This window comes from Runella aurantiaca (genome assembly GCF_003339505.1).
Classification (GTDB): domain Bacteria; phylum Bacteroidota; class Bacteroidia; order Cytophagales; family Spirosomataceae; genus Runella; species Runella aurantiaca.
Map to the genome: position 1 here is coordinate 115,344 of NZ_QPIW01000002.1, position 57,671 is coordinate 173,014.

A 57,671-nucleotide genomic window follows, 5' to 3' on the forward strand; every position below is an offset into this window, starting at 1 on the left:
TAAGGGGCAAATCTTTGGTCTGAATCAATCACATGCCGGGCAAAAAGACCTTTATACTCACCTTGAAATGTATAATCGTTTTCCACAATAATCCATTCCGAAATATAGTCCCCGCCCAGAATTAATTTTATCAACAATACTTCCTTTTCATGGGGTTCGCTGAAGAGAAATGTATCAATTATCTGCATATTATAAATTTAACACCGATAGGATTGTGTGGTTATAAGTTGCCAGAAACAACTGGCCTCTGTGGTATTATTAAGATTTATGCTCCTCTATTTTTCTGAAAATAACAACGCTAGTGCAGTATCACTTTACAATTATTATGAATCTATGACCTGGGTGATATATAACGATATAGCTCATGACTTAGTACAGCATATAGTTCTTCCCAATGCGACGAGGGAATGAAAGTTGTGTGATCAACCCGATGATGTATGGTGTTCGTATTAATAGGGAGCGAGTAGGGGATAGATTTTTATAATGGTATAGGTTTCGAGAGTTAGAGGTACGTAAGTTTTATGATTAAAAAGATGGTCGTTGTTCCAGAATAATTTCCACGAATTCGCGCACGGCTCCGTCGCCGCCACGGGTTTGGAGCAACAAAATGTTGGGAATTTTTTTGACGGCTGCCCTTGCATTGGCGGGGCAGGCTGGCAAACCTACGGCTTGCAATAATTCCAGACAATTAATATCGTCGCCAATGTAGGCAACTTGGGTCAGTGTAATGCCCATTTCGGCGCAAATTTCCTCGGCTGCGGCTAGTTTTCCGCCGTCGCGCTTGCCTTGATACAGATAATCGGCCTTTATCTTGGCCGCCCGACGCGCCACGATTTGGGTATTTTCGGAAGTGATAATACCCGTTTTTATGCCCGCTTTCCGAAGCAATTCAAACGCCATTCCATCATAAGTATGGAAACGTTTAAATTCATCACCGCTTTCGGTGTAGTACATACTTCCGTCTGTCAATACACCATCTACGTCGGTCAAAAATAATTTAATGTTATTCATTTTATAATGTTGATTACCAGGCGGTCCATCCTCCATCTACCATTAAAACTGAGCCCGTCATGTACGTAGATTCGTCTGATGCCAGCAGCGTAAAAGGCCCGCGCAATTCTTCACGATTTGCCATGCGTTGCAGCGGCGATAGTTTGGCGAAATTGGTTAAGAAAGCTTCGTCGTGGTTATTGAAAATCCCGTGAGGGACCACGGCATTGCACCGAATGTTGTTTTTTGCGTAAAAAGTGGCAATGTAACGCGTAAAATTAGGAATAAACGATTTGGAAGCGATGTAATCAATGGGTTTGTAGTTTTGTGTACCCTGCCCAAAATCGTATAAATCCTGATTGGGAGCCACCACTGAGTAAGTGGAAGCCACGTTGATGATGTTGCCATAGCCTTGGGTCAACATCTGGCGGCAGGCCGCTTGGGTCACGATGATAGTGCCCGTTAAGTTTACTTCTACCGACCGCCGCAATAGGTCAAGCGGATAATTTTCAAATCGACTTTGATTGACTTGTGACATACCCGTTTTGTCAAACTTGGCGTCAATCGCGGCGTTGTTGACCAAGACGTCAATGGTTCCGAAATGGGCCACGATTTTGGCGATTCCGTCGGCTACTTGTTGCTCGTTGGTAATGTCCATTTCGACCACGATAAAATCAGCCTCGTCAAAATGAGTATGCAGCCACGCCACGGTGTCGTAGTCAATCCGAACGTCGGTCCATGCTACCCGCGCCCCTTCGTTCATGTAGTGTGTGCAGATTTCTTTACCAATCAGCCCGAAAGCACCCGTGAATAAAATGGTTTTCCCCTTTAACTTTTGCATCGTTTAATTACACATATTTAGAATTGCGTCTGACTCCCGCAGGTACTGTTCGGTGAGCGAGGTGGTAGAAGACAGGGTTGTATTCTTTAAAAAATCAATTGTTTGTTGTCGAAACATTTCATTGCGCTCAAAATCAGGCTCTTCAATAGTTTCGATACCGTAGGGTGTTTGAATGATAATTTTATTCTGGAAATAATCGAACGTCACAAAGGCATCATCAAATACCAGTTCATAGGTTCTTTTGGGCACTTTTTGGTAATAATTCAGTTGCACAGCGCCTGTGATTCCGCTGGGGTATTCCAGCAAAAATGATGCCCCAGATTCTACGTTTACTTCTAAGTTGGAGCGATAATTATAGGACCGCTGCCAACGAAGCGGTAACTCACCCACCAACCAACTGACAATGTCGAGGTCATGGCTGAGCGTGAGGGCTACGCCGCCGCCCAATTCGCGTTTGGCCGCGTATGAACCGCGATAGTCTTCCCACGGGTGCCAATTAGGCAAATATTCGCCCCAGTATGTGCTGAATGACAATAGATTACCAAAACGTTTGTCGTCAATAATGGATTTCAGTTGCCGCATTAAAGGATGATAACGCAGCATGTACGCCACTTGAACCAAGCTGTTGGTTTGGGCCGCCTCTTTCTTCAATTCTTGGATTCCTTCGGGATGGTTTGCCAGCGGTTTTTCGACCAACACATGAATCCTGCGTTTTACACATTCAAGGGCTTGCGCAAGATGTTGCGCTGTGGGCGTACAAATGATGGCTGCGTAAGGTTTAATGACCTCAATCTCATTGAACTCGGTGAAGCAATAAACGCTGTCGGTTGGTATGTTTCGTAACGGCAACATCCGTTGTCGGTATACATTAATGTTTTGATAACCAAGTGATTGCAAGATTTCAATGTGCCGCTCGCCGATGGAGCCAGCACCAATGACCAAGAGAGGAAGTTGGGTAGAAAGGCTCAATCGTTTATTAAACTAGGTTGAAATTTAATACAATCCAATCGCTGCATTACTTCCTCTGCTTTGAGGAAACTGTTCATGTCATCAATGTCGATGGCGTAGTCAAAAGGCAAAACGTATGGTAAAATTGGGTAGCCCGACATGGATTTTTTCTCTAAAATAACGGACGGACGAATCACATCCAGCGTACCGATTTGCCAATGCACGGGTGGTAATTTTTGCCGTGGTTCGTTGTAAGGTTCCGGCAACGTCGGATGTTGCAGTAGCGGACGCATGGAAGCCGTATCTTCGTCATACAGCCACATTTTATAAGGGGTAATGGGCGCACTCGTAATCATGCGCAGGCTGTCGGCTTTGGGCGTATCAAGGAGGCGCTGAATGGCCTCCTCCATGTGCTGTACCGTACGAATAGGCGACGTGGGACGCAACTGAACCACCAAATCGGGGGTGTAGTTTTCGTTATCCAACAACCATTGTAGGGCGTGGGTAAAGACGTCGATATCGGTACTTAAATCTTGGGCAAATTCAACTGGCCGCAGAAACGGGACTTCGGCCCCGTAACGGGCGGCTACGGCGGCGATTTCTTTCGAATCCGTAGAAATGATGGTTCTGGTAATGGAGGGCGTATCGAGCGCTGCCTTCACACTGTACGCCACGAGCGGATGCCCCGCCAGCGGAAGCAGGTTTTTGTGGGGAAGTCCTTTACTACCTCCCCGCGCCTGAATAATGGCCAGTACGTTGGGTCGTGACAAAATATAAAAAGTTGAGTGATTAAACGGTTGGCGTTTTCCGGTATTTAAGTTTGTTGCGCTGCTCGGCCTCAATATCCAGAATTTCGGTGCTTTTATACGTAAGCGCCTGCTGAATGTGGTGCAAATCACGGACTAATTTTTGTAAGCCGGGCACTTCCAGTGAGGCTGCGTGGTCGGTGCCTTTCCATGTACGATCTTTGGTAAAATGGCGCTCAATCCAACGAGCTCCCAACGTATAAGCGGCAATATCAGCCGCAATGCCGAGGTGGTGTCCTGAGAAGCCTATTTCCTTTACGCGATTGCCGTAAACATCGTACAGACGATTGATTTCCAGTAAACAAATGTCTTTGAAAGGGACGGGGTAGCCAGAGGTGCAGTTGTAGAGCACAAGCCGGGTTTGGGCCTGATTGGTTTCTTCAAAGAAAGCAACGATTTCTTCAATTTCAAGAAGAGTGGTCATCCCAGATGAAATGTGAATGTCGCCCGCGTAGCCGTCACGCAGCAATGTCAACATTTCATAATTGTTGTTACAAGCCGACGGAACCTTGATAAAATCGGGTTTGAGGCCAATGATTTCGTGGGCCGAAGTCATATCCCAGACCGAGGTAGCGTAGCCGATACCAATCGACTCGGCGTAGGTTTTGAGGTCGGCGTGTTGTTCCCAAGTCAGTTCCAAAAATTCGCGGTGGGCACCGTAGGTGTTTCCGTAAGAGTTGTAAGGAATAGGGTGCGGCGAATTGTATTGCTCTTCCGTTAAAAGTTCGCGAGCGTTGCGTTTCTGAAATTTAGCATAATCGGCCCCGCACTCTTTCGATAATTTGATTAACTCCTTCGCAATCCCAAAGTCGCCCATGTGGTTACAACCGATTTCGGAAATAACGAGCGGTTTACGATAGTCAAAACTGAATCCCATGGATTATGTCGTTACTTGTTAAGTTCTTCTGTTGGACTTAAATTCTTTACAAAGGTAATGGTTGGTTTGTAGTTTTGGTCTTTTGCTGTTTTTCTATGTCATTAATTCCGCGCTCACGCTTACCTTTGCAACAAAAAATCAGGATAACCAGAGAAGGGTGTCGCTTTGTATAGAAGAAAGCGAAGGAGAGGAGAAACTTTTTATCCTGATTTGAGTTTTAAAATTGTGTATTAGAAAGTATTGTAAAACTAATGGCTTCGCCGTTGCGTAAGTAGAATAAATTGAGTTCTTATTCTCAAAACGGCAAATTTAATCAGCTTATTTCTTTTGTATCTATCAAAAAAATGACCTCATCTGTTTCTGAATCGATTCCGACTACGCAAAAAAAGCTCGGAAAAACGGGCGTATTGATTGTTAATTTAGGAACTCCCGACAGCCCTTCCACCCCGGATGTACGTAAGTACCTTCGTGAGTTTTTGATGGATGGTCGGGTGATTGATATTCCTTATCTTCAGCGTTTTATGCTGGTCAATTTGATTATTGCCCCTTTTAGAGCCCCCAAATCGGCGAAGGTTTATAAAGAACTATGGTTGCCCGAAGGCTCTCCTTTGAAAATCTACGGAGAACGGGTAGAAAAATTGTTGCAGGACGAGCTGGGCGATGCCTACGTGGTAAAGTTGGCGATGCGCTATCAGAATCCTGCCATTGAAGTTGGCTTGTTGGAATTTCAGAAAATGGGCTTGACCGATATTATTGTCATTCCATTCTTCCCCCAATATGCTTCGGCTTCCACTGGCTCTGTATATGAAGAAGTGATGCGCGTATTGGCAAAATGGCAAGTGATGCCAGAGCTTCGCTTTGTCAATCAATTCGTTAATCATCCCAAATTTATTCAGGGATTTGTGCAGAATGCCCAAAAATACATGGCCGAGCATGAATTTGATTATTTCCTGTTTAGCTACCACGGCTTGCCCGAACGTCAGATTACCAAAGGAGATGTGACTGGCAGTGTGTGCCGATTTGGAGAATGCTGCGGCTCACTTACAGCCATGAATCAGCATTGTTACCGAGCGCAATGCTTTGAAACAACGCGTTTATTGGTCAAAGCACTCAACATTCCCGAAGGAAAATACATGACCAGTTTTCAGTCGCGTTTGGGCAAAACGCCTTGGGTACAGCCCTATACGGATGATGTAATCAAAGAATTGCCCGGTAAAGGAATCAAAAGCGTGTTGGCATTTTCGCCGGCATTTGTGGCCGATTGCCTCGAAACTACCATTGAAGTAGGCGAAGAATACAAAGAGTTGTTTGAAGAATCGGGTGGAAAACATTGGCAACTCGTCGAAAGCCTCAACGACAGCCCGATTTGGATAGAAACGCTGGTGGATTTGGTAAAAAACGCCTGAGGAATTATTCTTTTATAAATTTGCCAGTAACTATTTTGTCGGCCATCGTTCTGATAAGATAAGTTCCTTGTGGCAGATTCCTTACATTAAAATCGTGGATGTGTGTCAGAGACTGTTCGGGTTCCTGATATTCGTCCACGATTTTTCCTTTTACATCAATAAGTTGAAATAAGACTTTAACCGGCTTAGTTGCGGAATAAGAAACTTTTACTCTGTTTTGTGCCGGAGAAGGAAAAATTTCCAAAAAATCTTTAGGCTCAGGTTCTGTACTTGTAATTACTCCATTACCTGGATATTCAAAAGGCGGAATGATAACTGGGTCACCTCCTTGGTCTATTACCTGTAATGTCACTTCTCGTTGGGTTTCACTGATTCGTACGCCATCACGCCATTCTTCCACAATAACGGCATACGCGTAGCTGCCTACTTGGACTGGTGAATTCCATGTAAGCTCACCCGTTTGTGAATTGATTTGAAAGACACCTTCGCGGGTTACTTCATTTGGATACCGATAATCAGCAATATCTTTAACAGTACAAGTGCCTGGCTGGCTTTGTTTGCTAACTTCTAAACGATAAACTAAGCTATCTCCCTCTGCATCAATGGCATTTACATTGTCTCTAAAGACTTGTTTTGAATAAGCCGCTTGGGTTCCCACTACGGAATTCAGCACTGGAGTGGTATTTATAATATTAGTTGCAAACGTAGTTTGGATATAAAAAGGGGTATTAACGGAACTGAAATTGGTGAGGCCACCATTCCGATTTTCGATGGCTACCGAAACCGTGTAAGTGTTGGGAGTGGCGTAGGTAAATTCTGTTTGATAAACGTTAAATGATACGTCAGCAGACACGCTAATTCTGGAGGTTCCGGTTGCTGCGATGGTTTGATTTTCCTCTCCTACACAAATCGTTATTTGATTTCGCGCATCAGCAGAGAGACGACCTCCGCGTTCATCCATGTACAAATTTACCGTTATTCGATACTTGAGTCCTTGATTTTGGAGGCGTTTAATCGCAATTTCCCCCCCCAAGTAGGTGCGAAGCATACGCTGAGTGAAGCAGGCTGAATATACAAGCGAAAGTAAAGAGTTTTTTCATGGTGCAGTCGAGTAGTATTATTGCGTAAACGACTGACCATCAAAAGTTATTATACGATATTGTACGGCTTTATCCCAGTTTTTTGGGGCGACCCAGACGTGTCTTATCTTGAAGGCAGCCCAATTGCTTTTCTTTATAACGCTCAATAAGTGCCTTCAAAGTTGGAATGAATTACAGAGCGGAATGTAGAACCTGAATCCAATAATAACAGCGATTCTACTCGATTGTGAATCTTAACTGTCAATGAACGTTTTGTATGGTGTACACTATACAAAAAGAACATTATAGCTATCAACAAAATTTAGAGATGAAATTATTGAAAATTTGTTGATAAGAAAACCATTTGAATTACCTACCTCCGTCCCGAAACCGTAGGGGCTTGGGCCAGTTCAATGCGTCGATTTCGGTAGCTTTGGGTGGCTACGTCGCGCAAAACGTTGAGGGAATCGGCGGTGTTGTAGGAGGCCAGACCACCGTAAATAACGCCGTCGATAGATTTGAGGGCATCGGCCAACTGCGCATTGGAAAGGTTATCGGTAATTTCCTTGGTGGTGTAGGTAGCGTAGGGTTTACGTTCGAGGCGTTGGAGGTACATTTTCCAGAGAATTACGGCTTTTTCGGCGTTGTCGATGCCTTTTTTGCCGGTTACATCGCGCGTGAGTCGCGAGAAGTTTCGTTGAAATTCCTGATTACGGCGAAACATCAAAAACAGCTCCCACTGCCGTGTGAGGGTTTCTCCAAAGAGTAAATAAACGCCTGTTCCAATCAATAAAACCAGTAGAGAAGCGAGCAGAATAAAAGGGAAGTTGGTCTGGTTTTGGAGCGGGATAATCTGCGTATCGGCTTTCAAATCAAGCGTATCCAAAGCGCCTTCTTTGATGAGTTCCTTTAAATAGATCGAGTCTTTGGCGGAATAAACGGCGGTGCAATCGCGGCCCGTCAAAATCCAGACGGGCACTTCCAGCGTTTGGATTTTGTCCAGTTCAAACGAAAGTAAGGTATAGACGGCGCTGTCCAAACTGCCTGCTTCGTTGGTCTTGGTAGGGAAATAATCAGACTTTGTAATTTGATAAGGACGAAAATCGGCGCTGGTATCGGGGAAAAAAACTTCGATTTTGGGAGAATGCCGAAAACTCAGGGCGTATTGAAAAGGCTTACCGATTTCAATGCTGTCGGTCAGAAAACGTCCCTGCGGTCGTTGCGCCTTTAGTGAGTTGACAACAAAGCAGAAAGTGCAAAGCAGAAATACGCGAAGGACTTTTCCCATCATTGACTCCATAAAAGCGAACCTGTTCTTTAAAAAAAGGAAAGGTAAGACGTTTGTCTCACCCTTCCTTTTTTACTTTGTACGTATGATTACTTCGCCAATTTTGCTTTCAAATTAGCATCGATGGCATCCAAAAACTCTTCGGTATAGAGGTAGTGCTCACCGTGGTTTACTTTGTTTCCGTGGATACAAACAGCCAAATCTTTGGTCATTTTACCGCTTTCTACGGTTTCAACGCATACTTGCTCCAAGGCTTCGCTGAAGTCGATAAGAGGTTGGTTACCATCGAGTTTGCCACGGAAAGCCAAGCCACGAGTCCAAGCAAAGATAGAAGCGATGGGGTTGGTAGACGTTGGACGTCCTTTTTGGTGTTCGCGGTAGTGGCGCGTCACGGTGCCGTGAGCCGCTTCAGCTTCCATGGTTTTTCCATCGGGCGTCAACAATACGGAAGTCATCAGGCCCAATGAACCAAATCCTTGCGCTACGGTATCCGACTGTACGTCGCCGTCGTAGTTTTTACACGCCCATACAAAGTTTCCGTTCCATTTCAGGGCAGAAGCCACCATATCGTCGATGAGACGGTGCTCATAGTGCACGCCCAAGGCTTTGAATTCGGCTTCGTAAATTTCTTGGAATATATCTTTGAAACGACCGTCGTATTTTTTGAGGATGGTGTTTTTGGTAGAAAGGTACAAAGGCCAGCCTTTCTGCATTGCTACCTGAAAACATGAACGGGCAAAACCGCGAATAGATTCGTCGGTGTTGTACATCGCCATGGCTACGCCGTCGCTTTTGTAGTCGTACACTACGTGCTCAATCACGTTTCCGTCTTCGCCTTCAAATTTGATGGTTAGTTTTCCCTTACCCTTGGTCACGAAATCGGTAGCGCGGTATTGGTCCCCAAATGCGTGACGACCTACGATGATGGGAGAGTCCCAGTTGGTTACCAAACGCGGAACATTTTGACAAACGATAGGCTCACGAAAAACCGTACCGTCCAAGATGTTACGGATGGTACCGTTGGGTGATTTCCACATTTGTTTCAAATTGAACTCTTTTACGCGGTCTTCGTCGGGCGTAATGGTGGCGCATTTGATACCTACACCGTACTGTCTGATGGCGTTGGCGGCATCGATGGTTACCTGATCGTTGGTTTCATCGCGGTATTCAACACCAAGGTCGTAATATTTGATATCAACGTCTAAGTAAGGAAGGATAAGTTTATCTTTAATAAAACGCCAGATAATTCGGGTCATTTCATCGCCGTCCAGTTCAACGACGGGGTTTGCGACTTTGATTTTTTCCATGTGAGCGACTAAAATTGGGATAGTGATGACTAAATTAAGGATGCAAATATAACCAACTATGTTTAGGAAGCCTTACGTATTCGTGACCAATTTGCGGCAATAATCAATAACGCAGGGGCGGCATTGTAGACCAAAAACTGCATTAAAACCGACAAACTGAGTAACAATGTGGCATTGAACAGCATTGTCAAATAAAAAAAAGCTGCCGCCAGAGGTGGATTTATCAGCACATTGTGCTTAAAAGTATAGTCTAACCACCGATATACTACTCCAATCGCGGTATATCCTAACGCCACTAAAAAATAGCCGCCGTTGTAGTACAATTCGCCCGCTACTGGAATGACTTTATCCTGCGAGACCAGCGATTGATGGTACGCTAGGTTATAAATATAGGGGCCGCTTTGTTCCCGTACGGCCTTCCCAATCACAGGGATTGGGTCCAAAATGGAAGCTAAAAGCGTAGAAGAGGGGTTTTCAATTGAAAGTAAGGGCGTAATCTGATAAGGACTGCCAAAATAAAGTTGGTGCGCGTAGGTGATGTATTCGTCATGTTCCAAATAATTATGGAAGAGCAGTGTTATGCCTTCTGTATCTAAGGAAGACTGTACGCGTACATATCCAAAGAAAAGAGAAAGAGCAATCAGTATCAATAACAGCAAAACCAACCAAAATGGATGACGTGTTTTCCAACCTCCGTACATAACGCTCATCAACGTCAGTAGTGGATAGACCATGTTGGAACGATTGCTACTTAGTATACCTGCTAGACAAAGAATGAGCCATAGAATATGCCGCAGACCATGAAGCTTCCCCTTCTTTCTTCGCCATTTATACCACGCAAGTAGCACGCCAAACGCCCAGAAACGTTGCCCTATGTTTGCCAATAAACCCAACAAGGTTGCATTTTGCTCAACGATTTCTCGGGTTACGTACGTAAAAATTGCACCTGATATATAATTTTCGAACGAACCATAAAGTAAAGAGAGTGAAATAAGCGCCACCAGAAAATAAACGCTGGCCCATGTGTTCAGAAATGGTAAGGGAATCATCAATCGGTGAATCTTTTTTTTTGAAAAGCAAGTCCAGCCCACCACAAAAGTCCCGAATGAAACCAGCGTTATACAGATTTCGGTAGAAATATCCTGATTAAGATGATGTTCTACGGGAATCCTGTTGCCTATCCAAATAATTTCTAAAGGAATGATGACAAGCTTGTTAAACCACACAAACAACATGAGGTTTTTGGGGGTAATGACGGTTAAATCGGGGCGTAAGCTTTTAATAGTGCCCGAAACACTTCCCCAAACCAGTGGCAATAACAATAGTAACAGGTCGTTTTGGGGCCTAAAAATGGGGTCAAAGCGTAGGAGAATTCCGACACCGGTCAACAAAAAACAAAGCAATGAGAATGGCCCCCACCACGTTTTACTGAATACCGATGTCAAGTTGAAAACTATTTTTGGTAAACCTTTCGCCCCGTTTTTTGACCAAAAAAAATCTAAAAGTCACCGTTTAGTCAGATAGGGTTGCGAATGGTGCAGCAGGTACTTATTTTCGTAAAAAAATCGACGGATATGACGAAGAAAAAAACAACCCCTCCCGAAAGCGCCGAAAAGCCGCGAGTACACAAAGATTTGGATGGCTTTGACATTCGAATCAATTCATTCGGCGAAATCACATCCACGATTGATATTGATAAAATCAATCAGTTTTTGAATAAACACGTGGACGATAAAAAACTCCGTTCGCGCGATGACTTAAATGAAAATACCGAAGAATAACTAACTGAGAAAATGAATTCACACGAAATTGATTACAAGATTATTGGCGAGGACATTCAAATCGTCGAAATCGAATTAGACCCCAACGAAACGGTCATCGCCGAAGCGGGCTCTATGTTGTTTATGGAAGATGGTATCCAGTTTGAAACCAAAATGGGCGACGGGTCAAACGCTACCCAGAGCCTGATGGGCAAAATCTTTCAGGCGGGTTCGCGCCTACTCACGGGAGAGTCTTTGTTTATGACGCATTTTACCAACCGTGGTTATGGCAAACGTAAGGTAGCTTTTGCCGCGCCGTACCCTGGCACGGTGATGCCTATTGATTTGTCGAAGATTTACGGCAACTCATTGATTGTCCAAAAAGATGGATTCCTTTGCGCTGCCATGGGAACAAAATTGAATATTCACTTCAACCAGCGTCTCGGTAGCGGCTTATTTGGTGGGGAAGGATTTATTTTGCAAAAAGTACAGGGCGATGGCTTGGCGTTTGTTCACGCTGGCGGAGTAGTGATTGAGCGTCAGCTCAACAACGAAACCTTGCGCGTAGACACTGGATGCGTGGTTGCTTACGAGCCATCGGTCAATTTCAGTGTGCAGCGTTCGGGAAGTCTTAAATCTATGGTTTTTGGGGGTGAAGGTATCTTCTTAGCCACGCTTCAGGGAACAGGGCGTTGTTGGATTCAGTCTATGCCAATCTCTAAATTAGTGGATAGACTATCATCGCACGGACCACAATCTCGCAAAGAAAGCGGCTCGGTATTGGGCGGCTTAGGTAATTTGTTTGAAGATTAGAAGTAAATGTGGGGTTCGGTTCTGATGTGCCGTCTGGTTCTCAAACCAGACGTTCAGGGTTTCTCAAAACCCTGAAATGTGTAGAAAGATATAATTACCAACAAGGGCGGCTTTAACGTGCCGCCCTTGTTGCCGTTTAAGCAATTACTTCCTTTATTACCTTTCCACTTACATCGGTGAGGCGAAAATTACGACCTTGAAATTCATACGTAAGTTGTTCATGGTCAAAGCCTAATTGGTGCATGATGGTCGCCTGTAAATCGTGAATATGTGTGCGGCCGCTGATGCCGTGGTAGCCAAATTCGTCGCTTTCGCCGTGTGAATACCCCTGACGAATACCGCCGCCTGCCATCCAGCACGTAAACGCGTCGGTGTGGTGGTCGCGGCCTTTGAAAGGCATTACTTTGCCGTTGCGGTTCTCGCGCATGGGTGTGCGGCCAAACTCCGTTCCCCATACCACCAAGGTTTCATCCAGCAAACCCCGTTGTTTTAAATCCATTAATAGGGCCGTCATGGAACGGTCGATGGTTTCGGTTTTTCGGCGAAGTCCTACTTCCAACGATGTGCCTTCTCCGTCGCCGTGGGTATCCCAACCCCAATCGTACAATTGCACAAAGCGTACGCCTTTTTCGACCAATTTACGGGCCAACAAACAATTATTGGCGAAACTTGCTTCCCCGGGCTTGGTGCCGTAAAGCTCGTGAATGTAGGCGGGCTCTTTGCTGATGTCCATCACTTCGGGTACAGATATCTGCATGTTGAAGGCCATCTCGTACTGCGCAATACGAGCGAGGGTTTCGGGGTCTTTAAATTCGTCGTATTGTTGGCGATTGACCTCCGTCAGCGCATCAATTGCTTTACGCCTAAGGTCGCGGTCGAGGCCGTTGGGGGCGCTTAAAAACAGCACTGGGTCGCCTTCAGAACGACATTGAACGCCCTGATAAACAGAGGGAAGAAAGCCGCTCCCCCAGATACTTTTGCCAGCATCGGGAGTTTTTCCACCTGAAGTCAGTACCACAAAACCGGGTAAATTTGAATTTTCTGAACCTAGTCCGTACGTACTCCAAGCGCCCATGCTCGGGCGCCCTAGTCGGGCGCTGCCAGTGTGCATCAACAGTTGGGCGGGTGCGTGGTTGAACTGGTCGGTGTACATGGCTTTCAAAAACGAAACTTCATCCACGACCGACGGGAAATAATTGAAATAATCAGAAACCCACGCACCAGATTGGCCATGTTGTTTAAAATTCCCCACCGAGCCGAGCATGTCGGGTACGCCACGAATGAACGCAAAACGTTTTCCTTCCAAAAACGACGGCGGACAGGGTTTCCCGTCCAATTTTGCCAATTCGGGTTTATAATCCCACAATTCCAATTGCGAAGGCGAGCCACAAAAGTGCATGAAAATCACCGATTTAGCCTTGGGAGCAAAATGTGGATTCTTGACCGCCAGTGGATTTAAGTCAAGCGGTGCAGAAGTTATTTTTTTAGAATCGGTCGTACAATTTCCCAGAATACTGCCCAGCGCCATCATGCCAATGCCCGAAGTGCATTGCTTCAAAAAATGGCGGCGGGTTTCAAACTGCGCCTGTGCCAATCGAAGTTCGTCGTTTAGCTTCATATTATTGCTTTGAAATAAACTCGTCCATGTTCAACATTGTATTGGCCACAAAAGCCAGGGCTGCGTCGTTGGGGGTAGCCGTTTCTCGGCCAATCCAACGTACCGCTTTCCCTCTTTCTTTTTCAAATCGACGCAGAGCCTCGGCGTAGAGGTTGACCAATACTTTCTGTTTTGCGGGAGGCAGGGCGCGTCCCGTCATGAGCCAATAGCCGCGTTGGAGTTTGGAAGGCACACTTTTGCCGCCTTCTTTTTCCATACGCTCCGCAAATTTGATGGACATTTCCACAAAAGCCGAATCATTGAGCGTGACCAATGCCTGTAAAGGCGTATTGGTCCGGATGCGCCGAGCCAAACACACGTCGCGATTAGAGCCGTCGAAAGTGAGCATACTTGGGTACGGGCTTGACCGCCTGATAAAGGTATAAATGGCGCGTCGGTAGGCGTCTTCTCCTTCGCTTCGTTTCCAACTAATGCCACTGTACACCACTTGCCAAACGCCCTGCGGTTGATACGGCATGACGGGTTTCCCGTACATTTTATTGCTTAATAACCCACTGACAATGAGTGCTTGGTCGCGGATTTGCTCGCCCGTGAGGCGTACTCTCGGTCCACGCGCTAACCAACGATTGGTGGGGTCTTGGGCAATCTGCGCATCTGTCGCGCGGGAATCTTGTCGATACGTAGCCGAAAGCACGATTTCTTTCAGCAACGGTTTCATTTGCCAATGATAGTCGTGCATGAATTTATACGACAAATAATCTAATAGTTTAGCGTGAGTGGGCGTAAAGCCTTGTGAGCCAAAGTCTTCAAGGGTTTCGACGAGTCCCGTTCCGAACAGTTGTTCCCAAAAACGATTCACGGCGACGCGGGCGGTCAGCGGGTTTTGTTTGGACGTGAGCCATTGGGACAAGCCCAGACGATTGCGGGGGGCATTTTTGGGAAATGCGTGCAATGATTTGGGAACATCGGGTGCAACGGTGGCGGCGGGGCTTAAAAAACTGCCGCGCTCAAAGACACGCGTTGTGCGGGCGTATTCGGGAGGGTTTTCTTGCATAATTGGCATCGCTTCGGCCGATGTCACCAGTAGTTTTTGGAAGTTGGCATACTGCTCTTCGTAGCCAGTTGTTCCTTTTCCGGGAAAATCTTCGGCCCAAAATGCGACCCACATAAGCGCCACTATATCGTCTTTTTGATCTTTAACTTTGGCATTGGTAAACGAGAAATGTAAATCCTTGCGGGTTGAAAACGGCGGTAAGTCAATGTAGGCAATTTGGAAACTACGGGACGTATCGAGTTTTGTCGTGGCTACAAGCGGCCCGTTGAGGCTGTCGGTACTGATTCGGACTACGGTTGCGGGTTGTCTTGAACGGTAATAAAGTAACATTTTTTGTTTGCCTCTGACGGGGGCTTGCTTCAAACGAAGTGAGCCGTTGTTTTGCAGCATAGCAGCGGCGGTGGGTTCTAGCGTGCCATTTTTATATTGGTCAAACAGGTGAAAGTAAATCCTCGGCTCCAGCGTACGAACATAATGCGTGTGCTGCTCGGCTTTTTGTGGGGTGGTATTTTTCTTTAGCCATTCGGTTAGCTCATCCAGTTTCTTTTGGTCTTTTTCTTCGAAAAAACGCAAGAAAGAAGCTTCGTCGCTGACGTCTTGGTCGCTGGTATTGTTGAGGAAAGCCATGAATTTATAGTACTCCTCGTGCCGAAAGGGATCGTAAGGGTGGCTGTGGCATTGCACGCACGAAAACGTGGTTCCCTGTAATGCTTCCCAGGTAGTACTGACGCGGTCGAGCACTTCGGAGGTGCGAAACTCTTCGTTGTCGGTGCCTCCTTCGTCGTTGTTCATGGTATTGCGGTGAAATCCCGTAGCAATGAGGTCGTTCTCGGTACGGTTGGGGAGTAAATCGCCCGCGAGCTGTTCGGTGATAAATTTATCGTAAGGTTTGTTTTCGTTAAATGCTTTAATGACCCAATCGCGGTAACGCCAAATATTTCGGGCATCGTCTTTTTCATAACCCCTTGAATCCGCATAACGGGCCAAATCAAGCCACATTCCCGCCCAACGTTCGCCAAACGCGGGAGATGCCAGCAATGAATCTACCACGGTTTCGTAGGCTTTGGGGCTCTTATCATTTAAGAATTTGTCGTATTGCGCGGCGGTTGGGGCCAAGCCTGTAAGGTCAAGCGTAACCCTGCGCAGGAGCGTAGCGCGGTCGGCTTCGGGCGAAGGACGCAGGGCATCGCTGTTTTGTTCCTGTTGTTTTTCAAACACAAAACGGTCAATGTCGGAATTGCCCCACGGTGTTTTTTGAAAAAGTTTATCCCACCAGCTTGGCTGCGGAACACTTTGTTTTTGTACGGGACTGTATGCCCAGTGCGTGCCCCATTCGGCTCCTTCGTCTACCCAGTCCCGCAAAATGTCGACTTCCTCATCCGTAAGTGGGTCACCCTTTTTGGGCATCCGTTTTTCGGGGTCGGAATGCGTCAGCACTTGAATGAAAGCAGAACCGTCGGCGTCGCCGGGAATGATGGCAGGCTTGCCCGATTTCGTTTTGGCGAGGGCTTCTTCCCGAAACAACAGGCTAAAACCGCCTGCTTTTTTCACGCCTCCGTGGCAAGCCATGCACTTTTTATTGAGAATCGGTTTTACCTCCGTGTTGAAATCAACGTGATTGTCGGGGCCAATGCCTAGCCACGCCCCGACAAAAACCAGCGCTGATACACTCAGTAAGACCTTATTATTGGGCCATTTCATACGTTACCTAAGATTATGAATTACTCTACTCAATAAGGCAGAAATGAGCCTAAGATACTCAAAGTCTTAGGTTTGTCTATCTTAATTTTTAGCCCCACCCAACGAGGAAGCACTGCCTCCCAATTGTTGGTTCATTGTTACAATTTTCGTATTCAGTGTTTCAATGGCTTTGGCGTGTCGCGCTTCAATATCGGGCAGATTGGCTGTTGATTTGAGCGATGCTTCATACTGAAATGCGGGCAACATCCACGACGCGTAGCCGCTGTACGGGTCAGAAGAAGCGTACAACGAGCGGTACCACGAGCCGTAAGCCATGCCTTTGGGGTCAAGGAATGCCTTTTCCAAATTTCGCAATTCTTTGTTAATGGCCGCCACTTTAACTTTGTCGAGTTGCTCAGAAGCCAATAGGGTTTTGATGCGGCTTTCAAACTGCTCGGCGTTTTGTTTCAGGGTTTCTACTTGCGCCAATAATTTATCAATCGAATAAGCTGGTTGGTAGGCTTTGATGGCCTTCTCGGCTGTTTTGAGGTGCGTTGTTAAGTCCGTCGCGTAGCGAGAAACATCATACGGCAAAATATCGGCATTGGCCAACCGCAGTGACATGGTGCCTACGACTTGCTCTACCATCGGGCCCATTGTGTAGGTAGAGTCCACAAATTTGTTGTAGAAAAACAGGTCATCATATTGTGAGTGATATAGCGTAGGTCCGCCTACGCCAGCGCTCAATGAAGGAATTCCCGCGTGCATGTAGAACGCAATGTGGTCAGAGCCGCCGCCCAAATTGCCAATTGTTGGCTCATCGGCTACGGCTACGGGAGCGGCGCTGTTGATGCCAACGGTGCTACCTCTTTTTCCTCCTTTTTGGGCCATCCAGTGTTCGTAAACGGTTTTGTTGGAATCGGGATATTGAACGGATTGTGTAGCTTCGATGAGCAATTTTTTCAAAGAAGGTGAAGAACTGCCGCCGAATATTTTCCCCGAAACCGCCGCGTCGTAGTTCATGTAGGCTACGGCTTTGGCGCTTAGCTCATCGCGCATTTGCTCCACCCATTCGGCTGAGCCGATTACGCCGTGTTCTTCGGCATCCCAGTGGCAGATTTTGACCGTACGTTTAGGCTTTTGAGGTAATTTTCCCAAAGATTCAGCCAATGTTAGGAGCATAGCGGTGCCGCTGTTGGGGTCGGTAGAGCCGAATGACCACGCATCATAATGGCAGCCCGCAATAATCCACTCATCGGGAAATTCGCTCCCCGTTAGCGTGCCCACTACCTGATAAATACGTACAAACTCTTTGTCTTGTTTTACTTTCAAATGCACTTTCAACTCCGAGCCTCCTTCTAAACGATAAGCCAATGGCAATCCGCCTTGCCAGCCGGCTGGAACGGCTTTACCCGTCATGCGTTTGAGGATTTCAACGGCCGAGCCCCACGGCAGAGGAGTAACAGGGATTTTGTGGAATGCCGCATCTTTGGGGTCGAGGCGTTTGATTTTTTTAGGGCCATCCAAAGGCAAAGCTGGTTCAAAAGGAGTTAATGGGTCGCCAGTATAATCGACGGTCAATAATGAGCCGCGCTGAATTGTATTGTCGTTGGGTTGTGAGCCTTCTGGGAAGGTCACGCCTTTCATGTAGCCATTGTCGGCGGGGTCGGTGTAGATAATGACGCCCGCCGCTCCAGCGGCTTCGGAGTGTTTGGCTTTGTATCCACGGAAATTGCCTCCATAACGTGCCAGTACGATTTTCCCTTTGACCGAAATACCCATCGCTTTCAATTTCTCAAAATCTTCGATACGGCCATAGTTGGCATACACCACTTCTGAGGTAACATCGCCCGAGCCCGAATAAGAATTCCAACCAGGAGTAAGGCGCGCGTCGGCTGAATATTTGTCTTCTTTGATGATAAACTCACGGTTGTTGAGCGGCATCCGAATGGGTTCCACGACTTCAACCAAGCTTTCGCCGGGTGTTTTGGAAAGATAAATATCGTGCGGAAAAATCTCGACCTGTAATCCTGCCTTGCGCATCACGTCGGCGATGTAATCACGCACTTTCTCATTTTCGGGCGTGCCCGCCAAGTGTGGTACACTGGTGAGTTTTTGAAGGTGGTTTTTAAAACGCTCGGCAGATTGTTTGGTACGGTATTCTTGTTCGACCTTTTCTTGTTTTGATTGATTGGCAACCGAAAAACCACTGATGGATTTTTGGGCGTGGGCATACATGCCGAGGAATAGCAAACTGCCCATAATAAAGGTGTGTTTCATAAAGAGGAAGTTGATGAGAGTTAGTTAGGTTTAAAAAGAAATTCAGCGCTCGCTGTATTGACCCAAAAAACATAAAAATGCCCTATTCGGGTATTTTAAGGGCGTTTTTAGGAGTAGTTCAGGTTGGTGTAGCAAGTTACTAAAATCTTTTAAAAACGTGTTAACAATCATTAACCAAGCCTTTATAAACCTTTACGATTTTCAGCGTTCTAAGAGTAAAATAAGCAAAATCATTGTACCATTAAACCAAATAAATGCCATGAAAAAGTTAGTGTTTGCCGCCGCCATGATCTTAGTAGCTTTCGGAAGTGCCAATGCCCAATGGGGTAATAATGACCGCGACCGCCGGTATGATGACCGATACGATAACCGCCGTGACGACCGAGGATACGGTAATCGTGATGACAATCGTGGCTATGACTCCCGTAGCGGAAGGGGCGGAAATATGGGCGACCGCATTGATGATTTTCAGCGCGAAGCCCGCCGCCGTATAGCCGACGGAATTGCGCAAGGGTCTATATCGTCACGGGAGGCAAAAAATTTGATGCGTGATGTGGAGCGTATTGAGCGCAAAGAGCAAATCTTCTGGCGCGACCGGGTGCTCAACCCCCGCGAACGTCGTGAATTAACCGCAGATTTGGCAGCGCTTAACCGTGAAATAACCCATGAGAAACGAGATAATGAGCGTTCGACCTACGACGACTACGGTCGCAATGGTCAACGTAGAGGATGGTGAGTAGCGACAAAGGGCCGAAAATTTCGGCCCTTTGTTTTTTATGATAATTCCAATTTTAAATATTTTCCCGTAAAACTCTCCTTTACCTTCGCTACTTTTTCGGGGGTACCTTCGGCAACGATGCGTCCGCCGGCATTGCCGCCTTCAGGGCCAAGGTCGATGACGTAATCCGATACTTTAATCACGTCCATGTTGTGCTCAATGATCAAAACGGTGTTGCCTTTATCGACGAGTTTGTTCAGCACATCCAGTAAATGACGAATGTCCTGAAAATGTAATCCAGTGGTCGGTTCGTCCAGAATGTATAGGGTCTGTCCCGTATCTTTTTTCGAAAGCTCTTCGGCCAGCTTTACCCGTTGCGCTTCACCCCCTGAAAGGGTAGTGGCGTGTTGGCCGAGGGTGATGTAGCCGAGTCCTACGTCGTTGAGCGTCGATACTTTACGCAAAATTTTAGGAATACTTTCAAAAAATTCCAACGCCTGTTCCACGGTCATGTCGAGCACGTCAGCAATGGATTTTCCCTTGAAACGTACTTCCAAGGTCTCACGATTGAAGCGCTTTCCTTTGCAGGTGTCGCAATCTACGTATACATCGGGCAGGAATTCCATTTCGATTTTTTTCATGCCTGCGCCTTCACAATCTTCGCAACGGCCACCTTTGACGTTAAACGAAAAACGCCCCGGCTTGTAGCCCCGGATTTTTGCTTCGGGCAGTTCGGCGTACAGCGACCGAATCTCTGAAAAAAGATTGGTGTAAGTGGCTGGATTAGAGCGCGGTGTACGGCCAATAGGCGACTGGTCTACTTCAATCACTTTGTCAATGTGCTCCAGACCTTCCACGCTTTTGTAAGGTAGCGGTTCGCGTTTGGAGTTGTAAAAATGGCGGTTCAGAATCGGAAACAGCGTTTCGTGAATCAACGACGACTTGCCGCTTCCGCTCACACCCGTTACGCAGAGCATTTTACCCAAGGGCAGATTAAGCGTGACGTTTTTAAGGTTATTGCCCGTTGTCCCTTTTAAAATAATGGTCTTTCCGTTGCCTTCGCGGCGTTTTTTAGGAACATCAATGGCGATTCGGCCGCTCAAATAATCAGCGGTCAATGAGCCGTTTTTTAAAAACACCTCGGGGGTACCGTATCCTACTACCTGCCCGCCGTGGCGGCCCGCACCGGGGCCGATGTCGAGGATGTAATCGGATTCGAGCATCATGTCTTTGTCGTGTTCAACGACGAGTACTGTGTTACCCAAATCACGTAGTTTTTTCAAAGAATCAATGAGTCGCACGTTGTCGCGCTGGTGCAGTCCGATGCTGGGCTCGTCCATGATGTACAACACGCCTGTAAGCTGCGTACCGATTTGGGTAGCCAAACGAATACGCTGTGCTTCCCCGCCCGAAAGCGTTTTCAGCGGACGGTTCAATGTCAGGTAATCCAAGCCAACATCCAACAAAAATCCGACGCGTTTGCGAATCTCTTTCAACACTTCGCGACCAATCAACTGCTGACGTTCGGTGATACGGTCTTCCAGACCATTGAGCCAATTGGCCAATTCCCGAATGTCTATATTGGCTAAATCAGCAATGTTTTTATCGTCAATATTGAACCACAACGCTTCTTTTTTCAAACGCGCGCCCTGACAATCGGGGCAAGTGTTGATGGTCATAAAATCTTTGAGCCAATCCTGAATCTTCTCCGAGCCATTTTCCTGTTGGCGGCGCAAAAACGTAATAATGCCCTCGTATTTGGTGTTCCATTCGGTGCCTTCGTATTTTTTGGAAGGCACTGGCACTGGTTCGTCAGTTCCGTTGAGCATAAGGTCGATGGCTTCGGGCGGAAACTTGTCAATCGGAGTCGCTAGGGTTACTTTAAAGGGTTTTAGCAGGATTTCCAATTGTTTGAAAATCCACAAATCGCGGTATTCGCCAATGGGCGCAATGGCTCCACGGCTCAGACTGAGGCTTTTGTCGGGAATAACGCTTTCGGGCGTAATTTCTTCTACCACGCCCAAGCCTTGACAGGTCGGACACCAACCATAAGGAGAATTGAACGAAAAACTATTGGGCGCAGGGTCGTCGTAGCTGATACCCGCGACGGGGTCCATGAGGTTTTGGGAAAAATAATGAACTTCATTTTTTTTATCCAACAACATCATCACGCCCTTGCCCTGCTTCAGGGTCGTTCCGACCGATTGACTCAAGCGGAAACGTGACTGCGAGTCCCCAGCATCAGCTTTGGGAATGAGCCTATCCACCACAATTTCAATGTCGTGAATTTTGTAACGGTCGAGCTGCATTTTGGGCGTAATGTCCAGCACCTCGTTGTCTACGCGGACTTTTGTGTAGCCGAGTTTAGCAATTTGAACAAACAACTCGCGGTAATGCCCTTTTCGCCCTTTCACGACGGGGGCCAGTAGAGTTACCTTTTGATTCTCAAATTGATTCAGAATCTGGTCAATGATTTGGTCTTGCGACTGCTTTACCATGGGCCGTCCCGTCACGTAACTGAAGGCATCGCCCGAGCGAGCGTAAAGGAGGCGTAAAAAATCGTATATCTCAGTCACGGTGCCGACCGTAGAGCGCGGATTGCGTGACGTGGTTTTTTGTTCAATGCTAATCACGGGGCTGAGACCGTCGATTTTGTCCACGTCGGGGCGCTCCATATTGCCCAGAAAACCACGGGCGTAAGCCGAAAAGCTTTCCATGTAGCGACGCTGTCCTTCGGCATAAATGGTGTCAAATGCTAAGGAAGACTTACCGCTGCCGCTGATGCCCGTCACCACGACGAGTTTGTTGCGCGGAATGGTGACGTCAATATTTTTAAGGTTGTGCTCGCGGGCACCCATGACCTCAATGAGGTCGTGGCCAGTGAGTTCAATGTCTGTAAGGGTAGGTTTGTGATTGTCCATGAATTGGTAACGCAAAACGAAGGCGCAAAGTTACCAACTATTCGGGGTTAATAGGAGCTTTATAAAAGTTTTGATGAATAGAGAATAGGTCAATTTTTTCGGTAATTATCTAACAAACAATAGAATCATACAACCAGCGTCTTTTGGGTAAAAAGCAGGTATATTTTATGAAAAAGAAAAGTTATACCCAAAGACCGATACTTATGCACAAGTTATCCACAATTAAGGCCGTAATCCACACTGTTTTAGGTGTAATGATGTCGTTAAATGCTTTTGCCCAAAAGATTCCCGTCAATTATGACGAATCAAAAATGCCCTCTTTTACGTTGCCCGACCCATTGGTGCTCCCCAACGGCAAGCCCATCAAATCAAAAGACGTGTGGGAGAAAGCGGGCCGACCAGCGGTGTTGAAATTATTCGCAGAAAACGTGTACGGAGTCAACCCATTTTCGGGGGCGGTTAAAATTGTTTCTGAGGTGAAAACCGTCAACGAAAATGCGTTGAATGGCAAAGCCATTTCTAAGCAAATTACTCTTCGGTTTCCCGAAATTTCTCCCACGCTGACGCTCGACATTTTGCTGTATTTACCCAAAAATGTAAAGCAAGCCCCCGTTTTTGTCAGCCTCAATTTTACGGGAAATCACACCGCCACGCACGAAAAAGACGTATTTGTAACCGAAAAATGGGTAAACTCTGGTTTTGATAAAACCTTTGTAAACAATCGAGCAACGGATGCCTCTCGCGGAATTGCCGAACGGAGATGGCCAATGGAAGCCATCATAGCACGCGGCTACGCGGTTGCCACTGCCTACTACGGTGACCTCGAAGCCGACCACAACGAAGGTTGGAAAACGGGCCTTCGCTCCGTATTGACGCCCGAGCAGCGCGAAAAATGGAGTGCCATTGGGGTTTGGGCGTGGAGCATGAGCCGCATGGTGGATTATTTAATCAAAAATGAATCCTTGATTGACGGTCAAAAAGTGATTGCTTTGGGCCACTCGCGCATCGGAAAAGCTACGCTGTGGGCAGCCGCAGAAGACCCGCGTTTTGCGATGGTTATCTCCAACGATTCTGGTGAAGGCGGAGCGGCCTTGTCGCGGCGGTGGATTGGCGAAACGGTAGAGCACCTCAACACGCAATTTCCGCATTGGTTTTGTGCCAACTACAAAAAATACAATAAAGCAGTGGCGGAATTACCTGTTGATTCACACGCATTATTGGGCTTGATGGCCCCGCGTCCGCTGTACGTAGCCAGTGCCACTGAAGATATTTGGGCCGACCCCAAAGGTGAGTTTTTGGGAGCAGTAGAAGCGGAAAAGGTCTATCAATTGTACAAAAAAACGGGTTTGGGAACCAATACAATGCCCATGCCAAACAGTCCAGTTGGAAAAACCATCGGGTATCACATTCGCGAGGGGAAACATGATATTCTGCTGTATGATTGGCAACAATACATGAACTTTGCCGATAAGCACTTTGAAATCAAATAAACCCACTATTTTTGCAGCGGCAAAATGTCATGTACCGCTGGTGTTGACGATTTTGCCGTGGGTCTTAACGCTAATCATTTCAAAAGTGAACGATTCTTCTAAAAGTCCCCTTCAGGCGTGGATACTGTTGGTATTAGTAGCCCTTACTTGGGGAACATCGTTCTTTTTAATCAAAAAAAGCCTGATTACATTTAGCGTGACGGAAGTAGCAGCGGGGCGATTGTTTTTGGCTTCGCTGTTTTTTATTCCTATCATGGTTGCCTCCCGCCGTCAAATTCCCGTTGACCGTTATCCTTATTTATTAATATCTTCTTTGACGGGGTTTGTCATTCCGGCGTTTTTGTTTGCCTTAGCGGGCACCAAACTAAACAGCTCTTTGTCGGGAATGCTCAATTCTCTGAGTCCATTGTTTACGCTGGTGATTGGCGTGCTATTTTTTGCACAACCGCGTCGTCCTGTGCAGATTATAGGAATTTTGCTGGGGTTGTTGGGCTCTTCTTTTTTGATTTTTTCCAAAGGGGCGGGGGCTTTAAATATCGCTAATCCCTACGCGTTTTTGATTTTGCTTGCCACGGTGTTGTATGGCATTAATATCAATACCATTTCACGTCATTTGAGTCATTTGCCGTCGTTGGCCATGACCTCTTGGACGTTTGCTTTTACGGGTCCTATTTCATTTGTTATCTTGTTTTTTACAGATTTCTTTCCCAAAATCACCCTCGCTGAAAACTTCCAACCGAGCCTTATTTTATTGGCGTTGGGGCTGGTAGGCTCGGGCTTGGCGTCTGTGTTGTTTAACCGGATAGTGCAATTGGCTTCTGGCCTGTTTGCGGCATCGGTTACGTATTTAATTCCGATTGTGGCCATCAGCTGGGGGATTTTTGACGGTGAGCGGATTAGTTTTCAGCAATATCTCGGAATGGGCATTATCCTGACGGGCATTTATCTAGTCAATCGTCGAGAGCGGCTTAGTATTGCCAAAAGTTGAACCGAAATACCTTTCTCCTTAACCAATAATTCTATGTTAAAAGTAACCATCAACGAACAACAAACCTTTGACATTGATTCTAATAAAGGGCAAACAACCCTAAACGGTCAGCCTTTTCAGTGGGATTTGGTGGCGTTGGACAACGGGCGTTTTCATATTTTGCAAAACGGTCGTTCGTACAATGCCGAAGTTATTGAAGCTGATTATGCCGAAAAAAGTTTTAAGGTCAAAATCAACCAAAGCACTTACACCGTAGCCGCCAAAGACCGATTTGATTTATTGTTGGAGCAAATGGGTATGACTGGCGCCGCCAAAAATAAAGTCAATAACCTCAAAGCACCCATGCCGGGGTTGATTTGGGACATCAAAGTGCAGGTCGGCGATGTGGTCAAAGCGGGCGATGTGGTCCTTGTATTGGTGGCCATGAAAATGGAAAATGCCCTTAAATCACCAGGAGAGGGAGTCGTAAAAAGTATTAAAATAAACAAAGGAGATACGGTGGATAAAAACCAAATCTTGATTGAATTTGAATAAATAATGAGGTCATTGACCAACGTTATGAACTTAAGTTGTACAATACAAACTAACTAATATATCAACCATGTCTCAACCTAAATATAAACGTATTCTTCTCAAACTCAGCGGTGAAGCACTCAGCGGTGCTGACAAAAAGCAGGTGATTGATTTTGACATTCTCCAGCAGTTTGCCAAAGAAGTAAAAACAATCGTTGACGCTGGCGTACAAGTGGCAGTGGTCATTGGAGGAGGTAATATATTTCGTGGAGCCTCGGTTGAAAAATCAGGCATTGACCGGGTACAGGGCGACCACATGGGAATGCTCGCTACGGTTATCAATAGCATGGCGATTCAGAGTTCACTGGAAAAATTTGGCATGGTAACTCGCTTGCTATCAGCCATTAAAATGGAGCAGGTAGCCGAGCCGATGATTCGCCGCCGGGCGGTACGCCACTTAGAAAAAGGCCGTATCGTGATTTTTGGCGCGGGCACGGGTAATCCCTATTTTACCACCGACTCAGCGGGTGCGCTGCGGGCCATTGAAATCAACGCAGATGCCGTTTTGAAAGGAACGCGCGTGGACGGAATCTACACTGCCGACCCCGAAAAAGACCCCAACGCAACGCGTTATGAGAAAATTTCGTACGATGAAGCATTGAGCAAAAACCTTAAAATCATGGATTTGACGGCCTTTGCGTTGTGCAAAGAAAACAATTTGCCAATCATCGTTTTTGATATGAACAAACCAGGCAACCTACTGCGCCTCATCAATGGCGAATCGGTGGGAACATTGGTAACGAACGAATAAGAAGCTTTAATTTTACCAAACTAATCAGGGATAGCCCCTATATCTCACAGTTAACGAATAAAAATTAAAACAGTAGCAATGGAAGAAGTCGAATTTTATCTCGAAGACGCCAAAGATACGATGGACCGGGCAATCAAGCACTTGACCATCGAGTTAGCAAAAATCCGCGCGGGAAAAGCCTCGCCGTCGATGTTGGACGGAATTCAGGTGGAATATTACGGAGTAATGTCGCCGCTCAACAACGTGGCTTCCATCACAACCCCTGATGCGCGCACGATTACCATCAAGCCGTTTGAGAAAAAACTGATTGGGGAGGTGGAAAAAGCCATCCGTAACAGCAACATTGGACTAGCTCCCAACAACGACGGTGAAAACATTCGCCTCAGTATTCCGATGCTGACCGAAGAGCGTCGCCGCGATTTGGTAAAACGCGTAAAACAAGAAATCGAAACCGCAAAGGTCAACATTCGGAACATCCGTCAAAGCACCAACGGCGATATTCGTAAACTGACCAAAGAAGGCGTTTCGGAAGATGAAGTGAAAATCGGAGAAGAGCGTGTTCAGAAATTAACCGACGGTTTTATTTCAAAAGTAGATCAAATCTTTGCCGCAAAAGAGCAGGATATTATGTCGGTATAAGCCTTGAATTTGAGTATTAAGTAATTGGTATTGAGTATTAAGTGAATGCCTAGGCCTCAATATCAATTACTTGATACGCTATACTTAGATTCCCAAACTAGTCCAATTCGCGGTAGGCCAACATGCCGCCAATGACGTTGCGAACGTTGGTGAAACCTTGGCTTTGCATAAACCGTTGGGCGGTTTCGCTGCGTTTGCCTGAGCGGCAGTGTACCAAGATTTCTTCGTCTTTGAGGTCTTCAATTTCGTGGATGCGGTGAGGGAGCTCGCCCAGCGGAATAAGTTGCCCTCCGATGTTGTCATCTTCGTATTCGTAATCTTCACGTACGTCGATGAGGTTGATTTTCTCGCCGCTTTCAATGCGTTTTTTTAATTCTTCTACGGTAATATCCATTGTGGTAGCTTGATTTTAAGTAAAATAGATAAAGAGGAACGAAATTGAGAGGCCAAATATGGCAAAAATGTTACTCAATACGTACGCTGTGTTAGCGTTGTAACAAAATTTTCTTCACAACGGTTTTCTCGTCGTTGGATAATCTCACCAAATAAAGTCCATTGGGCAGTTCCGATAAATCCATGGTTTTGTTGGTCGTTTGTACGATTTGCTGCTTAACCAAAGCACCCGTAAGATGATAGATTTCAATGCGCTGAATTTCATCAGATTTCCATTGAATCAGTCCGTTGGAGGGATTGGGGTACACCTCCCATTCGGTTGCTTTATCGGGCTCTATGGAGGTGATTGGAGGTAGGGCCTTCCCGCCCATGACGGGCCGAACCTGTAAACTGCCTTGAAAATATGCCAAATTTGGGTCATTTTTGAACGAAGGATAAGGTGCCCATTCCTGCCCTAAATTGACAAAAACTTGGTCTTCATGTTGCGTATTTCGGTCCAGACCTACGGCGATGCCGTCTGTACCGATTTGAAGCCAGCCCACATAAAACGTGTCGCGGACCGCCACACCATAATCAAACGGAAACTCAATGAAGCCGTTGCGCGCCTTGGCGTACTCTACCCGAAAGGCTTTTTGCTGAAGCACTGTTCCGGGGCGTCCGTCTTTGTTGCTCCATACCTGAACGGTAATGGTTTGCCCCGTCAAATCCTTCAAGATTGGGACGATGTTCATTCTTACGGCCGATACCACATCGGGTTTGTTTAGAAAATATCGAACGGCTGTTCGGCCCAGCGTTCGATTCATGTACACGGCAAATTCGGCGGTGCCATCGTCGTAGGCGTAATAATCATCGAGGACGGTTTTGCCCGAAATACTGTCATTACGACGCAAATCAATGCCCGGAATGGAAGGATTTCGGTCGTCGGTGGTTAGAATTTGGAAGCGATTGACGAGTGAAAGGCGTTGGGTAATGTTGGTATCAACGCTGATAGCTTGAGGCTTAACACTTTTATTTTGGGCACTGAACTGGTCAATAAATACAGAATTGTCTCGGAGAATTGTTTGAAACGCTCGCCCACTCAGTTCGTCTTTTAAGGTGTACGAAAAGGCTGTCGAGTTAAAGATATTGTGAAGATTGTTGATGCGGGTAAACACCGAATCGGCAGTTTCGGCCCCCGCATTAGCCAAATACTGCTTGAGCGGCATGGCCGAATATCGTTTCAGAAAAGAACTGACGGGCAGGCTGACGGACACATCCTGAATGTATCTGTTTAAGCGCCGGCCTTTGTCGAGGTATACATAATCAACGTGCCACGAATCAAACGGTCCCGATTGACGCGCAAATGCCTGAAAGCGGAATTGAAAATTTGCGTGAAAATAAGCGTTGTTTCGAATAGCAAGCTGCACGTAGTTAAAGTTAGGATTGGGTACTCCGCCAGCTTGTTTCCAGATGGTTTGCCAAACGCCCTTATCGTTTAAAAGCTGAACCCTTAAAGAATCATCGGCATCGGGAAATTCGCCCAAACCGCGTAACTCCCAATAGAAACTGAGATAAATAGAATCAGCAGCGGTAAGGCCCGCCAGATTGATGGGTTGTGAAGTGAGGGTGTCGCTGTTGCCCTGCGCGTTTTGGTTGGCCAAATTATACGGCTGCCCAGCGGTGTTCGCCCCGTCAAACGTGACTACGTTGACCGTGGGGTGGTTGAGTGTATTGGTGTTATTGACATAGGTTCCGCCGCCCGCAACCCATAAGGCAGGGGAGGGAGCGCTACCGTTGGTCAATGAAAAATCATCAAAAAAAGGCAATGAAACCGCCTGAGTACGGGCGTTTTTGGCAGTGGAAGTAGCCTGTGTTGGAGCAATCGGAAACCCAATGAGTTGGGCATGAGCGGTACAGCTCAAAAGCGTAAGGAGCAAAATACAACGCAGCCTTTTTGCACAAAAGGCTGCGTTAGGCGTATTCGTTAAGAAATATCCGATAACGGAAGTCCTGTTTTTAATAAGGGTTAATTTTTTATTTCTTGCTCCGCTAAAATTATTCATTCTGTTGTTCAGGTTGCGTATCAGGCTGTCCGCCAACTACCCATAAGTCAATCACCTCGCCTACGTGGATTTTATTTCCTGCCCCTGCTTCTGGATTTTGTCGAATGACCGTTCCTGGTGCTTTAGTAGGGTCTTCTACGGGCATGACAAGTCCACGTTTGAGGCTGGAGGCTTTCAGGACAAAGTCAGCTTCTTCGAGTGTTTTACCTACAACGTCTGGAACATCAAATTCAGTATTTCCGATGCCATCTCCAACTTCCAAAACAATGATAGAACCCTGCGGAATGAGCGTGCCCGGTGTGATGGGTTTTCCATTGAACAATTGGGCCATCACCGAGTTTTGGGCAGGGTCAGGAACATATTTTATTTCGCCTAGGCGCAATCCCAATCGTCCTAATTCTGCTTTGGCGCTGTTTAAGGTACGGTCTTCCAATTGAGGCATTTTTACGTTTGGTGCGTTTAAGGCCGTGATATAGACGTATATTTTTCGGTCTTCCTTGACGCGTAAACCCGACTTGGGATTTTGGCGAATCACCGTCAAAGGTTTTTGACCCACAACAAACGTACAATCTACCACTTCGTAGCGGAGATTACGCTCATCTAGGTAATCTTCCAATTGCTGCGTACTCATGCCCGTTAGGTCTGGTACCGTAATACTTTGTCCGTGATTGGTTGTAAAAGGTAAATACAAAAAGAAGAACCCCAAAAATAGTGCCACAACAAGCGCTACGACAAGACTGATATGAACAAAAAGATCGGTACGCGAATTTGTGCTGATTTTCATACAAAAATTATGGATTGAATGGGCCGAATGAACGGCAAATTTTTGAAGGAACTCATCCTTCCAATCACCTCTTGATAGTCATGCTATGAGTTTACTGCAAAGAAAATCTAAATTTCTGAATTGGCGGTAAAATACGTCCGAATTTGTATGGGCATAGCCTTCTGCTATCTTTTGAACAACAGAATGTTAGTTAAGTAAAGCCTCAGACTCGCCGCCAATCAAACCGGCTGATTGCCATTCATGTAAAATGTTGGTTAAATATGAATTGGATGTAGAATTTTTGTTGTCAATCCCCTCAAACCTGATTAAAATAAACCGTCAACGGCCATGAAATTTTTCCGTCAAACGTTTGAAAGTCTGCGTTTTGCTTGGCAAGCACTGCGCTCCAACCTTTTGCGTACCACCTTATCGTTGCTGGGGGTAACGGTCGGAATTTTTGCCATCATCGGCGTTTTTACCATCGTTGATTCACTGGAGCGGAGTATTCGCCAAAGCTTGGCAACCATCGGTACCGACGTAGTGTATGTGCAGAAATGGCCGTGGAATTTTGGGGGGGAATTTCAGTGGTGGAAATATTTTCAGTGGCCAGAAACTTCTTACAGTGATTACAAATTTTTGGCCGAACGAATGGAAGGAGCCGAGGCAGTAGTAGCGATGGGGTTTAAGGGCGGATTGACGGCCAAAAACGGCAATAACAGCATGGATGCGTTGATTCAGGGGATGACGTATGACTTCAATAAAGTCTCTGACGTAGAAATTGAAAAGGGGCGGTATTTTACACCGCAAGAAATAGACGCTGGACGGAGTGTTGCCATTATAGGGGCCGAAATTGCCGAAACACTATTCCCCAATGACCCCGAACCCATCGGCAAAAGCTTTAAAATCAAAGGGTTGAACTATTCCGTTATCGGTGTTCAAAAGAAAAAAGGAAAGGGGCTGTTTGATATTGCGGGAAATCCAGATACCAAAGTTTTGTTGCCGTTTTTAACGTTTGCAAAATCATTCCAAAACCGCATCAATAGCTCTGTATCCATTGTGGTTAAAGGAAAACCCGAAGATGATGGATTGGTAGAACTTGAGGCCGAAATTGTAGGATTGCTACGTACCAAGCGCGGCTTGAAACCTTCCCAGACCACAAACTTCTCCATCAATCGCCCAGAGGCCGCCACAAAGGCAGTTTCAAGTTTGTTTGGGGTCATTACGCTGGTAGGCTGGGTAATTGGCAGCTTTTCTATTTTAGTGGGAGGGTTCGGGATTGCCAACATTATGTTTGTGTCAGTCAAAGAGCGCACCAACCTCATCGGAATTCAGAAATCGTTAGGCGCCAAAAATTACTTCATTTTATTTCAATTTCTGTTTGAAGCCATTTTCCTGAGCCTCATCGGCGGAATGGTCGGCATTGGATTGGTTTACTTAATGTCTTTTATTCAATTGGGCACGTTGGAGATTGTTCTTTCGCCCAAAAACATCATTCTTGGACTGAGCGTGTCGAGCATCATTGGTGTTTTGGCGGGCATCGTGCCTGCCTTCGGAGCCGCCCGTATGGACCCCGTGGAGGCGATTCGGGCTAAGTAAAGGGTTTTTTATTCCGCTGTTTTTTTGGGAAGTTTGCAGAACTCATCTGGCTTTAACTTCCCATGAATTACTTTTTTCTATTGTTGGCTTTTTTGATTGGCGTAACCAATACGTTTCAATCTGGGGTTAATTCACAACTGCGTCTTGCTACCCAAAACCCTATTTTATCTTCTATTCTTTCGTTTGTCACGGGTTTATGTGTCTTGCTGGTGTGCTACTTGCTTTTCAACAAAGATGCTATCCCGAGCTTTGAAACCTTCAGAAGTATCAGCTGGTGGAAATGGCTTGGAGGGGTGTTTGGGGCTTTCTACGTTCTGACCGTTATTCTGATTGTGAAAGAAATCGGACCCGCCAACCTGCTGTGTCTTATCATCGCTGGACAGCTAGTGGCTGGAGTGTTGATTGACCATTTTGGATGGGTGGGTTTTGCCGTTCATCCCATGAATATTTGGCGAATATTTGGCATTGGGCTGATTATCGTGGGGGGCGTTTTGGTACTTAAAAACTAACGACCAACCGTACAGTGCAGAAGAATTATTAGGAGTGACCCTGAAGATGTTTACGAAATAAATTGATATTAAAACCTCTATCCAAATGAAAATCAGGTCTTTGGTCTTTTTAATGCTTTTTCCTTTTTTAGCTATTGCTCAAAAAGAGGCTTATCTGTTTTCGTATTTTGTTAAAAATGGAGAAGATGGACTTCACTTTGCTTACAGTACCGATGGCCTCACATGGCAGGCCTTAAAAGGGGGGACGTCTTTTTTGCAGCCCGTAATCGGGAAAGATAAACTCATGCGCGACCCGTGTATTTATCAAGACAAAAGCGGCACTTTTCACATGGTTTGGACGAGCGGCTGGTGGGACAAAATCGTGGGTTATGCGTCGTCTAAAGACTTGGTGAACTGGTCAGAACAGAAGGCCATTTCGGTTATGGAACACGAATCCACCGCCAAAAATAGTTGGGCTCCCGAGATTGCGTATGATAAAAAAACGAAGTTATTTCTGATTTTTTGGGCCACTACTATTCCAGGACGGCATACCGACGTGGCAGATTCTGAGAAAGAAAAAGGATTAAACCACCGAATGTATTACGTCACCACGCCCGACTTCAAGACTTTCAGCGAAACAAAAATGTATTTTAACCCTGAGTTTAGTGTGATTGATGCCACGATTTTTGAAAAAGGGAAGGAGTACTACATGTTTTTGAAAAACGAAAACCCGAAGCCTGCCGAGAAAAATATTCGTATCACAAAGGCCAACAGTGCGCTAGGGCCTTTTCCTACGCAGGTTTCGGCGCCCATTACGGGAGATTACTGGGCCGAAGGCCCAACGGCCATCGAAGTGGGAGAATATGTATACGTGTATTTCGACAAATACACCCAGCACAAATACGGGGCGGTGCGCTCAAAAGACATGAAAACGTGGGAAGATGTATCTGACCAAGTGAAATTCCCCGAAGGAATACGCCACGGAACGGCATTTAAGGTCTCGCCTTCTTTATTGGAATCGTTGAAAAAACTGTAAAAAAGTGTCGGTTGTGAGCAACCGACACCACGAAGCAGTGAGGTCGGTTGCTCACAACCGACCGCATCCCCAATTTATTGAATTACTTCAAAACCACAGTACGGAACCAATGCCTTCGGAATGCGAATGCCTTCGGGCGTTTGGTTGTTTTCGAGCAGAGCCGCCAAAATACGGGGCAATGCCAACGCCGAGCCGTTGAGGGTATGAAGCAATTGTGTTTTGCCTTCGGTCTTATAACGAAGTTTCAGGCGATTGGCCTGATAGGTTTCAAAATTAGAAACTGAGCTACATTCCAGCCAGCGCGCCTGCGCCGCAGACCAAACTTCAAAGTCAAACGTAAGCGCCGACGTAAAGCCCATATCGCCGCCGCAGAGACGGATGATGCGGAAGGGTAATTCCAGTTTTTGGAGCAAACCTTTTACGTGTTCGGCCATTTCGTCGAGCGCCTGATACGATTCTTCGGCTTTGCGAACCTGCACAATTTCCACTTTGTCAAACTGGTGCAAACGGTTCAGACCGCGCACGTGCGCGCCCCAGCTACCTGCTTCACGACGAAAACAAGGTGTGTAGCCTACGTTTTTGATTGGCAGGTCATTTTCTGCCACGATGACGTCGCGGTACAGGTTGGTTATCGGCACTTCGGCGGTCGGAATCAAGTACAAATCGTCGACGGTAGCGTGGTACATTTGGCCTTCTTTATCGGGCAATTGACCCGTACCAAAGCCTGATTCAGCGTTGATAAGAATCGGCGGTTGAATTTCCAAATATCCTGCTTCTACCGCTTGGTCTAGAAAAAACTGAATCATGGCGCGCTGCAACCGAGCGCCTTTGCCTTTATAGACGGGAAAACCTGCGCCCGTGATTTTGGTGCCGAGTTTGAAATCAATGATGTCGTATTGCTCAATCAAATCCCAGTGTGGCTTAGCGCCTTCTGTTAGGCTTGGTTTTTCGCCCCAGGTGTACACTTCTACGTTTTCTTCGGGGGTGCGGCCCGGCGGCACGCTTTCGTGGGGAAGGTTGGGCAACAGAACCAACGTAGCCTGCAACTGCTCCTCTACTTCTCTAAGGCTCTCTTCTAGGGCTTTGGCGCGTATTTTTAGCGTGGCGGTTTGGGCCTTGGCAGCTTCGGCAGTCTCCTTTTTCCCTTCCTTCATCAACTGCCCGATTTGCTTGGCTAGCGTGTTGGATTGTGATAAAGTGGCATCTAGTTCGCTTTGTGTATCGCGGCGCTGTTTGTCCAATCCCAAAAGCTTATCAACGGCTTGAGCGGCTCCTTTAAAATATTTGCGTTCTAAACCAGCGATTGTGAGTTCGCGGTTTTCGCGGATAAAATTCAGTTGTAGCATTGTAAATCATTAATTTGTAAGAGCTAAATCGAAATGTCGAAGCAGCTATTGTTGTTTATTTCTCTTTTTTCTATTTTAACGGGGCAGTCAGCATTCATACAACTAACAGTGGCTATCGTCAGGGCTAAAGCCCTTGCTTGGTACGTTTGTTCTTTTTGCCTTTGCCTGAAGGCGCGGGGTTAAGGGAGTCGTGCAAACTCTTCCTCGCTTACTCCTCTAATTCCAGCCTTTAGGCTGGGGGAGTTGGCATTCATGCGACTAATAGTGGCTATCGTCAGGGCTAAAGCCCTTGTGTTATTTCTTGCCTCCGCTTTCCCCGGCCTAAAGGCACGGGGTTAAGGGATTTGGACAATCTCTTCCTTTCTCCTCTAAATCTGGCCTTTAGGCGCGGTGTTAAGGGGTTTTGGTAATCTCTTCCTTGCTCCTCTAACTCCGGCCTTTAGGCCGGGGAAAGCGGCATTCGTATGACTAGCAAGGGCTTTAGCCCTGACTTACATAGAATCCATATTTGCTTATAAACTCCTGACACTCTTCCGCAAAAGTTTTCTTTCGATGATGTTCCTCTTGGTTGCGAATATACGTCCTCACTTTTTCGATTTGTGATTCGCTCACCGATACCGCATAGTATTCATCGGCCCAATAAAGTTTTTCCCGAAACAATTGCTCCTGATTAGCCCAGTGTGCGGCTTCTCCTTTGATGAGCTGCATGGTCTTTGCCATTGTTGCATCGGCATTGAGCGTCAACAAACAGTGAATATGGTCTTCTACGCCATTGATAAAATCTATGTAGATGTCTTTGGCGCGGGCATTTTCTCTAATGTGGGCAAATAGTTTTTCACGTTTGCCTTTTTCAAGAATGCCGTTACGATTTTTGGTACTCCAAACGGCATGAATCCATATTTTAACGAAAGCCATAGTGCGTTGTTTTGTCAGGGCTAAAGCCCTTGTATTATTTCTTGCCTCCACCAACTCCCGCCTTTAGGTCGGAGCAGTTGGCATTCATACAACTGTTAAGGCTTTAGCCCTGACACATTCGCGGCTATCGTCAGGGCTAAAGCCCTTGCCTGACTCTATTGCTTCTTTCTGCCCCGGCCTGAAGGCGCGGGGTTAGGGAAGGTCAGTGGTTTACACTTGCGTGCCAAAGTTAGAAGTTGTCTTTCTCCTCTAACTCCAGTCTTTAGACCGGGGATAGCGCTTATCATATAGGGATTTAGCCCTGATGTAGTTGCTGCCAGTCTCTACTGCGCCGTGAAGATATTCTTCATGGCATCTTCGTAGTAGAACAGGCGCTCGTTGAGCACGTTCAGCGCTTCGGCTTTGTCTTTAGACCATACCAAAATCGACAGATTATGCTCTGATGCTCCGTATGAAATCATCCGAATTGGAATGTGTTTCATGGCCTCAAATACTTTCAGAGCGATTCCTTCTTTGTCGGCTTTGAAATCCCCTACGATGCAGATGATGGACAAATCGCGATCGTGCTCTTCCAAATCGGCGATTTCGCTCAACTCTGCCGTGATTTCGGCTAAATTCGTGTCATTGTCGATGGTGACCGAAACCGATACTTCGGAGGTCGTAATCATATCGACGGGGGTTTTGTATTTTTCAAAAATCTCAAATACCCGACGCAGAAACCCGTAGGCATTCAGCATACGTGTCGAGTGAATATAAATGGCCGTGAGGCCGTCTTTGGCGGCAATGGCTTTGATTTCGCGGTCGGTAGTGGTCGTTGCAATCAACGTGCCGAAGGCTTGCGGCTCCATCGTGTTTTTCAAACGTACGGGTACACCACGCATTTTGGCAGGCGTGATGGTACTTGGGTGGAGGATTTTGGCTCCGAAATATGCCAGTTCAGCGGCTTCTTCAAACGTTAACTCACGGATGGGGAACGTACGTTTTACGATGCGTGGATCGTTGTTGTGCATTCCGTCGATGTCGGTCCAGATTTGAATTTCTTCGGCCCGAATCGCCCCGCCAATCAACGACGCGGTATAGTCAGAACCGCCGCGTTTGAGATTATCCACTTCGCCACGAGGATTACGGCAAATGAATCCCTGCGTGATAATGAGTTGTTTGTCGGTCTGGTGGTCGAGCATGTCGCCCAAAAGTGCCTCAATGGTTTCCAGTTCAGGCTCGCCGTCGGTGTCGATGCGCATGAAATCAAGCGCTGGCAGCAGTACAGAGCTTTCGCTCTGCTCTTCCAGATAGCCCTGAAACAGTTGCGTGCTCATGATTTCGCCCTGCGCCACCAATTCTTTGTCTTGTTTGAGGGTAAAAGGACGGCTTTTCAACACCGAACGAATAAAATTGAATTCATTGTCGACGATGGTCTGTCCTTTTTTCAGACTTTCTTCGGTGCTGTATAATTCTTTGATAAACGCATCGTAGTGCGCCTTCAAGGCATCTATTTTTTCCTGTACTTCGGCGTCATTGTTCGCTTTTGCCGATTCTCCCATCGAAATCAACGCATTGGTCGTACCAGATAGGGCCGACAATACCACAATTTTGCGACCGCTGTCGGCCGTAATAAGTGTTCTGATTGAGTGCATCCGTTCGGGTTTTCCTACCGACGTTCCGCCAAATTTCCAAACTTGCATTGTTGTATATTAAATTAATGTACTGGTGAATTTTTGTTTTGAGTCAGGAATCTCATCAATTACTTAATAATCCCTTTTTCTTTGAGATGCTTTTCAAATTTGATGTCATCGAAAACTTCATCGTAACGACTGTTTACTTTTTTGATTTTTTTGTCATCAATAATATTTTGTAAAAATTCCGCAAAGTCTCGGTTTTCGCTGGCCAATCTATCCATAGAATCTATATCTAATTCCTTTTTGATAGCGGCAGGCACTATAATTTGGCTACTTTCAATGTTTTCACCGTCGAGCTTTATAAGACCTATCCCAAACGAATTAGCAAGTCTTCTACTTTCTTCAATTACCTCCTCATCTAACTTTAATGTTACTAAGTAACCTTCATTGGCCCAGCTTGAATTAGAAACTGCCTGAAAATAAGCTTCTCTGAGGTTTCCAATATCTAAACGAATTTTCATTTCAAACGAAAACAGTTTGGTAGAAGTAATTGCAAAATCATTTTGAAAGTCGATAACTACTCTTTCGTACTGCCTGATTTTGTCATTGAAAGAGAAATAAGCTCCTACTAAATCTGGATGAATCCATTTGTTGTATCCTTTTTTACTCCTAAGTGAATTCTCATGAAAGATTGTTTTCAGTTTTGCACCCCTAAAGTGATGAAAAGTGTCAGCAAATTTTACGAGTAAAGGATGCAAATCACGCTCATGAAATTTCTCAGCTTTTACAATTGTTTGTTCTACTATAACCTGTTCCGAGTGATTTTTTTGATTTTCGGCAGATGGTTTAGGAATGGGGATACCTTTTATCCAAAACTTTGTTGGCCTTTTACCAATAGCTTCAAAAATGCTCTTTTGATTATCACGTATATCAACATACAAGCGTGCTCCCAGCGTTGCCCAAGGTGTTTTTCCTTTTGTATTTAAACTTTTATCGAAACCGAATTCAACGGCTTTTTCCCAAACTTCATTGGTAGTTAAAGCTTGATTTGCTTTGATAATTGTCTGTTCGGCTAATTCCAGAAAATTCACTTGTGTTGATTTAAATCGTTTATTTTAAAATCGAATTTTCTTTCCCTCTTCTCACCATGCCCCAAATCGCAATTCCGACCCATACTATATTGACTACGGCAGAAGGAATGGCATCGTGAAATAGGGTATTGACAATCAGACAAATACTGCCAGCTAAATTGGCCCATAAATAAAAATGGGAGTTGGGATGCAAACGGCCGCTGATGTTGAGCGCGTACGCGGCTACGACCAATACTGAACCAATCCAGCCAAGAACGTCTATGATAATGCGTTGGGACATCTTTTGAAATTTTTCGCAAAATTACGGGATAAATCGGTAGAAACCTGTGGGTTTTACCAATACTTGAAAATTGTGGTAATAATCTTGTAACCAGCCAGAATAACGCCTTTCAGGGTGCCCGAAATCTTCGAAAAACCAATACGCTTTCGGTACTTTACGGGTACTTCGGTGGTTTTCATGCCGTGCTTGGCGGCTTTGAGTTGCATCTCGACGGTCCAGCCGTAGGTGGTATCTTGCATATCCAACGCCAAAAGTTTATCCCATTTGATGGCTCTAAACGGCCCCAAATCCGTATAGCTGACGCCATAAAGCAGGCGCATCAAAAACGTAGCGAGCCAATTGCCAAATACCTGCTGGGGCGTCATGGAGCCGCTCTCGCGCTTTCCCAAGGCCCGTGAGCCAATCACCATGTCGTAGTTTTCTTCGAGAATGGGTTTCACCAAATCGGGGAGTTGTTCGGGATAATCAGAGTGGTCGCCATCTACAAAAACAATGATGTCGGGTGGTAGTTTGAGCGACTGCACGTACGCCATGCCGCGCAAACACGCTCTGCCATAGGCGGGCAAAGGTTCAGGCACTACGGTAGCGCCCGCTTCGGCCGCGCGGGCCGCCGTTTGGTCGGTGGAGCGATTGTCGACCACGACGATTTCCCGCACCCATTCTTTCGGAATTTCGGCAATGACTTTTCCAATGGCTTCCTGTTCGTTGTAGGCAGGAATGATGACGATAATGTTCAAAAGAATTAGGGTTTAGCATTTAAGAGCAGTAGTTGCAAAGATAGGGAAACTTTACGGAGAGGTGTTTCGTTTAAGTGTTTAGACTTGGAAGCGGAATGTTGATTCTCAATGTCTAACCGTTTTGGCGAACTGATCCGGTGTCTGTCTAATGTCAAATTTTCCCTCAAACATGCATTGTCAACCCTTACCACTTGAAACTACGGGCGCGTTCCCACCGCTTTTCTTAGACTACATTTCCCAAAAAGCTCATTTACAGCCTTTTTACGGACATTTTCCGACATTAAGCAATTTTGAAAAACAGATAAAAGACAAAAGTCAATTTCCGCCTGAACACCGGGCTGTGCTTGTAAAAGCGCTTGAACGGCAGTATAAAAATATATCGGTCAAACCAGATTTAGCCATTCTGAATGAGCCAAATACATTTGTGGTTACCACTGGTCACCAGCTAAATATATTTACGGGGCCATTGTACGTCATTTATAAAATTGTCACGGCCGTCACTTTGGCGCGAAAATTACAGGCTGCTTATCCCGACTCGAAGTTCGTGCCTGTCTACTGGATGGCTACGGAAGACCATGATTTTGAGGAAATCAGTTACTTTAATCTTTTTGGCAAAAAATATACCTGGCAAACCCAACAGCGCGGTGCGGTAGGGCGTATGACGCCCCGCGAATTGGGCGAAGCGCTCAAAATCCTGCCTGAGCGGGTTCCTGTGTTTGAAAAAGCTTATTTGCAATGCGATACCCTGGCCGATGCCGTGCGGTGCTATATGAATGAGCTTTTTGGGGCCGAGGGTTTGGTATGCATTGATGGCGACGATGCCGAACTAAAACGTTTGTTTTTACCCGTCGTTGAATCGGAAATTCTGCAACAGGAAGCGCACAAAATCAGCAATGCCACCACGCAAAAACTCGAAGCAGAAGGCTATCACACGCAGATTACGCCCCGCGAAATCAACTTTTTTTATTTGATAGATGGCCTGCGCGAGCGCATCGTCAAAGAGGGAGATATTTATCGGGTACTCAACAGTGATTTGACTTTTTCGCAGGAAGAAATTATCGCCATTGCGCATCAACATCCCGAGCGTTTTAGCCCAAATGTAGTCTTGCGACCTTTGTATCAGGAGATTATCTTGCCCAACCTTGCTTACATCGGCGGGCCTTCTGAAGTGCCGTATTGGTTGCAGTTGAAGGGAATTTTTGATTATTTCCAAGTGCCTTTCCCGATGTTATTGCCGCGAAATTTTGCATTATACATCAATTCTGCCAGTCAAAAACGGGCCGAGAAACTGGGCGTAACCGTTGAAGAATTGTTCTGGGATGATGTAAAACTACGTAAGACGTTTGTTGAAAAAACATCTTCGTTGTCGTTGGAACTCGACGAGGAGAAACGTGCTATTGAGGAGGTTTTTGTGGCTATTTTGCGTAAAGCTATTTCCATTGATAAGACCTTGGAAGGCGCGGTAAATGCCGAAAAAACCAAGGTGCTTAATACCTTGGAAAACGTAGAAAAACGCCTAAAAAAAGCAGAAGAGCGCAATTATGAAACGGAAGTCAATCAGTTGTTGGGCCTAAAATCAAAACTTTTTCCGAACGGAAGTTTGCAGGAACGGAGCGATAATTTTCTGAATTTTTACTTGAACGATAATACATTTTTGGAGAAACTACTGGGAACATTCGACCCGCTGGATTTTAGCTTTAATATTTTGACCGACGAAGAAGGGGAAGAAGAAGTGTTTTCTTCCGACAATGCTACGGGGCGAAACAACCCAGCATAAAAGCGTTTTTCTCGTTGCTATAAAAACGACAAAGCCGTCTCTCTTGGGACGGCTTTGTCGTGAAAAAGAGTTTCGTATAGTCTATGCGTAGATAGCTTCTTTTCCAAATTTTTTGACAAGCAGGTAATAAAATACTACTCGTAATTTACGGTTGATGCCTTTGAGCGTTGCGACCGTTTCGGCAATGGCGGCGTCCAATTCTGGGCCGTCGGCCAATCCTAATTTACCAATCAAAAAGTTGGTTTTTACGCGGTCTAGTTCTTCCTGATCTGATGAAGCCACTAAAGAAGAATCCTGATTGTAAATGGAGGGGCCTAAGCCTTTGGCTACTGCTGTCACAAGAGCCTCGTCGGCCGCTACTCCAACACTGCTTAATTGTTCCAGCGACTTTTCAACAACATCTGAGAATGCACTCATGATTTTATGGTTTTTAGGTGAAAATAAGGGATTTGACTAAAAGAGGTGAATAATCGAAAAAAGGCGTTAAAACTGCAAGTTTTTTGGCTTATTTTTTGAATCTTTTGAATGAATACCAGTGTTGGAGTACTTCGTAGGTAAGCTCATAGTCGCTCGACAGGAGCAAAAATTCCTCCGAAAAATTACAATAATAACGAAACCGCTCCAACCGCTCACCACTCAGTTCGGTGGCCTGACCCGCAATCATGGCAAAGCGGTAGTTAGCCAAATCGCGGCGGCGTTTTTCCTGCATCAACATGGCCACTTTTCGGTCTTCTTTGGCCGATTTACTAAACAGCTCGTACAGCAGACTGATGGGAGATTGCGCCATTTTGATGGCTTCGCCAAACGATAGATTTTTGCGGGCTTCTGGTTCCGCTACGACCCGGGCAATCTCCTTTTGCAGTTCCTGTTCGCGTTTGGAGGCTACCCGTACTTCTGGTAGCTCGATGGCTTTATCCAGTTTTTTCAACATAAACGTCAGCTCTTCGGCATCGCCATTCCAGCGGAAAGCACCGCGCTCATGAGTTAGACTGGCAATTTCGATGGAGTCACCAACGGAGGCGTCCAAAAAAAACACACCGTACTTATTGGTGCGGGTCATGTCGCGGGTTTTCAGGTTGGTGATGGTCGCCAAATTAACACCTTGTTTGGTCGTAACATCCAGTACTTTGCCCAGAACATAGCCTTTTTGGGCAAAAAGCTGACCTGTAAGTAGGAAAAAAAATAAAAGGAGGAAATGGCTAAAATGCTTCACACGTTAGGGTAATAAGACAATAGTTATGAAAACGCCCATTAATTACAAATGTTGTTTGCCATCCGATAACCATTTTCGGTAGTCACCGTGGGGAATAAAGATAAATGATTCGACTGATTGACAAAAAAGATACGTCCAACAAACGCCGTCTGCGCCATTTTCAAGAGTGACGGGAATAGACTGTCGCACGTATTCAGGGTTCCGAATGTGGATTCCTTCGTAGCGGTCCAATGTGACGATTGTTTTTTGAAACTCTTTCAACTCCCATACTTCACCGTGTACCCGATGGGGGCTTTGAGGCTGATAAATCGCTCCAGGATAGTCACCCAAATCATACAACACACCTGCAAAAGATGCTTTACCGCGCCAAATGCCGTTTAGTCGAATTTTCTTGGCAAACGGGTTGGTAAAGCCCTGCATTAAAGTGCCGTAGACGAAAATGGACGAATTGGTGAGGGGCAATTCAGGGTTCACAACAATGAGATATTAATTTTCAAAAGACAGTCCGATGGTCCAGCGGAAATCGTTGTTTTTACGTCCGAGTACTACGTAACTTTCGTACGCATTTTCAAATTTAGTGCGTAAGCTCAAATGATTGCTCATTTTGTAAGCAAAAGTTAAGGAGCCGTTCCAACGAAAATTGTTTTTGACCGAAATGGCTGGTTGCAAAAATGCAATACTTGTGATGGTAAACTTCCCCGCTTTATCGGGGGCAAATTCTCCCAATAAGCGGGTTGAATTTCGCCAAACATCAATGTCTTGTCGCTCGGTAAAATCGGTTACTTCGTGTAAAATGAGGTTGGTAACCGAAAAATAAGCCCTCTTTCTCTGAACCAACTTTATGCCAATCCCGGCGGCCTGCGTCCACCGATTGAGGATGCGCCTTAAATTGCTTTTATCCCAAGCTACAAAAGCAAGGCCATAAACTTGTTTTTGGTGCCAAAACGAACCCCGGACATCCGCGAAAAATTCGCGCTCGGCCAACAGCTTATTTTGTTGCCCATAAATAAAAGATGGGCTGCTCGATAGTTTAAATTGATTGCTTGGTTTCCAGTCCAACGCTGATGTAAGTTGCAATAATATTCGCTCAACGTTTCCCGTAGAAGCCGTTCCGTCGGCATTGAAACGGACGAAAAACTGCTTGGTACTATCTTGTTCAGATTCTGCTACTTCTGGATAAGCGGGGTCTTCTTCGTCTTCTTCGGAAGAGGTTTCGGTCGAACTTACCTGCAAGGTATCAGGAGTACTTTGGGCCATACAAACAGGTGCAAAGGCTACCAGCAAGCACAGCAGCGCAAGGAGAAAACGTATCATCGTGGTCAAGGTAGAGTTTAGCTAACATTTTAGCGGTAAAGATAGCTTAAAATTGCAGCGTTACTCCATTGCCGTTGAGAGATACTTTGTCCAAAAGTTGGTGTAAACGAGCATTGTCGGAGCGGTGAAGGAGGTAATTGGTTACGTCAAAAATTAGCAAAAAACCACCTTGCACTACCACCGCCTGCCCGAATCCCCGGAAGCGGTTTTGGCGGGTAATGGTCGTTTCGGTTTTTGACTTATCCAATAACCAAAACCCGCTTGTGATGTAGGCCACGTCCAACCCCGAATTGAAAAGCAACGTTTTTTGTAAAGTATAATGCTCTTTCACGGCCGAAGAAAGGGTAGGAGAAGGGCTTTTTTTACGCAGGCTCAACAAGCCCGCGCCAGCAATCCCTACGTTGACGGCATTCCAATACAAGTTCATCTCGTGAAAATACCGCGCGCTACCTTCGGCTTTGCCGATGGCAATGCCGCTTACCGCCAGATTGGCCAACGACCATCCGGCCAGTGTCCAAGTTCCAGTGCGTTGGAGCCGAGCTTGGCGCTCGGTGAGTTGAGGAAGGGTGGGTACAGATTGCGCATAAAGAAGTTGAATGCCTGCAAAAAGCATCAGAAACCCGATGAGAGACTTTTTCATAATTGTTGCGAGTGGATGAATTATGCGAGTGAGTTGCTAGTCAGTCAACCAAATTTTTTGACTGACGCGTTTTCCTTGATGCTCACCCACTAACCAATACCAACCATCGGGGGCAATTGTTTGAAAAATGTAATCATCAGCCCCCAAAGACTGCCACTGAAGCGAAATGGCTTGCCCATTCAACGAGAATAATTTAATTTCGGAGGGCAGAAAATGACGAAGCCTAACCTGAATATTACGGGTCGAAGTTGGATTGCCAAACACCCAAAGTTGGGGCGCATTTACGTCAAAATGAATGGGGATTATTTTGGAATATACAAATTGCCCGTCACGGTCTACTTGGCGCAGTCGATAATACATCACACCCGGAACGGGTGCGGCATCGGTGGCGGTGTAGAGCGTTCGCTCGCTGACATCGCCGGCGGCGGCCAATGATTGAAACGTGACGAATTCACTTAAATCGCGGCTCCGCTGAACGTCAAAATGACTAGCATTTTGTTCCCAAGACGTTTCCCAATTTATTTTAACGTGATTATCAACGACTTCTCCGCGAAAATAAGTAAGCTCGACTGGCAAAGGTACAACGGTGACGGTTCCGTTAACGCGCAGATTATCAATACGAAGCGTACCTAAATCGTCCACGGCGCTGTAGGCATAAATACGAAAAGTAACGGTGTTTTCCAGACCGCTGAACGAAACGGAATAATTCTGCGTACCGAAGTTTTCGCCTACCGAACCTGAACCCAGATTGCCGCTGAATCCATCCTGATTTGAGCGCAATGCAATTTGCGTGGGCCCTTGGGGCGAGCGATTACAGGCGAAAGAAACCGATGTGATGGCGCATCGGTAGTTTTGGGGAGTAATTGAAAACTCCAAATATTTATTGGTATTCAGGCCGCCCGTTGTCCAAAGGCGGATGCTGATGGCGGTTCCTGATGCACCTGCTGGATAGCCTGCCTGATTCACATTCCCACTTAGTCCGACTGATGAAATATTCACATTTGGACTGTTGACTGAGCCGCCATTATTTCCTTCAAAATCCCAAGAAGCAGTAAAAGGGGTTTGGGCCTGTGCCGTGAGCACAAACAGAGAAAGCACCAAAATAAACAGCTTGAAGTGCATTGTTTTCCCCTTTAATGATGAACGTCTATTGAGTAATCAGGGCCCTGATTACTCAATAGACGTTCATTTGAGAAAAAGTAACGGAGTTGAGACTCAATCCGTTGATAGAATGTTACAGGGTTTTGGCTTTGTTCCAATATTCATCCATTTCAGCCAGTGTCATTTCGTGCAATTGTTTGCCGTCGGCGCGGGATTGGGTTTCGAGGTAGGTGAAACGTTTGATGAATTTTTTATTGGTACGTTCTAAGGCCGTTTCAGGATTTATATCAATAAAACGGGCGTAATTGACCAACGAAAACAACAAATCGCCAAACTCACCTTCAGCTTTTTCTTTGTCAATGATGGAATTATCGTCGGCGTTGAAATGCTCTTTGAATTCCTGCATTTCTTCCTCTACTTTCTCCCACACCTGCTGCTTTTCTTCCCAGTCAAAGCCCGCACCACGGGCTTTTTCCTGAATACGCATGCCTTTGATAAGCGCGGGCAGCGAGGCTGGAACCCCACCCAAAACAGACTTGTTACCTTCTTTTAGTTTGATCTGCTCCCAGTTTTGCTTTACCTGCTCTTCGGTATCGGCTTTAACATCGCCATAAATATGCGGGTGACGCACGATGAGTTTTTCGCAAATACCGTGAAGTACGTCTTTTATCTCAAAGTCGTTAGTTTCGGAAGCAATTTTGGCGTAGAAAATAATATGTAGCAAAATATCGCCCAATTCTTTTTTGATTTCGGGCAAATCATTCTCCATGATGGCATCAGACAATTCGTAGGTTTCTTCGATGGTCAAATGCCGCAAACTGTGCATTGTCTGCTTTTTATCCCACGGACATTGCGCCCGCAAATCATCCATGATGTTGAGCAATCGGTCGAAAGCGAGGAGTTGTTGGATGCGGCTTTCGGGAAGGTCGGAGAGTGTGATCATTCTATAAATATATTTTCACGTAAAAGATAACTCTATGTTTATCTTTTATACATTTCTTTATCTAAATAATCTTCAACATTATGCAAAATATTACCAACATAATGTATTACTTCATCTTTAATTTCTATGAGTTGCTGGATTGAATATTCTTTGCCACATTCTTGGAATGAAATAAAACCGTGAGCTAAGTTATTTCTATGCCTTTTGACAGTAAGTAAATTTTCTCCATTTTTTGTTTTTCTTGCATTTGTTTTACAAGAGAAGCCATATTTTTCAGACAAAGCTTTAATCTCCCTTGCATCAACATTTCCTGAAAAAATTTCTCTTGATTGAGGGTGAAATTTCAAAATATCGGTGACTATATTTTGAACTCCAGTGATAAAGTTATCCGATTTCGTATTTTTCTTTATGTAATTAAAAATCTCTTTTTTTACTAATTGATTAAGCGCATCGTATTCTATTTCTTTTGTTAAAATTTCATTATGTATAGCTTCAATGGCCTGTGAAATAGATGATTCAACAATATTATAAAGAAGTAAGAAGCCGTTAGCTCGAAGAATTTGAGCTAAATTAATATCAATTTTATGAATTGTACCATTTGAAAAAGCAATTTTAGCTTCTTTAATCATAAGTTCTTCAAGAAGAAAAAAGTAAGAATCAATTTCCTTTGCCCTTTCTTGAAACATGCGTGTAACATCTTTCATCTATCGCTTACTCAATAATTTATTCTTTACAAATTCAATTCTGCCGATTAATTTATTCCGATTATTTGCGGCATCTGTTGTTGTTATATCTTCAAATTCCTTTGAGTTTAACCATTCAATGACTGGGATAGCAGGCTTTAACTTAGGATTCTCTTGTAAAGCTAGACTTACACCTACAGCAATAGCCTCAAATCGAACTCGGGGTGTGGAATTATGGTTAATAGTTTTTCTAAATCCATAGGGGAAATACATATCAACAAAATCTAACATATCTTCAAACATTTCAGCCATGCTATCAGCATCAAATTTGTTTTGCTTTTCCTTCATATATTCATCTAGGAAATCATCAACTCGATGAACAAAGCTTGTATATTTTTCCGTATATGCAAAAAAACGTAGAACCAATTCCTGCCTTTCAGATCTATCGGTTCGTTCTTTACTGATTGGACATAAGATAGCGAACTTTTGGTTATTTGAACACTGTTCAATAAAGCTATTAAATGTGCCTTCAAAATACCCCCTCCTTATTTCCATTGCAGAAAGGAGTACGGGCGTTGTATTTATCCTCTGAAAAACATCTTTTCTAGTATCCCAATCTGCTTTATCAGTTAACTCTATTAATCGTATAGTCCTTTTTTTTAACCTCCGTTGCCTTGATAGAGGTAAATCTTGAAAACGAAACCCCTCCAATTCTGTTAGTTTTTCCAACTTTTGCAGTTTGAAATCATTTGCAAGAAAGTAGTCTAATGTTCTGATTCTTTGAGAACCATCGACTATTTCCGAGCGCCCATCATTATCTGCCAAGAACATATATGGAATAGGAAGACCTAATATCAATGACTCAATAAACTTAGAGGCCCTTTGTTTATCCCACACGTAACCCCTTTGGTATTTTGGAATAAATATTTCATTTTCCTTATACTTTTGTATGAGTAATTCTATAGTATATTCTCTAATTTCGTAATCGACAATTTTTTGCAGATTAAAAATCTGTTGCTCTGCACGATTTTGTTGTTCTTCTGAAAATCTTGAGAAGAGTTCTAACTGTAGGTCTTGTGCCATTGTGCTAAATGAAATTTAATGCTCTTGGCTACTACTTGGCCCAGTTCAACCGGGACAGCATTACCGATGTGCGTAGAAAGACGTGTAGTGTTAGGGGTTTGTCCATCGGGGACAAATTTGTAGGTCTTTGGGAAGGTTTGAAGCAATGCGGCTTCGCGCAGACTAATGGCGCGGTCCTGCTCAGGATGCCCAAAACGACCATTCCCAATGCCTGTACAGAAAGTAGTCATGGTAGGAGAAGGTTTGTCCCAATCCATTCGTCCGTAAACACTTCCGTAACTCTTTCCGGATGTTTTCCGGTGGCAGTCCAACACTAAATCTTCGCTCCAATCCCGCCAAGTACCACCTTGTTTAGATTGGCGAATTCTCTGTATGTTTTTATCAGACAACTTAGAAGCTCGGTGAATAGGATCTTTTTCCGAAATGCCGCCACTTTCAATTGGCTCTAAGTCGCCAATAGCATCCTTAACGGTTTTGTACGTTTTAGGACTGTGGGTTTTATCCATGATTTTTATCGGACTCAATCTTGATGCCAATAAAACCAATCGTTTCCGCTGCTGTGGGATACCGTAGTCAGGACAGTAAATTTCTTTGAAATCAATGAAGTAATCGTTTTTGTCTAAGACTTTAAGAAAGTCTTGAAAAATATACGACTTATCAAACTTAGCCAAACCGGGCACATTTTCCATCGAAACGATTTCGGGCTTTATTTCTTCAATGAGTCGTGCAAATTCACCTAAAAGTGACCATTTTGCTTTTTGAGCATCTTCCTGTTTGTCAGGAGATTTGAAAGCATAAGTGGAGAACGGCTGGCAAGGGGCACAACCAACCAATATACGAACGTCAGCTTTTCCAAAAAAGGCACTTAGTTCGGAGCCTTTTACTTCTCGAATGTCTTTATTTACAAAAAGTGCGTTGTTATTGGTCTCAAATGGAAAACGACAGGTTTCATCAATATCAAAGCCAGCGGCAACTTCAAACCCCTCCCGGACAAAACCGTGGGATAACCCACCAATTCCGCAGAATAAATCTATAACTTTGATTGAGGACATTGAAGGAAAACGTTTGTAATTACGCAAATTAACGCGTTATTATCGTAATTATCAAGCTACGTTAATAAGACGTTAAAAATGCAATAAAGGCACTGCAAACCTTCAAAATCGGTTAAAAATCAACTTTTTTCTATAAAATCACTTCCTCCAGCATCTTAATATACTGCGCTACGCCCTGCTCAATCTCGTGCAGATAAATGAATTCGTTGGCGGTATGTGAGCGCTCGGAGTGGCCAGGGCCCATTTTTAAAGAGGGACAATCCAACAGCGCTTGGTCGGATGTGGTGGGGGAGCCGTAAGCCGTACGGCCCAATTTAAGACCAGCCTGCACAATCGGATGCTCCACAGGGATGCTCGATGGGCGCAGGCGAATCGAACGCGGATGTACCTCCGATTGGATGTTTTGACGAATAGTTTCGATGATTTCTTCCAGCGTGTATTGCTCCGTGACGCGGACATCGACGGTGAATTTACAGGTATCGGGCACCACGTTGTGCTGACTGCCAGCGTTGATGATGGTCACCGACATTTTGATTGGGCCGAGCGTAGGGGAGACTTTCGGGAATTTATAATTGGTAATCCACTGAATATCCTGAATGGCTTTGTATATCGCATTTTCGCCTTCTTCACGGGCGGCGTGGCCTGATTTTCCGTGCGCAATGCAATCTAAAACCAATAGTCCTTTTTCGGCTACGGCTAGGTGCATTTCGGTGGGTTCGCCCACGATGGCAAATTCAATCGGTGGCAGGTCATCCACAATCATTTCCAGTCCTTCGCGGCCCGAGATTTCTTCTTCGGCGGTGGCGGCCAGCGCAACATTATGGGTCAGATGCGGGTTATCATAAAAATGACAAAACGTAACAATGAGCGATGTAAGCGGTCCGCCAGCGTCGTTGCTCCCCAAACCAAATAGTTTACCATCCTGCACGAGCGGCTCGTAGGGGTTCAGGGTCCAAGAAGGATTGGGTTTGACGGTATCGTGGTGGGAGTTGAGCAATACGGTGGGCTTTTTGGGGTCAAAAAAGCGATTAAACGCCCAGATATTGTTTTTTTTACGTTGAAAAGGAATGCCTTTACGCGTCAAAAAGGCCTCAATCAGCGCTGCCGTCCCTTCTTCTTCTTTGCTGAATGACTGCGTAGCAATCAGTTGCTTTAGTAATTGAATCGCCTCTTGTGCCAATGTGGCAGGCGATGAAATTGTGCTGGTTTCAGACATAAATATGGGTTTTGTCTGGCGCAAAGGTACGTTTTTTAGTCCATAGTCTATTGTTCATTATCAACGATTTTATTCGATATGTCCATCCCCGAACAAATTCAAAACGAAGTACTTCGTCCCATTCTTAAGGCCCAAAATGACCTTTTTATCTTGCTTTTTCGCCATCAAGTAAGTAAGCGAAAAGTTAATTTTGAGAATTATTCTCCCGAAGACAAAGTTATATACATCGAAAAAACAATTCGCAAAGACATCAATTTCCGGAGCCTATTGGTCGGTGTCGTTGTGGGGCATTTTACGCCTGAGCAATACGAAGCCTACCGCCCATTGGAAGAAGAACTAAACAAGCGGATTATCAATATGTTAATCAAGCGCTTGTGTTCTCAATTGGAACTACTGGTTGTCAATCTTTAACAAACTATCTAGTGTAGACCGATACATCGGAAAGCTATCCAAATGCAGGTGATGCCCCTTGGGAAGTGTCGTTAATTGAGCCTTGACAGGAGAGGGCGATGATAACAAAATAAGGCTGTTTTGATAAGGAACCGTTATGTCGTCGGTGCCGTGAAAAAGATGAATAGGGCAGTGGATGTGCGCAAAACAACTATCGGTGCGGAATTTATAACGTGTAAGCCATTCGTACGGAAAAATCGGTAGTTGTGTGCGTCCTAAGGTCGGAATACTTGCATAAGGTGCTTCCAGAATCAGCCTTTTGGGGCGATTGTTGGCCGCTATTCGAGAAGCCATGCCCGAGCCGATGGAGTAGCCGTATACGATGATGGAGTCTTCCGAAAAGCGCTGTTTGAGGAAATCATACACGTATTGCGCGTCGTGGTGGAGGGCATCTTCGGAGCGTGTGCCGGTGCTTTTGCCGTAGCCTCGGTAATCGTACATCAAAACGTTGTATCCTCTTTTGGTAAATCGTTCAGCATATTCGCGGCCCCAACGGGCTAAGTTATCGCGGTTTCCGTGGAAAAACAAAACCACTTTTCCAGAGATGAACGTAGCGCGTTTAAGTACGACCGAATCCCTCGTGCCAAACCACAAAGCGTTTAGTCTGACTTGTCCTTTTTCGGGTTCAAAAGTGATTTCCTCAAACGGAATATTGAAGCTATACGCATAACTAGCAGCCAAGGTCGTGGGGCGAAATAAAACCAGCGGATGCAGCCACCAAATCAATAGGGCGACGGCGGCATAAATGATAACTCCCCACTGGGCAATTTTGGCTATTACTGACATAAAAATCTGCTCAGATTGGTTCGTTTGGCGTTGGCTGTGTTGTGCAGTGCCGTTTTGTAAAGTACAAAAGTCTAAATAAAGGCTTAACTTCGTGGCAATTAACGAAACTTTCTCCAAAATAATACCGTTTATTCATACCCGTTTAACCAACAACGGATAACCATTAATCCCGGATTGACGGGAAGTAAGTATAAATGAATTCAACCGCGAAAAAACAGGAAACCGCCGTATTAGTTGCCATCACTACCCAACGCCAAACTGCTGAACAAACCCAGGAATACCTGCAAGAGTTGGCATTTTTGGCTTCTACTTTGGGGGTAGAGACGGTCAAGACCTTTACGCAAAAACTCGAATATTCAGATAATCGCACCTTTGTCGGGAAAGGCCGTCTCGAAGACATCAAAACCTTTGTGACCGCCAACCCGGTAGACATGATTATCTTTGACGATGAGCTTATTCCTTCACAGGTTCGTAACCTCGAAGCCGAATTTAAAGACATAAAAGTCCTCGACCGTAGCTTATTGATTCTGGATATTTTTGCCATGCGAGCCCAAACCGCTCAGGCAAAAACTCAGGTGGAATTGGCGCAGTATCAATACATGTATCCACGACTGACCCGGATGTGGTCGCACTTAAGCCGTCAGAAAGGTGGTGTCGGGATGCGTGGTCCAGGGGAAAAAGAGCTTGAAACTGACCGACGAATTGTGCAGGACCGCATCGCATTCCTGAAAGAAAAACTCGAAAAAATTGATAAGCAGAGCGTTACTCGCCGCAAAGAGCGTAACCGCTTGGTGCGTGTAGCACTGGTGGGCTATACCAACGTGGGCAAATCTACGCTCATGCGTCGCTTGGCCAAAACGGATGTATTTGCCGAAAACAAACTCTTTGCCACCGTCGATTCTACGGTGCGTAAAGTAGTGCTTGAGAATATCCCTTTCCTGTTGACCGACACGGTAGGGTTTATCCGTAAACTACCCACGAAACTCATTGAGTCGTTTAAATCGACCCTCGATGAAGTGCGTGAGGCCGATATTTTGTTGCACGTGGTAGATATATCACACCCGTCGTTTGAGGAGCAAATCGAAGTGGTAAATCAGACCTTGGCCGAAATCGGGGCAGGGGATAAATCGACGGTGATGGTGTTTAATAAAATTGATGCGTACCATCCCAAAAAAGAGGCTTTTGACGAAGTAGTAGAAACCGAAGAAGGCGAAATCGTAGTGGAGCAAACCAAGGAAATGGTGCTTGAAAAGCTCAAAAAGAGTTATTACAATGCTTCGGCGGAGCACGTGGTGTTTATCTCAGCCCAAAACAGCGAGAATTTGGGCGAACTGCGAACCAAACTATTTGAGTTGATAAAGCAAAAACACTACGTTATTTATCCAAATTGGCTTAATGTGCCCTTCACAGACGTTGATTTTGCCGAATAGTTTTCAGACATTTGCCGAAAATCAGACTCCGTAGTTCAACGGATAGCACGGAACGCCGCCCGATAATCGTTTCCTAAACACTTGATATGGGCGGCTGTGATTTTTGAAATAGACTCCGTAGTTCAACGGATAGTGCGGAACGCCGCCCGATAATCGTTTCTTAAACGCTTGATATGGGCGGCTGTGATTTTTGAAATAGACTCCGTAGTTCAACGGATAGTGCGGAACGCCGCCCGATAATCGTTTCCTAAACGCTTGATATGGGCGGCTGTGATTTTTGAAATAGACTCCGTAGTTCAACGGATAGTGCGGAACGCCGCCCGATAATCGTTTCCTAAACGCTTGATATGGGCGGCTGTGATTTTTGAAATAGACTCCGTAGTTCAACGGATAGAATAAGCGTTTCCTAAACGCTTGATATGGGTTCGATTCCCGTCGGAGTCACTAATTTTTCTTCAAAGCGTTTTCTAAACGCTTTCCATGGTCGGGGTGTCGGGGTCTACCTGAGTCGCCTACTGCTTTGATTCTCGCTAGAAGCTGCTTAGTTTTTTCAAAATTATCCCAAAATGCTCAATATCTCGGAGGGGCTTCTACCTTCGATTCGTGTTAAAGTTACTAACTTTTTTCAAAGTGGTTCTCAATCGCTTGCTACGCCAGAGGCGGCAACTTCCGATTTATCACCTTCGGTCGGACAATAAAATTCTTCTCAAATAGGCTATCATACTCTAGGGGCAAACGGATAAATTATCCTCTCTATCAGATATTTAAACTGTCTAATACACAATACTTTTTGCAAAATTCTTACGGATAAAACAGCATAAAAAATGTAATTTTTAGAAGAAGAAGCCCCAAATTATATAATTGGTTAACTGGAATAATACTGAACGCTAAGTATTGTTGATTTACAGTGTTAAAGTCCAATTAAAAATTTTTATATCAATATAAAAAAGGATATTATTTATAGTAGATTTGTAATCACTATTGTTTTTTTGTCTATGTAATGACTAATTTTGTCTATGGAATGGATGATTTTATCTACCTAAACCTTTATGCTTTGAAATGATAAGTTGCCCATAATCTATAGTCGTTCCTCTCTAAAGCCTAACTTGAAAAACCTATCTTTATGATTACTGAAAAACCTATGAACGAGTTTCCTGTAATGGATACAGGAGACGGTATTGTATTATTCCATCCAAATATTCCTGCTAAAGCGGCCTTAAATGTGACCGAAGTTCTGAATACTCGATGGATTGGGCAAGGGCCTAGGGTAGAAGAATTTGAAAACCGCTTTGAAGAAAAATTCACGACTCCCTGCAAGAGTTTAGCGGTGGGGTCAGGCACCGATGCCCTGCATTTATCGTATCTGCTTGCTGGTTTGCAGGCCGGTGATGAGGTGATTGCACCAGTTTTTACCTGTACTGCTACCAACATCCCGTTTCTTTATATGGGGATAAAAATTGTCTTTGCTGATATTGACGAAAACCTCAATATTGACGTCAAACACGTAGCGCGTCTTATTACGCCAAAAACCAAAGCCATTGTTTGTGTGCATTATGGCGGTTTGCCGTGCGATATGGACGAACTTTGGGCATTGGGAGCTAAACACAATATTGCCATCATCGAAGACGCCGCCCATGCCGTGGGGGCAAAATACAAAGGCGAGTACATCGGTAGTCAAAGCGATTTTACGATGTTTTCGTTTCAGGCCATCAAGCACATTACAACGGGCGATGGTGGCATGTTGGTGGTGAAAGACAAGTCATTGGTAGAAAAAGCCAAACGTTTGCGTTGGTTCGGCATTGACCGCAGCAGCAAACAAAAAGGGATTTGGGAAAACGACATCGTGGAGGTGGGCTACAAATACCAAATGACCGATATTGCTGCGAGCCTCGGATTGGCGTCGTTGGATGAGTTTGATGAGCATTTGGCGCACCGGCAAAAATTATACCGCCTGTATTGTGATTTATTGAAAGATATCAAAGGAATACGGGTAATTGGAAGTGAATACACCGACCGTGAGCACGCCGCTTGGTTGTTGACCGCCGAGGTTGACGACCGTGAAAATCTGGTAAAATACCTTCGTGAACATGGAATAGAATCTGGTCAGGTACATTATCGCAATGATAAATATAGCATTTTTGGAGGCCGAACCCCAGGCCAATTTCCCAAAATGGATGCGATTGAAGACCGCTATTTGGTGCTGCCTCTCCACGCCAAAGTGACTGAAGACGACGTTGAATATATCGCCTATATTCTCCGAAAAGGACGGTAAAGAATGTTATGGATTTCACGTATAAAAAAGTGCCCTTGGCGTATTCTCCTGTTTTTTCAATACTTATTCCCTCTTGGAATAACCTCGATTACCTCAAATGTGCAGTAAATAGTATCAGAAAAAACAGCCGATATAAGCACCAAATTATTGTGCATGTCAACGAAGGAAAAGATGGTTCTGAAGACTGGGTTTTAGCGCAGGGAGACATTGGCTATACCAAAAGCAGTCAGAACGCTGGAGTATGCTACGGCTTCAATGCAGCGTCTCATTTGGCCGTAGCTGATTATCTGGTTTTTATTGACGACGATATGTACTTATGTCCCGATTGGGATTTCTTTCTGTTGGAAGAAGTAAAAAAGCAGAAAGACGACAAATGGTGCATCAGCGGAACCATGATTGAAGGCTTTGATAAAGGAAATGCCTGCGTGATTGGTGATAAAAACTACGGCACACATCCGTCGGAATTTGATGAAGCAAAATTTTTGTCGGAATACGCCAGCTATCCGAAAGAAGACTGGAACGGCAGCCAATGGTATCCGATGGTCTTGCCAACGTTTGTGTACCGGGCCGTGGGGGGCTTGAGCGTCGAGTTTTTTCCGGGAATGTACAGCGACCCCGATTTTATGATAAAATTGTGGCATTATGGCGTCCGTTTTTACAAAGGAATCGGTAAAAGCCGGGTGTACCATTTTGCAAGTAGAAGCACGGGGCGGGTCAAACGCAACGATGGCCGAACCGAGTTTATCTTAAAATGGGGCTTGAGTAGCAATACATTTTTTAAAAATTACCTCAAAATTGGGCCCAAGTTTTTAGGGACACTGCCCGAGCCTGAGGAGACTTTTACGCTTAAATTTAAAAAACAAATTGATCGATGGAAGGTTAAATTCAAAGCCCGTCCTATTGATATTTCCCGATAATTATGTCCAATTATAAAGAGCAAATCAAGCATGTGCCGCATTCCAAAGGCAATGCATTGGAGTTTATACACCGTTATCTTGCTGAGCACGACGTACGCGATAAGCGAGTGGTAGATGTATCTGCGGGTTCGGGATATGTAGCAAATCTGTGGCATAATGCAGGGGCGAAGGTCAAGCCTTTTGACAAGCATCCTGATATTCTCAAGAGCGATTCGTTGATTTGTTCATCTATTGATTTGGACAAAACATTGCCTATCGAGTCAAATTCTGCCGATTATGTGTTGTTGATGGAAACCATCGAGCACATTCCCAATCAGACTTTTCTGTTGCAAGAACTCGCCCGTATTCTAAAACCCAACGGATTGTTGATTATTACAAAACCTAACAATAGCAGTCTGAGTGGGCGCATGGCCAACCTTTTAGTGGAAGCCGAGCGGAGCGACATGTTTTTGTCGAACGAAGCTGAAGTCATTGGTTACGATGATGCGCACCTTTACAACGGCCGAGTATACCTCTGCAATGTACAGCGGTTGCGGTCCATGGCGGGTTTGGCGGGTTTGCGTTTTCAGAAAGTCTACCCCAATCAATTAAGTGTCAGCTCGTTGGTTTGGTATTTATTTTTGGGTTTATTCCTGCATTTACGCTCGTTTTTGACATCGCAAAAACTGTCTCGTAAGACGGCTGATGCGCAGGAAAAGAAGATTCTTCGAGAGCAACACTTGCTCAATACCAATCAAACGGTGCTGCTGCACAAGCATTTGTGTATTACTTTCAGAAAAGAGTAAACGCGCATTCCATAACCCCTCAAACCCCTGATTTCAGGAGCTTGAGGGGTTTGTGTTTTATACTAACTAAAAGTAAGTGGTCGGGGTGGTAGAACCAGCCAAGGCCTTTAGAATATTCTCGAAAGCATTTTTTGGATTGTTGCGATTTAGGAATGAACTAAGCGGGGCATGGGCCGCAGCATAATGTCCAAATCCACATGGTTTTCATCAGAAGCAATTTCTGCCTGCAAACGTAAATTCTGAACAATCGCAATCATGGTATTGTCTTCTTGGGCCTGTTCACTAAAACTCAGTTGGCTGTATTTCTTTTGTCGGTTAGGCTCCCAAAAGAACAATTCGGTCTTGGCATCATAAATACCGATGGCAACTCCTCGGCGGTGGCGGGAGAGCTTCTTTAGGGCGTCTTCGGCCTCGGCACGGGTGTTAAACGTAAGATGCTGATGGTGCTTTTTGAGCGTATATAAAACTGAAAAACGGTTCATGTCAGTGGAAATTTTAAATGAAGTGTACAACAACTAACAGTGAGTTGTTTGAAGTAGGATGCCTGTTTTGAAGGCGGTTTTTAGTTGAATGAATGAGCGCTCAGCGAGCCTTAAATATTAATTAAAATGAGAATCAACGCCTAATGGCAAAGCTGAGAAGATTGGATAAAACTTAGAGATGTATCTGCCCCTGATTAGTGCTTTAGTGGATGATTTGCCGTTCTATCAAAAGATGGGCAAAAGAGGTAGATATGTACAAAAGAAAGATTTGCTTACTAAATTACAAGTAGGTTTGTATTACAAATATAAAAGAAATGTTTTGTTATCCAAGTGTATAGACATTTTTTTTGGATAAAAAGTTTCTTTCGATGCATTTATGATAAACTCTTTCAATATG

At 45.2% G+C, this 57,671-nt stretch carries 56 protein-coding genes and 1 tRNA gene (1 of these 57 only partly in view); 20 read left to right on the forward strand and 37 right to left on the reverse strand.

The window, feature by feature from the left end; all coding sequences use genetic code 11:
- The 6 genes from DVG78_RS03640 to DVG78_RS03665 form a co-directional block, all read right to left on the reverse strand.
- Positions 1–188: the start of a hypothetical protein gene (locus tag DVG78_RS03640; RefSeq protein WP_114459717.1), read on the reverse strand. Its footprint begins 790 nt before the window's first position; 188 of the gene's 978 nt are visible here — the first part of the coding sequence; its start codon is at positions 186–188; its stop codon lies beyond the left edge, outside the window.
- Positions 189–525: 337 nt separating this feature from the next.
- The gene (locus tag DVG78_RS03645; RefSeq protein WP_114460024.1) at positions 526–1,011 is read right to left on the reverse strand and encodes a 3-deoxy-D-glycero-D-galacto-nonulopyranosonate 9-phosphatase; all 486 of its coding nucleotides are present in this window, start codon (positions 1,009–1,011) and stop codon (positions 526–528) included.
- Positions 1,012–1,024: 13 nt separating this feature from the next.
- A complete protein-coding gene (locus DVG78_RS03650) occupies positions 1,025–1,831 on the reverse strand; it encodes an SDR family oxidoreductase (RefSeq protein WP_114459718.1) in 807 nt (268 codons plus the stop codon).
- 3 nt (positions 1,832–1,834) lie between these two features.
- Positions 1,835–2,800: a Gfo/Idh/MocA family protein gene (locus tag DVG78_RS03655; protein ID WP_114459719.1), complete on the reverse strand. Its 966-nt coding sequence runs from the start codon at positions 2,798–2,800 to the stop codon at positions 1,835–1,837.
- A complete protein-coding gene (locus tag DVG78_RS03660) occupies positions 2,797–3,549 on the reverse strand; it encodes an acylneuraminate cytidylyltransferase family protein (protein WP_114459720.1) in 753 nt (250 codons plus the stop codon). The genes DVG78_RS03655 and DVG78_RS03660 overlap by 4 nt, the downstream gene beginning before the upstream one ends.
- A 19-nt stretch (positions 3,550–3,568) precedes the next feature.
- Positions 3,569–4,462, reverse strand: a complete 894-nt coding sequence (locus DVG78_RS03665) for an N-acetylneuraminate synthase family protein (RefSeq protein WP_114459721.1) — start codon at positions 4,460–4,462, stop codon at positions 3,569–3,571.
- A 344-nt stretch (positions 4,463–4,806) separates the two neighbouring features.
- On the opposite strand from DVG78_RS03665, the gene hemH reads away from it, so the two are divergent.
- Complete coding sequence (hemH, locus tag DVG78_RS03670) at positions 4,807–5,868, forward strand: ferrochelatase (RefSeq protein ID WP_114460025.1); 1,062 nt, start codon at positions 4,807–4,809, stop codon at positions 5,866–5,868.
- A gap of 4 nt (positions 5,869–5,872) precedes the next feature.
- On the opposite strand, the gene DVG78_RS03675 is transcribed toward hemH, so the two are convergent.
- From DVG78_RS03675 to DVG78_RS03690, 4 genes are all read right to left on the reverse strand, one after another.
- Entirely contained in the window at positions 5,873–6,916 is a 1,044-nt protein-coding gene (locus DVG78_RS03675) for a T9SS type A sorting domain-containing protein (protein ID WP_114459722.1), read from the reverse strand.
- Positions 6,917–7,320: 404 nt separating this feature from the next.
- Positions 7,321–8,247, reverse strand: a complete 927-nt coding sequence (locus tag DVG78_RS03680) for a hypothetical protein (RefSeq protein WP_147276985.1) — start codon at positions 8,245–8,247, stop codon at positions 7,321–7,323.
- Positions 8,248–8,324: 77 nt separating this feature from the next.
- Positions 8,325–9,542, reverse strand: coding sequence for an NADP-dependent isocitrate dehydrogenase (locus DVG78_RS03685; protein ID WP_114459724.1), 1,218 nt, complete (start codon positions 9,540–9,542; stop codon positions 8,325–8,327).
- A gap of 62 nt (positions 9,543–9,604) precedes the next feature.
- On the reverse strand, positions 9,605–10,987 hold the full coding sequence (locus DVG78_RS03690; protein ID WP_147276987.1) for an oligosaccharide repeat unit polymerase: 1,383 nt from the start codon (positions 10,985–10,987) through the stop codon (positions 9,605–9,607).
- 129 nt (positions 10,988–11,116) lie between these two features.
- Here DVG78_RS03690 and DVG78_RS03695 point away from each other — a divergent pair, with 129 nt between their 5' ends.
- Both DVG78_RS03695 and DVG78_RS03700 read left to right on the forward strand, forming a co-directional pair.
- Positions 11,117–11,323, forward strand: a complete 207-nt coding sequence (locus tag DVG78_RS03695) for a hypothetical protein (protein WP_114460026.1) — start codon at positions 11,117–11,119, stop codon at positions 11,321–11,323.
- 12 nt (positions 11,324–11,335) lie between these two features.
- On the forward strand, positions 11,336–12,115 hold the full coding sequence (locus DVG78_RS03700) for a TIGR00266 family protein (RefSeq protein WP_114459726.1): 780 nt from the start codon (positions 11,336–11,338) through the stop codon (positions 12,113–12,115).
- A gap of 136 nt (positions 12,116–12,251) precedes the next feature.
- On the opposite strand, the gene DVG78_RS03705 is transcribed toward DVG78_RS03700, so the two are convergent.
- The 3 genes from DVG78_RS03705 to DVG78_RS03715 all read right to left on the reverse strand — a co-directional run bounded on the left by DVG78_RS03705 (position 12,252) and on the right by DVG78_RS03715 (position 18,747).
- Positions 12,252–13,733, reverse strand: coding sequence for a DUF1501 domain-containing protein (locus DVG78_RS03705; RefSeq protein ID WP_114459727.1), 1,482 nt, complete (start codon positions 13,731–13,733; stop codon positions 12,252–12,254).
- A gap of 1 nt (position 13,734) precedes the next feature.
- On the reverse strand, positions 13,735–16,488 hold the full coding sequence (locus DVG78_RS03710) for a PSD1 and planctomycete cytochrome C domain-containing protein (protein WP_114459728.1): 2,754 nt from the start codon (positions 16,486–16,488) through the stop codon (positions 13,735–13,737).
- Between the two features lie 81 nt (positions 16,489–16,569).
- Positions 16,570–18,747 (reverse strand): M28 family peptidase, encoded by a 2,178-nt coding sequence (locus tag DVG78_RS03715; RefSeq protein ID WP_114459729.1) that lies wholly within the window; start codon positions 18,745–18,747, stop codon positions 16,570–16,572.
- Between the two features lie 259 nt (positions 18,748–19,006).
- Here DVG78_RS03715 and DVG78_RS03720 point away from each other — a divergent pair, with 259 nt between their 5' ends.
- Positions 19,007–19,483 (forward strand): hypothetical protein, encoded by a 477-nt coding sequence (locus DVG78_RS03720; protein ID WP_147276989.1) that lies wholly within the window; start codon positions 19,007–19,009, stop codon positions 19,481–19,483.
- A gap of 38 nt (positions 19,484–19,521) precedes the next feature.
- Here the strand turns inward: DVG78_RS03720 and uvrA are convergent, their stop codons facing one another.
- A complete protein-coding gene (uvrA, locus tag DVG78_RS03725) occupies positions 19,522–22,386 on the reverse strand; it encodes an excinuclease ABC subunit UvrA (protein ID WP_114459731.1) in 2,865 nt (954 codons plus the stop codon).
- A gap of 203 nt (positions 22,387–22,589) precedes the next feature.
- Between uvrA and DVG78_RS03730 the strand changes: the two genes are divergently transcribed.
- From DVG78_RS03730 to frr, 5 genes are all read left to right on the forward strand, one after another.
- Positions 22,590–23,876: a glucuronyl esterase domain-containing protein gene (locus DVG78_RS03730; protein ID WP_114460027.1), complete on the forward strand. Its 1,287-nt coding sequence runs from the start codon at positions 22,590–22,592 to the stop codon at positions 23,874–23,876.
- Positions 23,863–24,864 (forward strand): DMT family transporter, encoded by a 1,002-nt coding sequence (locus tag DVG78_RS03735; RefSeq protein ID WP_310589111.1) that lies wholly within the window; start codon positions 23,863–23,865, stop codon positions 24,862–24,864. Before DVG78_RS03730 ends, DVG78_RS03735 begins: the two co-directional genes overlap by 14 nt.
- A gap of 33 nt (positions 24,865–24,897) precedes the next feature.
- The gene (locus DVG78_RS03740) at positions 24,898–25,398 is read left to right on the forward strand and encodes an acyl-CoA carboxylase biotin carboxyl carrier protein subunit (protein WP_114459732.1); all 501 of its coding nucleotides are present in this window, start codon (positions 24,898–24,900) and stop codon (positions 25,396–25,398) included.
- A gap of 67 nt (positions 25,399–25,465) precedes the next feature.
- Positions 25,466–26,188, forward strand: coding sequence for a UMP kinase (pyrH, locus tag DVG78_RS03745; protein ID WP_114067639.1), 723 nt, complete (start codon positions 25,466–25,468; stop codon positions 26,186–26,188).
- 78 nt (positions 26,189–26,266) lie between these two features.
- The gene (gene frr / locus DVG78_RS03750) at positions 26,267–26,827 is read left to right on the forward strand and encodes a ribosome recycling factor (protein ID WP_114459733.1); all 561 of its coding nucleotides are present in this window, start codon (positions 26,267–26,269) and stop codon (positions 26,825–26,827) included.
- 97 nt (positions 26,828–26,924) lie between these two features.
- Here the strand turns inward: frr and DVG78_RS03755 are convergent, their stop codons facing one another.
- The 3 genes from DVG78_RS03755 to DVG78_RS03765 form a co-directional block, all read right to left on the reverse strand.
- Positions 26,925–27,221, reverse strand: coding sequence for a rhodanese-like domain-containing protein (locus DVG78_RS03755; protein WP_114067637.1), 297 nt, complete (start codon positions 27,219–27,221; stop codon positions 26,925–26,927).
- A 91-nt stretch (positions 27,222–27,312) separates the two neighbouring features.
- Positions 27,313–29,136, reverse strand: coding sequence for a T9SS type A sorting domain-containing protein (locus DVG78_RS03760; protein WP_158549960.1), 1,824 nt, complete (start codon positions 29,134–29,136; stop codon positions 27,313–27,315).
- 118 nt (positions 29,137–29,254) lie between these two features.
- The gene (locus DVG78_RS03765) at positions 29,255–30,046 is read right to left on the reverse strand and encodes a PASTA domain-containing protein (RefSeq protein WP_114459735.1); all 792 of its coding nucleotides are present in this window, start codon (positions 30,044–30,046) and stop codon (positions 29,255–29,257) included.
- A gap of 327 nt (positions 30,047–30,373) precedes the next feature.
- Between DVG78_RS03765 and DVG78_RS03770 the strand changes: the two genes are divergently transcribed.
- The 3 genes from DVG78_RS03770 to DVG78_RS03780 all read left to right on the forward strand — a co-directional run bounded on the left by DVG78_RS03770 (position 30,374) and on the right by DVG78_RS03780 (position 33,145).
- Complete coding sequence (locus DVG78_RS03770) at positions 30,374–31,621, forward strand: ABC transporter permease (RefSeq protein ID WP_114459736.1); 1,248 nt, start codon at positions 30,374–30,376, stop codon at positions 31,619–31,621.
- Positions 31,622–31,683: 62 nt separating this feature from the next.
- Positions 31,684–32,130 carry a DMT family transporter gene (locus tag DVG78_RS03775; RefSeq protein WP_114459737.1) on the forward strand — a complete coding sequence of 149 codons (447 nt, stop codon included), beginning with the start codon at positions 31,684–31,686 and terminating at the stop codon, positions 32,128–32,130.
- A gap of 85 nt (positions 32,131–32,215) precedes the next feature.
- Positions 32,216–33,145: a glycoside hydrolase family 43 protein gene (locus DVG78_RS03780; RefSeq protein ID WP_114459738.1), complete on the forward strand. Its 930-nt coding sequence runs from the start codon at positions 32,216–32,218 to the stop codon at positions 33,143–33,145.
- Between the two features lie 74 nt (positions 33,146–33,219).
- Here the strand turns inward: DVG78_RS03780 and serS are convergent, their stop codons facing one another.
- The 6 genes from serS to DVG78_RS03810 all read right to left on the reverse strand — a co-directional run bounded on the left by serS (position 33,220) and on the right by DVG78_RS03810 (position 39,130).
- The gene (gene serS, locus DVG78_RS03785; RefSeq protein ID WP_114459739.1) at positions 33,220–34,491 is read right to left on the reverse strand and encodes a serine--tRNA ligase; all 1,272 of its coding nucleotides are present in this window, start codon (positions 34,489–34,491) and stop codon (positions 33,220–33,222) included.
- Positions 34,492–34,971: 480 nt separating this feature from the next.
- A complete protein-coding gene (tnpA, locus tag DVG78_RS03790; protein WP_114459740.1) occupies positions 34,972–35,406 on the reverse strand; it encodes an IS200/IS605 family transposase in 435 nt (144 codons plus the stop codon).
- Positions 35,407–35,729: 323 nt separating this feature from the next.
- Positions 35,730–37,088, reverse strand: a complete 1,359-nt coding sequence (locus DVG78_RS03795) for an aspartate kinase (RefSeq protein ID WP_114459741.1) — start codon at positions 37,086–37,088, stop codon at positions 35,730–35,732.
- 59 nt (positions 37,089–37,147) lie between these two features.
- Positions 37,148–38,113, reverse strand: a complete 966-nt coding sequence (locus tag DVG78_RS03800; protein ID WP_114459742.1) for an HTH domain-containing protein — start codon at positions 38,111–38,113, stop codon at positions 37,148–37,150.
- A gap of 19 nt (positions 38,114–38,132) precedes the next feature.
- Positions 38,133–38,393, reverse strand: coding sequence for a CBU_0592 family membrane protein (locus tag DVG78_RS03805; RefSeq protein WP_114459743.1), 261 nt, complete (start codon positions 38,391–38,393; stop codon positions 38,133–38,135).
- A gap of 53 nt (positions 38,394–38,446) precedes the next feature.
- On the reverse strand, positions 38,447–39,130 hold the full coding sequence (locus DVG78_RS03810) for a glycosyltransferase family 2 protein (protein ID WP_114459744.1): 684 nt from the start codon (positions 39,128–39,130) through the stop codon (positions 38,447–38,449).
- Between the two features lie 169 nt (positions 39,131–39,299).
- Between DVG78_RS03810 and bshC the strand changes: the two genes are divergently transcribed.
- On the forward strand, positions 39,300–40,907 hold the full coding sequence (bshC, locus tag DVG78_RS03815; RefSeq protein WP_114460029.1) for a bacillithiol biosynthesis cysteine-adding enzyme BshC: 1,608 nt from the start codon (positions 39,300–39,302) through the stop codon (positions 40,905–40,907).
- 81 nt (positions 40,908–40,988) lie between these two features.
- Here the strand turns inward: bshC and DVG78_RS03820 are convergent, their stop codons facing one another.
- From DVG78_RS03820 to DVG78_RS03870, 11 genes are all read right to left on the reverse strand, one after another.
- A complete protein-coding gene (locus tag DVG78_RS03820; RefSeq protein WP_114459745.1) occupies positions 40,989–41,324 on the reverse strand; it encodes a DUF2853 family protein in 336 nt (111 codons plus the stop codon).
- A gap of 88 nt (positions 41,325–41,412) precedes the next feature.
- On the reverse strand, positions 41,413–42,120 hold the full coding sequence (locus DVG78_RS03825) for a hypothetical protein (RefSeq protein ID WP_114459746.1): 708 nt from the start codon (positions 42,118–42,120) through the stop codon (positions 41,413–41,415).
- A gap of 42 nt (positions 42,121–42,162) precedes the next feature.
- Positions 42,163–42,594 (reverse strand): gamma-glutamylcyclotransferase family protein, encoded by a 432-nt coding sequence (locus DVG78_RS03830; protein WP_114459747.1) that lies wholly within the window; start codon positions 42,592–42,594, stop codon positions 42,163–42,165.
- A gap of 12 nt (positions 42,595–42,606) precedes the next feature.
- On the reverse strand, positions 42,607–43,434 hold the full coding sequence (locus DVG78_RS03835; RefSeq protein ID WP_147276990.1) for a DUF481 domain-containing protein: 828 nt from the start codon (positions 43,432–43,434) through the stop codon (positions 42,607–42,609).
- Positions 43,435–43,480: 46 nt separating this feature from the next.
- Complete coding sequence (locus DVG78_RS03840; RefSeq protein ID WP_114459749.1) at positions 43,481–44,074, reverse strand: DUF6992 family protein; 594 nt, start codon at positions 44,072–44,074, stop codon at positions 43,481–43,483.
- 36 nt (positions 44,075–44,110) lie between these two features.
- On the reverse strand, positions 44,111–45,196 hold the full coding sequence (locus DVG78_RS03845; protein ID WP_114459750.1) for a hypothetical protein: 1,086 nt from the start codon (positions 45,194–45,196) through the stop codon (positions 44,111–44,113).
- 112 nt (positions 45,197–45,308) lie between these two features.
- Positions 45,309–46,118 carry a nucleoside triphosphate pyrophosphohydrolase gene (mazG, locus tag DVG78_RS03850; RefSeq protein WP_114459751.1) on the reverse strand — a complete coding sequence of 270 codons (810 nt, stop codon included), beginning with the start codon at positions 46,116–46,118 and terminating at the stop codon, positions 45,309–45,311.
- 38 nt (positions 46,119–46,156) lie between these two features.
- Positions 46,157–46,822 (reverse strand): MAE_28990/MAE_18760 family HEPN-like nuclease, encoded by a 666-nt coding sequence (locus DVG78_RS03855; RefSeq protein WP_114459752.1) that lies wholly within the window; start codon positions 46,820–46,822, stop codon positions 46,157–46,159.
- Positions 46,823–47,884, reverse strand: coding sequence for a DUF262 domain-containing protein (locus tag DVG78_RS03860; RefSeq protein ID WP_114459753.1), 1,062 nt, complete (start codon positions 47,882–47,884; stop codon positions 46,823–46,825).
- Positions 47,863–48,936: a DNA cytosine methyltransferase gene (locus tag DVG78_RS03865; protein ID WP_114459754.1), complete on the reverse strand. Its 1,074-nt coding sequence runs from the start codon at positions 48,934–48,936 to the stop codon at positions 47,863–47,865. Before DVG78_RS03865 ends, DVG78_RS03860 begins: the two co-directional genes overlap by 22 nt.
- Positions 48,937–49,066: 130 nt before the next feature.
- Entirely contained in the window at positions 49,067–50,152 is a 1,086-nt protein-coding gene (locus tag DVG78_RS03870) for a M20 family metallo-hydrolase (RefSeq protein ID WP_114459755.1), read from the reverse strand.
- A 78-nt stretch (positions 50,153–50,230) separates the two neighbouring features.
- Here DVG78_RS03870 and DVG78_RS03875 point away from each other — a divergent pair, with 78 nt between their 5' ends.
- Positions 50,231–50,563: a glyoxalase gene (locus tag DVG78_RS03875; protein WP_114459756.1), complete on the forward strand. Its 333-nt coding sequence runs from the start codon at positions 50,231–50,233 to the stop codon at positions 50,561–50,563.
- Here the strand turns inward: DVG78_RS03875 and DVG78_RS03880 are convergent.
- The gene (locus DVG78_RS03880) at positions 50,543–51,388 is read right to left on the reverse strand and encodes an alpha/beta hydrolase (RefSeq protein ID WP_114459757.1); all 846 of its coding nucleotides are present in this window, start codon (positions 51,386–51,388) and stop codon (positions 50,543–50,545) included. The genes DVG78_RS03875 and DVG78_RS03880 overlap by 21 nt on opposite strands.
- A 194-nt stretch (positions 51,389–51,582) precedes the next feature.
- Here DVG78_RS03880 and hflX point away from each other — a divergent pair, with 194 nt between their 5' ends.
- Complete coding sequence (gene hflX, locus DVG78_RS03885) at positions 51,583–52,818, forward strand: GTPase HflX (RefSeq protein ID WP_114459758.1); 1,236 nt, start codon at positions 51,583–51,585, stop codon at positions 52,816–52,818.
- Positions 52,819–52,839: 21 nt separating this feature from the next.
- Here the strand turns inward: hflX and DVG78_RS29875 are convergent, their stop codons facing one another.
- Positions 52,840–53,205, reverse strand: a complete 366-nt coding sequence (locus DVG78_RS29875; protein WP_147276991.1) for a hypothetical protein — start codon at positions 53,203–53,205, stop codon at positions 52,840–52,842.
- On the opposite strand from DVG78_RS29875, the gene DVG78_RS03890 reads away from it, so the two are divergent.
- The 5 genes from DVG78_RS03890 (at position 53,191) to DVG78_RS03905 (ending at position 56,792) form a co-directional block, all read left to right on the forward strand.
- Positions 53,191–53,262: transfer RNA gene (locus DVG78_RS03890), tRNA-Arg, on the forward strand. The two genes, DVG78_RS29875 and DVG78_RS03890, sit on opposite strands and share 15 nt — an antisense overlap.
- 122 nt (positions 53,263–53,384) lie before the next feature.
- Positions 53,385–53,516, forward strand: coding sequence for a hypothetical protein (locus tag DVG78_RS30505; protein ID WP_262511868.1), 132 nt, complete (start codon positions 53,385–53,387; stop codon positions 53,514–53,516).
- A gap of 443 nt (positions 53,517–53,959) precedes the next feature.
- Positions 53,960–55,090: a DegT/DnrJ/EryC1/StrS family aminotransferase gene (locus DVG78_RS03895; RefSeq protein ID WP_229598126.1), complete on the forward strand. Its 1,131-nt coding sequence runs from the start codon at positions 53,960–53,962 to the stop codon at positions 55,088–55,090.
- A gap of 8 nt (positions 55,091–55,098) precedes the next feature.
- On the forward strand, positions 55,099–56,007 hold the full coding sequence (locus DVG78_RS03900) for a glycosyltransferase family 2 protein (protein ID WP_114459760.1): 909 nt from the start codon (positions 55,099–55,101) through the stop codon (positions 56,005–56,007).
- A gap of 2 nt (positions 56,008–56,009) precedes the next feature.
- The gene (locus tag DVG78_RS03905) at positions 56,010–56,792 is read left to right on the forward strand and encodes a class I SAM-dependent methyltransferase (RefSeq protein ID WP_114459761.1); all 783 of its coding nucleotides are present in this window, start codon (positions 56,010–56,012) and stop codon (positions 56,790–56,792) included.
- A 146-nt stretch (positions 56,793–56,938) separates the two neighbouring features.
- On the opposite strand, the gene DVG78_RS03910 is transcribed toward DVG78_RS03905, so the two are convergent.
- The gene (locus DVG78_RS03910; protein ID WP_114459762.1) at positions 56,939–57,274 is read right to left on the reverse strand and encodes a hypothetical protein; all 336 of its coding nucleotides are present in this window, start codon (positions 57,272–57,274) and stop codon (positions 56,939–56,941) included.
- Positions 57,275–57,671 lie beyond the last annotated feature (397 nt).

Bases quoted from the DNA above. Each gene is read 5' to 3' on its own strand.
- DVG78_RS03775 (WP_114459737.1), top strand. From the start codon at position 31,684: ATGAATTACTTTTTTCTATTGTTGGCTTTTTTGATTGGCGTAACCAAT.
- hflX (WP_114459758.1), top strand. From the start codon at position 51,583: ATGAATTCAACCGCGAAAAAACAGGAAACCGCCGTATTAGTTGCCATC.
- DVG78_RS03700 (WP_114459726.1), top strand. From the start codon at position 11,336: ATGAATTCACACGAAATTGATTACAAGATTATTGGCGAGGACATTCAA.
- DVG78_RS03795 (WP_114459741.1), bottom strand. From the start codon at position 37,088: ATGCAAGTTTGGAAATTTGGCGGAACGTCGGTAGGAAAACCCGAACGG.
- DVG78_RS30505 (WP_262511868.1), top strand. From the start codon at position 53,385: ATGCTCAATATCTCGGAGGGGCTTCTACCTTCGATTCGTGTTAAAGTT.
- DVG78_RS03695 (WP_114460026.1), top strand. From the start codon at position 11,117: ATGACGAAGAAAAAAACAACCCCTCCCGAAAGCGCCGAAAAGCCGCGA.
- DVG78_RS03685 (WP_114459724.1), bottom strand. From the start codon at position 9,542: ATGGAAAAAATCAAAGTCGCAAACCCCGTCGTTGAACTGGACGGCGAT.
- DVG78_RS03845 (WP_114459750.1), bottom strand. From the start codon at position 45,196: ATGCACTTCAAGCTGTTTATTTTGGTGCTTTCTCTGTTTGTGCTCACG.
- DVG78_RS03705 (WP_114459727.1), bottom strand. From the start codon at position 13,733: ATGAAGCTAAACGACGAACTTCGATTGGCACAGGCGCAGTTTGAAACC.
- DVG78_RS03755 (WP_114067637.1), bottom strand. From the start codon at position 27,221: ATGGATATTACCGTAGAAGAATTAAAAAAACGCATTGAAAGCGGCGAG.
- DVG78_RS03895 (WP_229598126.1), top strand. From the start codon at position 53,960: ATGAACGAGTTTCCTGTAATGGATACAGGAGACGGTATTGTATTATTC.
- DVG78_RS03840 (WP_114459749.1), bottom strand. From the start codon at position 44,074: ATGAAAAAGTCTCTCATCGGGTTTCTGATGCTTTTTGCAGGCATTCAA.
- DVG78_RS03835 (WP_147276990.1), bottom strand. From the start codon at position 43,434: ATGATACGTTTTCTCCTTGCGCTGCTGTGCTTGCTGGTAGCCTTTGCA.
- serS (WP_114459739.1), bottom strand. From the start codon at position 34,491: ATGCTACAACTGAATTTTATCCGCGAAAACCGCGAACTCACAATCGCT.
- hemH (WP_114460025.1), top strand. From the start codon at position 4,807: ATGACCTCATCTGTTTCTGAATCGATTCCGACTACGCAAAAAAAGCTC.
- DVG78_RS03855 (WP_114459752.1), bottom strand. From the start codon at position 46,822: ATGAAAGATGTTACACGCATGTTTCAAGAAAGGGCAAAGGAAATTGAT.
- tnpA (WP_114459740.1), bottom strand. From the start codon at position 35,406: ATGGCTTTCGTTAAAATATGGATTCATGCCGTTTGGAGTACCAAAAAT.
- DVG78_RS03675 (WP_114459722.1), bottom strand. From the start codon at position 6,916: ATGCTTCGCACCTACTTGGGGGGGGAAATTGCGATTAAACGCCTCCAA.
- DVG78_RS03645 (WP_114460024.1), bottom strand. From the start codon at position 1,011: ATGAATAACATTAAATTATTTTTGACCGACGTAGATGGTGTATTGACA.
- DVG78_RS03905 (WP_114459761.1), top strand. From the start codon at position 56,010: ATGTCCAATTATAAAGAGCAAATCAAGCATGTGCCGCATTCCAAAGGC.
- DVG78_RS03900 (WP_114459760.1), top strand. From the start codon at position 55,099: ATGGATTTCACGTATAAAAAAGTGCCCTTGGCGTATTCTCCTGTTTTT.
- DVG78_RS03730 (WP_114460027.1), top strand. From the start codon at position 22,590: ATGCACAAGTTATCCACAATTAAGGCCGTAATCCACACTGTTTTAGGT.
- DVG78_RS03865 (WP_114459754.1), bottom strand. From the start codon at position 48,936: ATGTCCTCAATCAAAGTTATAGATTTATTCTGCGGAATTGGTGGGTTA.
- DVG78_RS03650 (WP_114459718.1), bottom strand. From the start codon at position 1,831: ATGCAAAAGTTAAAGGGGAAAACCATTTTATTCACGGGTGCTTTCGGG.
- DVG78_RS03740 (WP_114459732.1), top strand. From the start codon at position 24,898: ATGTTAAAAGTAACCATCAACGAACAACAAACCTTTGACATTGATTCT.
- DVG78_RS03715 (WP_114459729.1), bottom strand. From the start codon at position 18,747: ATGAAACACACCTTTATTATGGGCAGTTTGCTATTCCTCGGCATGTAT.
- pyrH (WP_114067639.1), top strand. From the start codon at position 25,466: ATGTCTCAACCTAAATATAAACGTATTCTTCTCAAACTCAGCGGTGAA.
- DVG78_RS03910 (WP_114459762.1), bottom strand. From the start codon at position 57,274: ATGAACCGTTTTTCAGTTTTATATACGCTCAAAAAGCACCATCAGCAT.
- DVG78_RS03880 (WP_114459757.1), bottom strand. From the start codon at position 51,388: ATGTCAGTAATAGCCAAAATTGCCCAGTGGGGAGTTATCATTTATGCC.
- DVG78_RS03680 (WP_147276985.1), bottom strand. From the start codon at position 8,247: ATGGAGTCAATGATGGGAAAAGTCCTTCGCGTATTTCTGCTTTGCACT.
- DVG78_RS03665 (WP_114459721.1), bottom strand. From the start codon at position 4,462: ATGGGATTCAGTTTTGACTATCGTAAACCGCTCGTTATTTCCGAAATC.
- mazG (WP_114459751.1), bottom strand. From the start codon at position 46,118: ATGATCACACTCTCCGACCTTCCCGAAAGCCGCATCCAACAACTCCTC.
- bshC (WP_114460029.1), top strand. From the start codon at position 39,300: ATGCATTGTCAACCCTTACCACTTGAAACTACGGGCGCGTTCCCACCG.
- DVG78_RS03765 (WP_114459735.1), bottom strand. From the start codon at position 30,046: ATGAAAATCAGCACAAATTCGCGTACCGATCTTTTTGTTCATATCAGT.
- DVG78_RS03720 (WP_147276989.1), top strand. From the start codon at position 19,007: ATGAAAAAGTTAGTGTTTGCCGCCGCCATGATCTTAGTAGCTTTCGGA.
- DVG78_RS03860 (WP_114459753.1), bottom strand. From the start codon at position 47,884: ATGGCACAAGACCTACAGTTAGAACTCTTCTCAAGATTTTCAGAAGAA.
- frr (WP_114459733.1), top strand. From the start codon at position 26,267: ATGGAAGAAGTCGAATTTTATCTCGAAGACGCCAAAGATACGATGGAC.
- DVG78_RS03770 (WP_114459736.1), top strand. From the start codon at position 30,374: ATGAAATTTTTCCGTCAAACGTTTGAAAGTCTGCGTTTTGCTTGGCAA.
- DVG78_RS03710 (WP_114459728.1), bottom strand. From the start codon at position 16,488: ATGAAATGGCCCAATAATAAGGTCTTACTGAGTGTATCAGCGCTGGTT.
- DVG78_RS03875 (WP_114459756.1), top strand. From the start codon at position 50,231: ATGTCCATCCCCGAACAAATTCAAAACGAAGTACTTCGTCCCATTCTT.
- DVG78_RS03780 (WP_114459738.1), top strand. From the start codon at position 32,216: ATGAAAATCAGGTCTTTGGTCTTTTTAATGCTTTTTCCTTTTTTAGCT.
- uvrA (WP_114459731.1), bottom strand. From the start codon at position 22,386: ATGGACAATCACAAACCTACCCTTACAGACATTGAACTCACTGGCCAC.
- DVG78_RS03820 (WP_114459745.1), bottom strand. From the start codon at position 41,324: ATGAGTGCATTCTCAGATGTTGTTGAAAAGTCGCTGGAACAATTAAGC.
- DVG78_RS03870 (WP_114459755.1), bottom strand. From the start codon at position 50,152: ATGTCTGAAACCAGCACAATTTCATCGCCTGCCACATTGGCACAAGAG.
- DVG78_RS03805 (WP_114459743.1), bottom strand. From the start codon at position 38,393: ATGTCCCAACGCATTATCATAGACGTTCTTGGCTGGATTGGTTCAGTA.